At 34.2% G+C, this 57,671-nt stretch carries 54 protein-coding genes and 4 tRNA genes (2 of these 58 cut by a window edge); 29 read left to right on the top strand and 29 right to left on the bottom strand.

Going from position 1 to position 57,671, the window contains the following annotated elements:
• From QY331_09220 to QY331_09210, 3 genes are all read left to right on the top strand, one after another.
• On the top strand, window positions 1-440 hold the 3' end of the coding sequence (locus QY331_09220; GenBank protein ID WKZ68131.1) for a carboxylate-amine ligase. The gene continues 673 nt to the left of window position 1, outside the view; the window shows 440 of its 1,113 coding nt (coding positions 674-1,113); its start codon lies beyond the left edge, outside the window; it ends in the stop codon at window positions 438-440.
• Window positions 441-446: 6 nt separating this feature from the next.
• Window positions 447-1,619: a hypothetical protein gene (locus tag QY331_09215; protein WKZ68130.1), complete on the top strand. Its 1,173-nt coding sequence runs from the start codon at window positions 447-449 to the stop codon at window positions 1,617-1,619.
• A 108-nt stretch (window positions 1,620-1,727) separates the two neighbouring features.
• The gene (locus QY331_09210; protein ID WKZ68129.1) at window positions 1,728-3,761 is read left to right on the top strand and encodes a glycoside hydrolase family 97 protein; all 2,034 of its coding nucleotides are present in this window, start codon (window positions 1,728-1,730) and stop codon (window positions 3,759-3,761) included.
• A 53-nt stretch (window positions 3,762-3,814) separates the two neighbouring features.
• Here QY331_09210 and QY331_09205 read toward each other — a convergent pair.
• The 4 genes from QY331_09205 to QY331_09190 all read right to left on the bottom strand — a co-directional run bounded on the left by QY331_09205 (window position 3,815) and on the right by QY331_09190 (window position 9,967).
• Window positions 3,815-3,900: transfer RNA gene (locus tag QY331_09205), tRNA-Leu, on the bottom strand.
• 494 nt (window positions 3,901-4,394) lie between these two features.
• Window positions 4,395-6,068, bottom strand: a complete 1,674-nt coding sequence (locus QY331_09200) for a glutamine--tRNA ligase/YqeY domain fusion protein (GenBank protein WKZ68128.1) — start codon at window positions 6,066-6,068, stop codon at window positions 4,395-4,397.
• A gap of 1 nt (window position 6,069) precedes the next feature.
• Window positions 6,070-7,530 (bottom strand): glutamate--tRNA ligase, encoded by a 1,461-nt coding sequence (gene gltX, locus QY331_09195; GenBank protein WKZ68127.1) that lies wholly within the window; start codon window positions 7,528-7,530, stop codon window positions 6,070-6,072.
• Between the two features lie 79 nt (window positions 7,531-7,609).
• Window positions 7,610-9,967, bottom strand: a complete 2,358-nt coding sequence (locus QY331_09190; GenBank protein WKZ68126.1) for a response regulator — start codon at window positions 9,965-9,967, stop codon at window positions 7,610-7,612.
• Between the two features lie 285 nt (window positions 9,968-10,252).
• On the opposite strand from QY331_09190, the gene QY331_09185 reads away from it, so the two are divergent.
• Window positions 10,253-10,792, top strand: a complete 540-nt coding sequence (locus QY331_09185) for a hypothetical protein (GenBank protein WKZ68125.1) — start codon at window positions 10,253-10,255, stop codon at window positions 10,790-10,792.
• A gap of 13 nt (window positions 10,793-10,805) precedes the next feature.
• On the top strand, window positions 10,806-13,019 hold the full coding sequence (locus QY331_09180) for a zinc-dependent metalloprotease (GenBank protein WKZ68124.1): 2,214 nt from the start codon (window positions 10,806-10,808) through the stop codon (window positions 13,017-13,019).
• Between the two features lie 74 nt (window positions 13,020-13,093).
• Here the strand turns inward: QY331_09180 and clpP are convergent, their stop codons facing one another.
• The 3 genes from clpP to QY331_09165 all read right to left on the bottom strand — a co-directional run bounded on the left by clpP (window position 13,094) and on the right by QY331_09165 (window position 15,153).
• Window positions 13,094-13,735, bottom strand: a complete 642-nt coding sequence (clpP, locus tag QY331_09175) for an ATP-dependent Clp endopeptidase proteolytic subunit ClpP (protein WKZ68123.1) — start codon at window positions 13,733-13,735, stop codon at window positions 13,094-13,096.
• Window positions 13,735-15,036 (bottom strand): trigger factor, encoded by a 1,302-nt coding sequence (gene tig / locus QY331_09170; GenBank protein WKZ68122.1) that lies wholly within the window; start codon window positions 15,034-15,036, stop codon window positions 13,735-13,737. Before tig ends, clpP begins: the two co-directional genes overlap by 1 nt.
• Window positions 15,037-15,068: 32 nt before the next feature.
• Window positions 15,069-15,153 (bottom strand) — tRNA-Leu (locus QY331_09165).
• Between the two features lie 374 nt (window positions 15,154-15,527).
• On the opposite strand from QY331_09165, the gene glmS reads away from it, so the two are divergent.
• From glmS to QY331_09135, 6 genes are all read left to right on the top strand, one after another.
• Window positions 15,528-17,360: a glutamine--fructose-6-phosphate transaminase (isomerizing) gene (gene glmS, locus QY331_09160; GenBank protein WKZ68121.1), complete on the top strand. Its 1,833-nt coding sequence runs from the start codon at window positions 15,528-15,530 to the stop codon at window positions 17,358-17,360.
• 12 nt (window positions 17,361-17,372) lie between these two features.
• Window positions 17,373-18,692, top strand: a complete 1,320-nt coding sequence (locus tag QY331_09155) for a cyclic 2,3-diphosphoglycerate synthase (GenBank protein ID WKZ68120.1) — start codon at window positions 17,373-17,375, stop codon at window positions 18,690-18,692.
• Window positions 18,689-19,636, top strand: a complete 948-nt coding sequence (arcC, locus tag QY331_09150) for a carbamate kinase (GenBank protein ID WKZ68119.1) — start codon at window positions 18,689-18,691, stop codon at window positions 19,634-19,636. The genes QY331_09155 and arcC overlap by 4 nt, the downstream gene beginning before the upstream one ends.
• A 39-nt stretch (window positions 19,637-19,675) precedes the next feature.
• On the top strand, window positions 19,676-20,020 hold the full coding sequence (locus QY331_09145; protein WKZ68118.1) for a four helix bundle protein: 345 nt from the start codon (window positions 19,676-19,678) through the stop codon (window positions 20,018-20,020).
• A gap of 83 nt (window positions 20,021-20,103) precedes the next feature.
• The gene (gene argF / locus QY331_09140; GenBank protein ID WKZ68117.1) at window positions 20,104-21,105 is read left to right on the top strand and encodes an ornithine carbamoyltransferase; all 1,002 of its coding nucleotides are present in this window, start codon (window positions 20,104-20,106) and stop codon (window positions 21,103-21,105) included.
• 56 nt (window positions 21,106-21,161) lie between these two features.
• Window positions 21,162-21,234 (top strand) — tRNA-Phe (locus QY331_09135).
• A gap of 1,063 nt (window positions 21,235-22,297) precedes the next feature.
• Here QY331_09135 and QY331_09130 read toward each other — a convergent pair.
• The 14 genes from QY331_09130 to QY331_09065 all read right to left on the bottom strand — a co-directional run bounded on the left by QY331_09130 (window position 22,298) and on the right by QY331_09065 (window position 30,980).
• Entirely contained in the window at window positions 22,298-22,999 is a 702-nt protein-coding gene (locus QY331_09130) for an outer membrane beta-barrel protein (GenBank protein WKZ68116.1), read from the bottom strand.
• Window positions 23,000-23,137: 138 nt separating this feature from the next.
• Window positions 23,138-23,368 carry a hypothetical protein gene (locus QY331_09125; protein WKZ68115.1) on the bottom strand — a complete coding sequence of 77 codons (231 nt, stop codon included), beginning with the start codon at window positions 23,366-23,368 and terminating at the stop codon, window positions 23,138-23,140.
• Window positions 23,369-23,498: 130 nt separating this feature from the next.
• Entirely contained in the window at window positions 23,499-23,774 is a 276-nt protein-coding gene (locus tag QY331_09120; protein WKZ68114.1) for a hypothetical protein, read from the bottom strand.
• Between the two features lie 149 nt (window positions 23,775-23,923).
• Window positions 23,924-25,345, bottom strand: a complete 1,422-nt coding sequence (locus tag QY331_09115) for a DnaB-like helicase C-terminal domain-containing protein (protein WKZ68113.1) — start codon at window positions 25,343-25,345, stop codon at window positions 23,924-23,926.
• A complete protein-coding gene (locus QY331_09110; protein ID WKZ68112.1) occupies window positions 25,345-26,052 on the bottom strand; it encodes a hypothetical protein in 708 nt (235 codons plus the stop codon). Before QY331_09110 ends, QY331_09115 begins: the two co-directional genes overlap by 1 nt.
• Window positions 26,039-26,473, bottom strand: coding sequence for a hypothetical protein (locus tag QY331_09105; GenBank protein WKZ68111.1), 435 nt, complete (start codon window positions 26,471-26,473; stop codon window positions 26,039-26,041). The genes QY331_09110 and QY331_09105 overlap by 14 nt, the downstream gene beginning before the upstream one ends.
• The gene (locus QY331_09100; protein ID WKZ68110.1) at window positions 26,470-26,676 is read right to left on the bottom strand and encodes a hypothetical protein; all 207 of its coding nucleotides are present in this window, start codon (window positions 26,674-26,676) and stop codon (window positions 26,470-26,472) included. The genes QY331_09105 and QY331_09100 overlap by 4 nt, the downstream gene beginning before the upstream one ends.
• A gap of 64 nt (window positions 26,677-26,740) precedes the next feature.
• On the bottom strand, window positions 26,741-26,920 hold the full coding sequence (locus QY331_09095; GenBank protein WKZ68109.1) for a hypothetical protein: 180 nt from the start codon (window positions 26,918-26,920) through the stop codon (window positions 26,741-26,743).
• Window positions 26,921-27,024: 104 nt separating this feature from the next.
• Window positions 27,025-27,819 (bottom strand): hypothetical protein, encoded by a 795-nt coding sequence (locus QY331_09090; protein WKZ68108.1) that lies wholly within the window; start codon window positions 27,817-27,819, stop codon window positions 27,025-27,027.
• A gap of 137 nt (window positions 27,820-27,956) precedes the next feature.
• On the bottom strand, window positions 27,957-28,430 hold the full coding sequence (locus QY331_09085; protein WKZ68107.1) for a hypothetical protein: 474 nt from the start codon (window positions 28,428-28,430) through the stop codon (window positions 27,957-27,959).
• 9 nt (window positions 28,431-28,439) lie between these two features.
• Window positions 28,440-28,697: a hypothetical protein gene (locus tag QY331_09080; GenBank protein WKZ68106.1), complete on the bottom strand. Its 258-nt coding sequence runs from the start codon at window positions 28,695-28,697 to the stop codon at window positions 28,440-28,442.
• Between the two features lie 37 nt (window positions 28,698-28,734).
• Complete coding sequence (locus QY331_09075; protein ID WKZ68105.1) at window positions 28,735-29,202, bottom strand: hypothetical protein; 468 nt, start codon at window positions 29,200-29,202, stop codon at window positions 28,735-28,737.
• A 76-nt stretch (window positions 29,203-29,278) separates the two neighbouring features.
• Window positions 29,279-29,719 (bottom strand): hypothetical protein, encoded by a 441-nt coding sequence (locus QY331_09070; protein ID WKZ68104.1) that lies wholly within the window; start codon window positions 29,717-29,719, stop codon window positions 29,279-29,281.
• 244 nt (window positions 29,720-29,963) lie between these two features.
• The gene (locus QY331_09065) at window positions 29,964-30,980 is read right to left on the bottom strand and encodes a site-specific integrase (protein ID WKZ68103.1); all 1,017 of its coding nucleotides are present in this window, start codon (window positions 30,978-30,980) and stop codon (window positions 29,964-29,966) included.
• 91 nt (window positions 30,981-31,071) lie between these two features.
• On the opposite strand from QY331_09065, the gene QY331_09060 reads away from it, so the two are divergent.
• Window positions 31,072-31,140: transfer RNA gene (locus QY331_09060), tRNA-Ser, on the top strand.
• Window positions 31,141-31,315: 175 nt separating this feature from the next.
• Here the strand turns inward: QY331_09060 and QY331_09055 are convergent.
• Window positions 31,316-32,941, bottom strand: coding sequence for a sodium-dependent transporter (locus QY331_09055; GenBank protein WKZ68102.1), 1,626 nt, complete (start codon window positions 32,939-32,941; stop codon window positions 31,316-31,318).
• Window positions 32,942-32,992: 51 nt separating this feature from the next.
• Window positions 32,993-35,089, bottom strand: a complete 2,097-nt coding sequence (locus QY331_09050; protein WKZ68101.1) for a sodium:solute symporter family protein — start codon at window positions 35,087-35,089, stop codon at window positions 32,993-32,995.
• A 761-nt stretch (window positions 35,090-35,850) separates the two neighbouring features.
• Here QY331_09050 and QY331_09045 point away from each other — a divergent pair.
• The 4 genes from QY331_09045 (at window position 35,851) to QY331_09030 (ending at window position 39,960) form a co-directional block, all read left to right on the top strand.
• Complete coding sequence (locus QY331_09045; GenBank protein WKZ68100.1) at window positions 35,851-36,198, top strand: hypothetical protein; 348 nt, start codon at window positions 35,851-35,853, stop codon at window positions 36,196-36,198.
• 126 nt (window positions 36,199-36,324) lie between these two features.
• Entirely contained in the window at window positions 36,325-37,374 is a 1,050-nt protein-coding gene (locus QY331_09040) for a T9SS type A sorting domain-containing protein (protein WKZ68099.1), read from the top strand.
• 118 nt (window positions 37,375-37,492) lie between these two features.
• Complete coding sequence (locus tag QY331_09035; protein ID WKZ68098.1) at window positions 37,493-38,791, top strand: amidohydrolase family protein; 1,299 nt, start codon at window positions 37,493-37,495, stop codon at window positions 38,789-38,791.
• On the top strand, window positions 38,788-39,960 hold the full coding sequence (locus QY331_09030; protein ID WKZ68097.1) for an amidohydrolase family protein: 1,173 nt from the start codon (window positions 38,788-38,790) through the stop codon (window positions 39,958-39,960). The genes QY331_09035 and QY331_09030 overlap by 4 nt, the downstream gene beginning before the upstream one ends.
• Window positions 39,961-40,007: 47 nt before the next feature.
• Here QY331_09030 and QY331_09025 read toward each other — a convergent pair whose 3' ends face one another.
• Window positions 40,008-40,421 (bottom strand): hypothetical protein, encoded by a 414-nt coding sequence (locus QY331_09025; GenBank protein WKZ68096.1) that lies wholly within the window; start codon window positions 40,419-40,421, stop codon window positions 40,008-40,010.
• A 50-nt stretch (window positions 40,422-40,471) separates the two neighbouring features.
• Window positions 40,472-42,001: an MFS transporter gene (locus QY331_09020; GenBank protein ID WKZ68095.1), complete on the bottom strand. Its 1,530-nt coding sequence runs from the start codon at window positions 41,999-42,001 to the stop codon at window positions 40,472-40,474.
• A gap of 195 nt (window positions 42,002-42,196) precedes the next feature.
• Here QY331_09020 and QY331_09015 point away from each other — a divergent pair, with 195 nt between their 5' ends.
• The 12 genes from QY331_09015 to purD all read left to right on the top strand — a co-directional run bounded on the left by QY331_09015 (window position 42,197) and on the right by purD (window position 53,278).
• Entirely contained in the window at window positions 42,197-43,087 is an 891-nt protein-coding gene (locus QY331_09015; protein ID WKZ68094.1) for a phosphoribosylaminoimidazolesuccinocarboxamide synthase, read from the top strand.
• 8 nt (window positions 43,088-43,095) lie between these two features.
• Entirely contained in the window at window positions 43,096-43,383 is a 288-nt protein-coding gene (locus QY331_09010) for a DUF971 domain-containing protein (GenBank protein ID WKZ68093.1), read from the top strand.
• A gap of 13 nt (window positions 43,384-43,396) precedes the next feature.
• Entirely contained in the window at window positions 43,397-43,993 is a 597-nt protein-coding gene (pgsA, locus tag QY331_09005; GenBank protein WKZ68092.1) for a CDP-diacylglycerol--glycerol-3-phosphate 3-phosphatidyltransferase, read from the top strand.
• A complete protein-coding gene (locus tag QY331_09000; GenBank protein WKZ68091.1) occupies window positions 43,983-44,435 on the top strand; it encodes a phosphatidylglycerophosphatase A in 453 nt (150 codons plus the stop codon). The genes pgsA and QY331_09000 overlap by 11 nt, the downstream gene beginning before the upstream one ends.
• 19 nt (window positions 44,436-44,454) lie before the next feature.
• Window positions 44,455-45,711 (top strand): competence/damage-inducible protein A, encoded by a 1,257-nt coding sequence (locus tag QY331_08995; GenBank protein ID WKZ68090.1) that lies wholly within the window; start codon window positions 44,455-44,457, stop codon window positions 45,709-45,711.
• A complete protein-coding gene (thpR, locus tag QY331_08990) occupies window positions 45,701-46,252 on the top strand; it encodes an RNA 2',3'-cyclic phosphodiesterase (GenBank protein WKZ68089.1) in 552 nt (183 codons plus the stop codon). Before QY331_08995 ends, thpR begins: the two co-directional genes overlap by 11 nt.
• Before the next feature lie 11 nt (window positions 46,253-46,263).
• Window positions 46,264-47,322, top strand: coding sequence for a recombinase RecA (recA, locus tag QY331_08985; protein WKZ68088.1), 1,059 nt, complete (start codon window positions 46,264-46,266; stop codon window positions 47,320-47,322).
• Between the two features lie 5 nt (window positions 47,323-47,327).
• Window positions 47,328-47,954 carry a regulatory protein RecX gene (locus QY331_08980; GenBank protein WKZ68087.1) on the top strand — a complete coding sequence of 209 codons (627 nt, stop codon included), beginning with the start codon at window positions 47,328-47,330 and terminating at the stop codon, window positions 47,952-47,954.
• A 71-nt stretch (window positions 47,955-48,025) separates the two neighbouring features.
• Entirely contained in the window at window positions 48,026-49,198 is a 1,173-nt protein-coding gene (locus QY331_08975) for an acyl-CoA dehydrogenase family protein (protein WKZ68086.1), read from the top strand.
• Window positions 49,199-49,242: 44 nt separating this feature from the next.
• Entirely contained in the window at window positions 49,243-50,712 is a 1,470-nt protein-coding gene (gene guaB, locus QY331_08970; GenBank protein WKZ68085.1) for an IMP dehydrogenase, read from the top strand.
• 14 nt (window positions 50,713-50,726) lie between these two features.
• Window positions 50,727-52,004 carry a glycosyltransferase family 4 protein gene (locus QY331_08965; protein WKZ68084.1) on the top strand — a complete coding sequence of 426 codons (1,278 nt, stop codon included), beginning with the start codon at window positions 50,727-50,729 and terminating at the stop codon, window positions 52,002-52,004.
• Entirely contained in the window at window positions 52,004-53,278 is a 1,275-nt protein-coding gene (gene purD / locus QY331_08960; GenBank protein WKZ68083.1) for a phosphoribosylamine--glycine ligase, read from the top strand. Before QY331_08965 ends, purD begins: the two co-directional genes overlap by 1 nt.
• A 61-nt stretch (window positions 53,279-53,339) precedes the next feature.
• Here purD and QY331_08955 read toward each other — a convergent pair whose 3' ends face one another.
• The 4 genes from QY331_08955 to lat form a co-directional block, all read right to left on the bottom strand.
• Window positions 53,340-53,684, bottom strand: coding sequence for a histidine triad nucleotide-binding protein (locus QY331_08955; protein ID WKZ68082.1), 345 nt, complete (start codon window positions 53,682-53,684; stop codon window positions 53,340-53,342).
• Window positions 53,684-55,042, bottom strand: a complete 1,359-nt coding sequence (locus QY331_08950) for a sigma-54 dependent transcriptional regulator (GenBank protein WKZ68081.1) — start codon at window positions 55,040-55,042, stop codon at window positions 53,684-53,686. Before QY331_08950 ends, QY331_08955 begins: the two co-directional genes overlap by 1 nt.
• A gap of 7 nt (window positions 55,043-55,049) precedes the next feature.
• Window positions 55,050-55,682 carry a hypothetical protein gene (locus tag QY331_08945; GenBank protein ID WKZ68080.1) on the bottom strand — a complete coding sequence of 211 codons (633 nt, stop codon included), beginning with the start codon at window positions 55,680-55,682 and terminating at the stop codon, window positions 55,050-55,052.
• Window positions 55,683-55,809: 127 nt separating this feature from the next.
• A complete protein-coding gene (gene lat, locus QY331_08940; protein WKZ68079.1) occupies window positions 55,810-57,150 on the bottom strand; it encodes an L-lysine 6-transaminase in 1,341 nt (446 codons plus the stop codon).
• A 268-nt stretch (window positions 57,151-57,418) separates the two neighbouring features.
• Between lat and QY331_08935 the strand changes: the two genes are divergently transcribed.
• Window positions 57,419-57,671, top strand: partial view of a hypothetical protein gene (locus QY331_08935; protein WKZ68078.1) — the start only. 344 nt of this gene lie beyond the right edge of the window; only the first 253 of its 597 coding nucleotides appear in the window; it begins with the start codon at window positions 57,419-57,421; its stop codon lies beyond the right edge, outside the window.

Below are 57,671 nucleotides of genomic sequence, written 5' to 3'. Positions count from 1 at the left end.
CAAAATATCCGACTTTAGAATTTCGTATTTGTGATGTTCAAATGAGAGTTGAAGAGACAATCGCTATCGCGGCATTGATTCAAGCGGTTGTTGTTAAACTATATAAACTGATTGAACAGAATTTAGGGTTTAGACTTTACAGAAGATTAGTAATTAATGAAAACAAATGGCGTGCTTCGCGTTACGGAGTTGAAGGGAAATTAATAGATTTCGGAAAGCAGAAAGAAGTACCGACACGTGAACTTGTAGGTGAATTGCTGAACTTTGTCGATGATGTAATCGACGAACTCGGAAGTAGAGAAGAAATTAATTATGTATATCATATTTTAGATAATGGCACCGGTGCAAAACGACAACTCAAAAAATTTGAAGAAACCGGCAGTTTACTTCACGTTGTAGATTTAATCCTTGATGAAACAAATCAAAATCTTGATGAATAGTTAATAATGATAGAAAGTCTAAGAAAAAATTATAACGAGAATTTTTCCGATAAAAAATATGTTTCATTTTTGGAAGAATGTTGGAGATTAACAAATGGAGAAATTGATTTTAGAATTTGTGAAACACCGTTATTTCTGGACAAAGAACTTAATCAAAAACTTTTAAAAGCATCGGAAGAAATTATTTCAATTCTCAAAACAGAAAAGTTTCGAGAGAATTCTGAGAAAGGATTACCCGAAAAATATCGAATACCGAATGAATCAAAGAATCCTTTATTTCTGCAGCTTGATTTCGGAATTTGTAAAGATGAATCCGGTGAGTTTATCCCAAAACTTATAGAACTTCAAGGCTTTGCATCTCTTTATATGTATCAGTCATTTTTGAGTAAACAGATTACTAAGCATTTTGAAATTCCCATAGAAATGACTGCCTATTTTAATGATTTTGATCATACTAGTTACGAAAATTTCTTTCAGAAAATTATTTTAGGAAACTCTGATCCGGAAAATGTAATTCTATTAGAGATTGATCCGCATATTCAAAAAACACGAATAGATTTTTATTTAACGCAACAAAAAACCGGAATCGAAATTGTTGATGTTCGCGATCTGATAAAGCGTGGCACTAAACTTTTTTATAAAAAAAACGATAAAGAAATTCCCGTTGAAAGAATGTACAATCGTGTAATTTTTGACGAACTAGAAAGAAAAAATATCGAACTGCAATTCAATATTAAAGATGAAATTGATGTTGAATGGGTCGGACACCCAAATTGGTTTTTCAAAATCAGTAAACATTCACTGCCAATGATCAAAAGTGAATTTGCTCCTAAATGCTTCTATCTTAACGAAATTAAACGCTATCCAAAAGATTTGGAAAATTATGTCTTAAAACCATTGTTCTCATTTGCCGGCTCCGGAGTTGAAGTAGATGTTAATGAAGATAAACTAAGTTCGATTAAGGCTAGATCGAATTATATTTTACAAGAAAAAGTTGAATATGCTCCGCTAATTAGTACTCCCGAGGGATATTCCAAAGCTGAAATAAGATTAATGTACATTTGGGAAGATGAGCCGCTTTTGGTTAATAACTTACTTAGAACCGGAAGAGGGAAGATGATGGGAGTTGACTATAATAAGGGATTAAACTGGGTTGGTGCTTCAATAGCATTTCATTAAAATTATTCTTCATTTTCAGTTTTACACTTCGTTATATTTCATTATCAATTAATATTTTTTAAGAGAAATTTTATGTCAACGCGATTTTTAATTTCGATGGTGTTTATTATGTCAATTCTTATAACGGGTTGTGGTTATGATTCATTCCAAGAAGCTACTTCTCCAAATGGTTCAATAAAAATTCAGACAAATCTTACTGATAAAGGAGAGTTTTATTACAAAGTATTTTATGATGGGAAAGTAGTAATTGATTCGTCAACCGTTGGATTTGAATTTAAAAATATGCCGGAAATGAAAACCGGCTTTAATCTTTTGCGAGCTAAACATGAATCGGTTAAAGAAACTTGGGAAATGCCTTGGGGTGAAAAAAGATTTGTCGAAAGTGATTACAATGAATTAAAAATTGACCTAAGGGAAAAAGAAAACCTGGAACGTAAATTTTCCATAATCTTCAGAGTTTTTAATGATGGACTCGGCTTCAGATATGATTTCCCCAAACAAAAAAATATTGATAGTGTGATTATCAAATCGGAACAAACTCAATTTCAATTGACCGGTGATCATACTACGTGGTGGACTCCCGGTGATTGGGATATTTATGAACATCTTTACAATACGACACCAATTAGCAAAATTGATGCTATTTCAAAACGGTCGCATAATAACTTAGCTCAAACATACATTCCGTTTAATGCGGTTAACACACCGGTAACAATGAAGACCGATGATGGCATTTATCTTAGTTTTCATGAAGCCGATCTTAACAATTATGCTGGGATGACGTTAAAAGTTGACACAGAAAAACTATTACTTACTAGTGAATTGGTCGGAAATGATTTTGGATGGAAAGTTGAACAGAAAACCCCGTTTGTAACTCCATGGCGAACTATTCAAATCGTTAAAAGAGCAGGAGATTTAATCGAATCAAGTTTAATTGTAAATCTAAACGAATCAAATGTGTTGCAAGATATTTCGTGGATTAAACCGATGAAGTATGTCGGTATTTGGTGGGAAATGCATCTCGGTAAAAGTAGTTGGGATATGGCTAGCGGAAAACATGGTGCGACAACCGAAAATGCAAAACGTTATATTGATTTTGCCTCACAAAATGGTTTTGACGGTGTACTTGTTGAAGGTTGGAACACCGGTTGGGAGAATTGGATTGGAGAAGATCGAGAAGATATTTTTGATTTTGTTACTCCTTATGCAGATTATGATTTGAACGAAGTGGTCAGATATGCCAAAGAAAATAATGTTCAGATTATCATGCATCATGAAACATCAGCCGCCGTATCTACTTATGAAAAACAACTTGATGCAGCGTATAAGCTCTGTGAAGATCTTGGAATACATGCAGTTAAAACGGGTTATGTCGGACAAATTATTCCTGATGGATATTATCATCACGGTCAGTATATGGTTAATCATTATCGTAAAGTTATTGAAAAAGCTGCACAACACGAGGTAATGGTTAATGCACATGAACCAATTAAAGATACAGGTGAGAGAAGAACATTCCCAAATATGATTTCCAGAGAAGGATTGCGAGGTAATGAGTTTAACGCTTGGGCATCCGACGGCGGAAATCCACCTGAACATTTGACTATTGTTCCGTTTACAAGAATGCTTTCCGGCCCAATAGATTTTACTCCGGGAATATTCGACATAAAATTCGATAAGTATAAAAAAGATAATCAAGTTAATACAACACTTGCTCATCAACTAGCTCTTTATGTTGTGATTTATAGCCCGATTCAAATGGCAGCAGATTTACCTGAGAACTATGAAGGACATCCGGCATTTCAATTCATAAAAGATGTTGGAATTGATTGGGATGAAACAAAAGTGCTAGATGGAGAAATTGGTGAGTTTGTAACTATCGCACGCAAAGAACGCAATACCGGTAATTGGTTCATTGGAAGTGTAACTGATGAAAATGCAAGAGAAATAGTAATTCCGCTTTCATTTATTGATAAAGATAAAGTTTATCGCGCTGTTATTTATAAAGATGCGGAAGATTCTCATTGGGATAAAAACCCGACCGCGTATGTAATTGAAAATAAAGACGTTAAAAATAGTGATGAACTGAGAATAAGATTAGCCCCCGGCGGCGGCGTGGCAATAAGTATATTTCAGCATTAGGTATCCAGAATAAATTAAATAAAAAACCCGATCAATATGATCGGGTTTTTTTGTACCGAAGGCCGGACTCGAACCGGCACATGGTTTAAGCCATACCAGATTTTGAGTCTGGCGCGTCTACCAATTCCGCCACTCCGGCAAATCAATAAGAATAAAATTAGATTTCTAAAATACTAAAGAAGTGATCAGTTATCAAATATTTTCGTTTTTGTAAAGGAGTATTTTTCTGTCGTAAGAGGGGATTCACCGTTAAGAATTTTTAACCTTCTTCTTCTGTCATGGTCAGAGAAAAATATACGTGCAGTGAAATTATTAAAAATGTATTTACCTTTTCTCCTGGTTCTGATAACCGTCCTGCCATCAAAATTGTTTCCATTCCCCGAAAATCTATATCCGAAATAAGAGAATAAAATTGCGACAATTAGTCCGCTAAAGAAAAAAATTATCGACAGTGTTATAATAAAATAAAGCGACATTTTGCCCTGGATTAATATTATTTCAGGAATGAGTAAAAGAGTGAAATGAAAATAGTGAATCGGAATTATTGAAGCAATAGTTAAATACTTTTAAATAAAAAAACTCATTCTATAACAGAATGAGTTTATCCTATTTGTATGATATTTTTGTTTGAACCTACCTATTTAACTTTGCCCAAGTATCACGTAAAGGAACGGTTCTATTGAATACTATTTTTTCATTGGTTGTATATTTTGTATCAACACAAAAATATCCTAATCGCTCGAACTGAAAATTGTCTAGTGGTTTAGCATCTTTTGCAAACGGTTCGATCAATGCATCCTCAATTATCTCTAATGAATTTTGGTTAATATGAGATTTGAAATCGACTTCTTTATCAGCATCGGGATTTTCAACCTTGAATAGTCTATCATATAATCTTACTTCAACTTTAACAGCATGTCTTGCGGAAACCCAATGAATTGTTCCTTTTACTTTTTTATCGCTTTTACCACTACCGCTTTTAGTATCGGGATCGTAAGTACACATAAGTTCTATTACATCTCCGTTTTCATTTTTAATAACCTCTTCGCACTTAATAATATAAGCATACCTTAATCTAACTTCATTACCCGGTGAAAGTCTAAAAAATTTCTTCGGCGGGTCTTCCATGAAATCATCTTGTTCAATGTAAATTTCTTTACAGAAGGGGACGATTCGTTTTCCCATTGATTCATCTTCGGGATTATTTACCGCTTCGAGTTCTTCAACTTTATCGTCAGGATAATTTGTTATCGTAATCTTCAATGGTTTTAGTACCGACATAATTCGCTGTGCTTTTTTATTTAAGTCTTCGCGAATAGTAAATTCCAATAATGCGATGTCAGAAACATTATCGCGTTTTGCAACACCGACTTTTTCGGCAAATGTTCTAATCGACTCAGGTGTATAACCTCTTCTTCTAAATGCGCTTATTGTCGGCATTCTAGGATCGTCCCAACCGTCAACAACTTTTTCTTGAACTAATTGTAGAAGTTTTCGTTTGCTCATAACTGTATATGTGAGATTTAATCGAGCAAATTCAATTTGACGTGGAGGAAATATTTCCAACTCTTTTATAAACCAATCATAAAGTGGTCTGTGATTTTCAAATTCAAGTGTACATATTGAATGTGAAATCTCTTCTATTGAATCAGACTGACCGTGAGCCCAATCGTACATCGGATAGATGCACCATTTATCACCGGTTCTATGATGAGATGCATGTCTAATTCTATACATGATCGGATCACGCATGTTCATATTTGGTGATGACATATCAATTTTTGCTCTAAGAACATGTTCTCCGTCTTTAAATCCTCCGGCTTTCATTTTTTGAAATAATTCTAAATTTTCTTCAACAGTTCTATTTCGGTATGGACTTTCTTTTCCAGCTTCAGTCGGGGTTCCTCTCATTTCCCTGATTTCATCACTATTGCAAGAGTCAACATAAGCTTTGTCTTTTTTGATCAGTGTGATTGCATAATCATAAAGAGTATCGAAATAATCGGAGGCATAGTATTCACGGTCTTCCCAATCAAATCCGAGCCATTGAATATCTTTTTTTATTGAATCGACATACTCAACATCTTCTTTTGTTGGATTTGTATCATCGAAACGTAGGTTACATTTGCCACCATACTTGGCTGCCAATCCAAAATTTAAACAGATTGATTTGGAATGCCCGATGTGTAAATAACCATTCGGTTCAGGAGGAAATCGAGTGTGGACTTTTTTGTATTTACCTGTTGATAAATCTTCGTCGATAAATTCTTCAATAAAATTTTTGGGTTTGTTTTCTTCAGCAGCCATATTAATTCACTTTTATTTTTTCTAATGCAATATTAATTCTGTCAATAACTTCATCCTTACCAAGAATAAAAAGAAGATCGAATACTCCGGGTCCTTGACCAGTTCCAGAAACAGCTAATCTAACCGGATGAATAAGTTTACCGGCACCTACATCTAATTTTTCTGCTGTTGTGCGCAATGCGTTTTCAAAATCTTCTTTGGTTGGATTCTCCAATTTTTGTATCTCATCTCGAAATGCTATCAATTGTTGCGGTGTCTCTTCCTTCCATCTTTTTTGAATTACAGATTCATCATAAGAAATTGGTCTTTCAAAATAGTAATAACTTTTCTCTATGAATTCTTTTACGAAAGTTACTCTCTCTTTCATCGATTCGATAACATTAAGCAGGAATTCATCCGAATAATTGTTTTGAGCATATTGTGAAGAACTTAATTCCTCTTTCAACATTAAAAGAATTTCTGAATTCGATTTTGCTTTGAGATGTTCAAAATTCAGCCAGTCAAGTTTTTCGACGTTAAAAACTGCACCGGATTTATTAACTCTTTCAAGCGAAAAATTTTCTATCAATTGATCCAAGTTATAAATCTCAACATCGTCACCGGCATTCCAACCAAGTAAAGCAACAAAATTGATGAGTGCTTCCTTTAGATAACCTTTCTTTTGATAGTCTTCAACCGCAACATCTCCTTGACGTTTACTGAGTTTGGACTTATCCGCATTTAGCAGCAAAGGTAAATGTGCAAATCTAGGTCTTTCCCATCCGAAGAAATCATAAAGCAGAACATGTTTTGGAGTAGAGGATAGCCATTCTTCGCCTCTAATCACATGAGTAATTTTCATTAGGTGGTCATCAACTACATTTGCCAGATGGTAAGTAGGGAATCCATCACTTTTAATCAAAATTTGATCATCGACGGTCTCACTGTTAAAATCAACTTGACTACGCACAATATCTTCAATTATAATTCGTTGATTGGGTGGGACATTCAATCTTATTACGTATGGCTCATTTGATTCTAATTTATGATTAATTTCTTCTTTGGATAAATTCAAACAATGTTTATCATATTTTGCTTGTAGTTTTTTTTCTTGCTGTTCTTCACGTAAAGCTTGAATTCTTTCGCTTGAACAAAAACAATGGTATGCATGACCTTTTTCAATTAATTTATTAACGTGCTCCTTGTAGATTGCTAATCTTTCAGATTGAAAATATGGACCCAATTCACCACCAACTTCCGGACCTTCGTCATAATTTAATCCAACCCAGTTCATTGTTGTAATTAAATTCTCAACAGCACCTTCAACATAACGGTTTTGATCGGTGTCTTCTATTCGAAGAATAAATTTCCCGTTATTATTTTTGGCAAATAAATAATTATAAAGTGCGGTTCGCAATCCTCCAACATGTAAATATCCGGTGGGACTTGGGGCAAAACGTACTCTTACCGTGTCACTAATCATAGAAAAATACCTAGCGATTTTTGTAAACCACAAAAATAATAAAATTAAATTAGAGAGAGAAAATTGAGGTGAGCTGCTTTTAAGCCTCAGACTTTGTATAATATTTTACTTTCTCAATAAACTCTTTGCTATCAATCGGTTTTGGTATATAATCTGTTGCACCGGCTTCTAAGCACTTTTCTCTATCGCCCTTCATTGCAAAGGCGGTTAAAGCAATTATTGGAGTATCTTTATAACCTTCAAGTCTCCTGATGCTTTCCGTTGCTTCAAAACCATTCATGATAGGCATTTGCATGTCCATAAGAATAAGATCAAAAATTTCTTTTTTTGCAAAGTTGAGAGCATCTTCGCCATTATCAACAACAATTACGTTTTCGAAATTATTCTTTTTCAATAAGCGTGTTACAATAATCTGGGAATGTTTATAATCTTCCGCTAATAAAATTTTTATAACATCTACCTTATCGATTACTTCTTGCGCTGGCGGAGGAGTTTCATAACGATTTATCATCGAGTTCATCACTTCTTGTAGGTCCTCGATGTTAGTACTTTTTTTACTTAATAATTCTTCAAATAAACCGTCAATTTGTTTTAAGTCTTCTTGATAATTTTCTTTACCGGTATAAATTATTATTGGAAGATTTGCGAATTTTTTTTCTGATTTAATTAATTTTATCAACTCAAAACCATTTGGATGGGGCATATCCAGATCAACAATTGCAAGGTCAATATCTTTATCTCTTATCCGATCCATTACTTTCGCAGAAACATTTTCTGCAATAGCATAATAACCGGCTGTGTTTACTGCTTGTTCCAATAAATTAAGAGTCGGTAAGTCATCATCAACACAAAGAATATTGGAATCCTTTCGGAGTTTATAACTTGTTAATACTTCTACCAAATAATTATAATTAATAGGTTTAATAAAATACTCAACCGCGCCCAACATATAAGCTTTTTGTTGATCTGCTTCAACAGCAGAAACTATAACAGGTGTATTTTTTAGTTTTGGATGTTCATTTAATTTCTTTAATAATTCTAAACCATTCGTGGTCGGGAGTTCAATATCCAACAGAATAGCTAATAAGTGTTCACGCTCAACCGCATCCATTGTTTGCGATTCTGTGTTGACCACAATAGGTTCGTAACCCCACTTATTCAAGTAGTTTGTCAGCAATCTTGAGGTTGCATAATCATCTTCAATAACAAGAACTTTGTTGTGTTTGTCCGGTTTTGGTAAACTAGATAAGGTTGATTCTATTTGGGACATTGTTTCACCCTTTATTGTGAAGATAAAATAAAAACCTTTATTATCAGTGGCGGAAAAGAAAATTTCTCCACCCAATATATTAATGTATTTTTCAACCAAAGTGAAGCTTAAAGCCGTAATATTTGTCTCGCGCAGCGATTCTATTTTCAAAGCTTCAAACGGCTTGAAGAGATTGAAATTTTCATTAACGTTTATCCCACCGTTTTTCGATGAGATACTAAACTGAATTTTCTCATTATCATTTTGAACAACACTGATATTAATTATACCATTATTACAAAATTTTTGAGATGCATATAATATAGTTTGCAGAACATATCGTAACTTTTGAAGATCAGTTATCAGTACTTCGTTAATGTTCTTATCAATATCAATTTCTATTAGCAGTTTTGAATCATCATGTTTGCTAAGCTGAGTATCAATAAATTCATTTAAATACTTGCGTAGATTAATTTTCCTCAACTCAATGGAAATGGAACCGGATTCAAATTTTGTTATATCAAGTAAATCGTTTATTGAGCACAGAAGATCTTGAGCATGCTTTTTAATTGTATGTGCATACTCGGTTTGTGAAGAAGTTAAATTATCTTCATTAAGTATTGATATAAATCCGATAATTGAATTAACGGGATTTCGTAAACCTAATACAGTTTCAGAAATTATTTCATAATAAGATTTCTCAGATACAGAAAATTTACCACCTTTGGCTTCTACCCAAACTTTCAAAAGGTATTTTATAAATTCTGAAATTCTTTTTAATTCATCTAAATCATTTTGGGTGAAAGCAGACTTCTTTGCAACTTTTAGGAGAGCAGAATCTTTTTGTGTGAAATCAAATTTAGAACAAATTTCATAAACCAAATATTCTGAAATCTGAAGTTCACATTTAGAATCTGAATAAAAAGAAGTGCCTTTAGCCTTTGTTACATTGCAGACACTGCATGTAAACTCACTACCTATTAAATAATTCTTGCGAGCATTATTAGACTTCCCCAGCACTTGAAATAAGTTATTCTCAAGTACCCGAAAAAGTATCACGGATTGGTAATGGAATTCATTTACTAAAAAATTACAAATAACATTTACAAAATTATCTTTCCCATTTTTAGCCGCGTCAAACAGAGAAGTGTATTTTTGGACTAAGTCAATCTTCGGTTTAATTTCCATTCAGCATTTATTGAATTATTGATGTGACAAAATAAAAAAAAATAAGTTAATTGTTACAAAGTAGTCCTATTAAATTTATTTTGTTTGTTAAAATTTATTAACCAAGCATTTTATATTTACGGACATTCATTTCCATTAATCGGCAGATAGTCATAATAGTGAGCTAATAATTTTAATCTTGATTAAAAGTAATGAGAAAAGTATTTTGCAAAACTTTTTAACGGGCGAGAATTTTATTCTAATTTTTTCATCTCATTATATAATAATATAAACTAGGAGTAAGTTATGTATCGAAATGCAAGAAAATCCTTGTTGTTTTCGCTACTATTAATTTCACTTACAGTGAGTGGATTGGTAGTCGAGAAAGCAACACTTGAGGAAATTACAGAAGAATCCCAAGTCATAGTTCATGGCAAAGTAATTAACAAAGTATCGGTTTGGGAAGATAAACAAATAAACACTTACCTAACATTGCAAGTCTATGATGTTGTGAAAGGTAACGGTATACAATCAACAATCACTGTGAAGCAAATGGGCGGTTCTGTTGGTGCTTATTCGGATGAAGTTGCCGGTCAACCGGTTTATGAAGTTGGTGACGAAGTATTCTTTTTCTTAGTTGACTGGAAAGGGAATTACTGGATTCATTCAATTGCAATTGGTGGTTATTCTGTTGTTGAAACCGGTGGAGTTAAGTATGCAGTTAATGGATTTAATAATATCGAGTTCGTTGAATCGATTCAGAAAAAAGTTGGTGAGGATTTAAAGGGTGAATACTCACTTTCCGAATTATCTTCAAAAGTAAAATCATTATCGGTAAGAGAGTAGGGGGAAAATGAAAATGAAAAAACTAACATTATCACAAAAAATATTTATATCAATAATCGCCGCAACAATTGTCGGTTTTTGTATTATCACAAATTCAGCTGGTGTTTACCGGAGTTACTGGGCGGAAGATCTACCTCTTGTTATTCAGATGAATGTTGATACACCAACTGAATACGATCCGGTAGTTCAACAAGCAATTGATATGTGGAATGAAGTTGAGGGTTCTTATTTTGCATTTGATCTTGGTGCAAGAACAAATGCAAACGGTCCGCAAACCGATGGAATCAATTTGCTTTACTTTGACTCTAACTATGATAATTTTACTCAAGGTTCGAATACAATTGCATTTAGCAGAACAATCACTTCAAACGTAGGTGGTTACCATGCAGTAGAGTCAGATTATATTTACAATGCCGCTGGTTATCCACCGGCAACTAACGGAAGTCCGAATCAAATGGATTTGTTGACAATAACTCTTCATGAGATCGGTCATCATCTTGGATTGATGCATCATGGTGATGCAGGAAACGCAAACGGTGGCGGATCTGCAGGTTGCGGTCCTAATTTACCATCTCAAGTTATGTTCTGGTCGGTAGGGTTTGGAACTCAAAAACATCAGTTGTTCTTACACGATGAAATGGGAACCGTTGCAATCTATCCAAACTTTTTACTTCTAGGAAGCATTGTTGATGCAGATACTGATGAACCAATTGAGAATGCTAAATTAGTTTTTAATGAAGGAACTTACGCTGCTCAAGTTGGAGATGTTGAAAATGCAGCAGGCAGAGATATGCGTCCAGGGGAAGTATTTACTGAAGCACCAACTCTCTCTGATGGAACATTTCTTTTCGCTATAAACACCGAAGCTTTTTCATTTCATGTAGAGAAATTTGGTTATGAACCTTCCGAAGTTACTAATGTAGATTTTAATACTCCTGTTGGTTTCGGAGACACACAACAATTTGAGGCTGATTTTCAATTAACAAAGACAGCGAGAGTAAATCTTGCTGGAACAATTACAAACGCAAAAACAAATCAACCAATTCAACCTGAGGTTAAAGTTACTTGGGTTGGTGATGAAAATGAAACTCAATCTGCAGTCGCGGCATCAGATGGTACATTTTCCTTCGAAGTTCCTTCCAATGCATATTATACAGTAGAGTTCTTTTTTGATCCTCCATTTGAGCCTTACTACGTAATGGATAGTTTATTGGTAGGTTCAACAAATTCGACACTAGATGTTAATATTGATCCAGCTAATTTGCTCTTCATTTACGATGTAGCCAATTCAGTTTATTCCTTTGATTATAGAAATGTTCTTCAAAAGTTTGGTTATGGTCATGTTGAATGGAGTATTGATGAAAAAGGCGGTGCTCCATCAGCTGAATTATTAGATGAGTTCAGTGATCCATTGACAATCTTTTGGGTTTCCGGTGGTGATACTACTTCCAATTTGAATGAAGAGGACGTTACTTTACTTGAGAATCATTTAGCAAAGGGACAACGTCTTATCATGACCGGAAGAAACATTGTTGAATTTACAGATAGTACGTCAAGTTTATTTACCGAATATGCTGGTGTAGTGCATGTAGGTAATTCTTCAGCCTTAAGAGCACGTGGATTTGAAGGAGACATTATTGGAGACGGTATAAGTTCACTAATGGTTGGCGCCGGTAAAGATCTATTACAACTAAGTGATGCACGAAAAGGTACTGTTGATCGAGTTTTTTATTATGGTACTAGTGATGCCGATTCTAATAATATTGCCGCTGTTAGAAGTCAAAACGAAGCTGAAGGTTGGAAATTTATACTTTTCGGCGATGGTTTAGATAAGATTTCTGCGGCAGCAAGAGATACCTTATTAGCCAGATCACTTAAATATGCCGGTAATTCAGATTTTATAACCGGAGTTGAAATTGACGTTAGAAATGATGAATTACCTAATGTCTATTCAATTTCGCAAAATTATCCTAATCCATTTAACCCATCTACAACTATAAGTTTTAGTTTACCGGTTAATGCAAATGTTTCTCTAAAAATATTTAACATTCTTGGTGAACAAGTTGCTGTGTTAAAAGATGGTTTTATGAATGCAGGCTCATATGAATTAAGATGGGATGCTGTAAGCGCGTCTTTAAGCAGCGGAATTTATTTTTACAATATTAATGCAGAAGGAATGAACGGTACTCATTTCAATCAGACTAAAAAGATGATACTTCTAAAGTAATCAGAGGAAGTTAGTCAATAAAAAACCCCATCAAATTTTGATGGGGTTTTCTATTTTAAAGCTTATGAGAATATTTATTTTTCTTCTTTCTTTGTTCCCGGTAATTTTCTTTTTTCTAAGACCGTATCAATTAACTTATATCCTTTAGCTTCTTCTGAAGTGAGATAATAATCTCTATCACAATCCTTTGCAATCTGTTCCACTGTTTTACCGGTATGTTCTGCTAAAATTTTATAAATTGTATCACGTGTCTTTATCATTTCTTTGGCATGGATTTCAATATCAGTAGTTTGTCCGGATAATCCACCAACCCAAGGTTGATGAATCATAATTTTTGAATGGGGAAGAGAAGATCTTTTACCTTTTTCGCCACCGGCTAATAAAACCGCACCCATACTTGCTGCCAATCCCACGCAAATTGTTGATACATCTGCTCTAATGTATTTCATAGTATCATAAATTGCTAATCCGGCTGAAACGCTTCCGCCCGGCGAGTTTATATATAAATAAATATCTTTCTCCGGATCTTCTGCTTCAAGAAATAATAATTGAGCAATAATTAAACTTGCAATATGATCATCAACAGCAGTACCTAAGAAAATTATCCTTTCACGAAGTAAACGTGAGAAAATATCCATTCCACGTTCACCGCGACCGGTTTGTTCAATTACATAAGGAATTAACTGATTATAAATTTCAAATTTTTTATCAGACATTATTTTTTATCCTTTTTTTCTTTTGCTCTGGTTTCTGGGTCAATTTCTTTTATTTTCGCATTCTCTTTAATCAAATTGACAACTTTATCTTCTAATATACCGATAGTTCTATTTGAATCTTTATAGAATTTCATCAACTTCTCTTTTGAGATGCCCGTTTTAACTGCTTCATCTTCTGCCAATTTTTCTAAATCAGAATCTTCTACTTTTATATTTTCTTTTTCGGCAATACTTTCCATAATAATCTGCCATTTTGCATTCCATTCTGATCGTGGTTTCAAATATTCTCGAACCCCATTCTCATCAAAAGTGTGCATCATTTTTTGACGTTTTGCATTTTCTTTTTCTGATTCCACTAAGTTATTCAAAATCGTTTCAACATAACCGGGAGGAACATCAAACTTATTATTCTCAACAACTTTATTTATTAGAGAGTTCATAACAATATTATCAGATTGCGAATCGTAATAGGATTTGTAATTATCTCTTATCTGTTGTTTAAATTCATCTAGGGATTTTGCTTTTGATCTGGAAATCTTGGATAATAACTCTTCGGTTACCTCAGGAAGAACAATTTGTTCTATACTTTTAACAGTTCCGGAATATTTGAACTCTTCGCGATGAAGTTCTTCACCGTGATAGTGTTCATCAACAAAATCGAATTTAAATTCATCGCCGACTTTTTTGTTCATCAAACTTTCAAGAATAGCCGGATTAATATTTGCCTCACTTAAATCAATCAACATATCTTGCTGACTCTGGCCGACAATAGGAAGCGCTTTATCATCCATACGTTGAAGATCGACCTTTACTCGAAATTTCTCATCTGTAATTTGATCGGCTTCTTTGAACTCTGCTTGAGATTTAAGAAGATTTGTGACCTCACGTTCAATATCTTCTTCTTTTACTTTGAAGACGGGTTTTTCAACCTCAATATTTTTGTAATCCTTGACTTCGATTACCGGTTTAACTTCGTATTTAACTTTGAAAAAAAGTTTTTCTCCAATTTGGAAATCAATATCGGTCAATTGAGGCATGCTGAGAGGTTTAAGATTCAATTCATCGGATACTTCCCAAAATTTCTTTTGAGCAATAGATTCGCTTGCCTTATATTCAATTGCTTCGCCGTAAACTTTTTTCAACATTGACATAGGAACTTTGCCTTTGCGAAAGCCGGGCATCTCAATTTTTTTTCTTTCCTTTGTATAAGCTTCTTCAATATCTTTTTTTATTTCATCATATGATAACGTCACTTCTAATTCATGCTCATAACTACCAAGCACATTAACTTTTGAATCCAATTTTGACCTCGAAATTTATTAATGAAGGAAGATGGTACGAGAGGGGGGACTCGAACCCCCACACCTTGCGGCACTAGATCCTAAGTCTAGCGCGTCTGCCAATTCCGCCACTCTCGCAAAGAATCACAAAAATACTTCTTTGATTTTTCAAAATCAAGATATTCTGCTTCGATTTTAATTCAATTTAATTTTCGGAAATCGATAAATGCAGTCGATCAATAGCCTTTGAGTCATGGTTCCGTTGAATACCAATTTTGGTTAATTATGATATAAATCAAAACCAAAATAAAGTTACATGGAAGTCGGTTTACCTTGATAATCTAATCAAATTTTCTGAATTTACAGATCAAATATTTTCAAATTATTATGAATTATTTTTCAGGCGAAGAAAAATTTTACCTCCAAAAACTCAATCCAATGCTGTTACGGCATTGTCCAGATCTTTAACATTCATTTCTTTTGTTTTTATCAATTATTTAAAGGAGTAAGATATGTGCGGTATTGTTGGATATATCGGAAATAAAAATAGTGTGCCTATTATTATAGATGGCTTAAAGCGCTTAGAATACAGAGGTTATGATTCTGCGGGAGTTGGAATTCTTGGTGATGTTTCCGCCGAAGTATATAAAACTGAAGGAAAAGTAAGTGAGCTGGAAAATCACATTGCAGAATTTAATTTGAATTCTACAATTGGGATTGGACATACTAGGTGGGCTACACACGGTGTTCCTAATACAGTTAATGCACATCCTCATTTTAATAATGATAAAACTCTTTTAGTTATACATAATGGTATTATTGAAAATTATTCAGTTCTCAAACAGAGTCTAAAAACTGAAGGTTATGATTTTGTAAGTGATACGGATACTGAAGTACTCGTAAATCTTATTGATACTTTCCTTAAACGTGGGAAGAATTTAACCGAATCAGTTAGGCTTGCACTTGCAAAAGTAGAAGGTACTTATGGAATTGCAGCGATCTTTAAAGAAGAATCCGATAAAATTGTTGTTGCCAGAAAAGGTTCGCCATTGGTGATAGGTGTCGGTGAAAATGAAAATTTAATCGCATCCGATGTAAACGCATTGATTGCCCATACACATAGAGTCGTATATTTAGAGGATAATGAAATAGCTGAAATTTACAGAGACAGATTTGTTGTTAAAACACTTTTCGATGAAGAACTCAAGAAGGAAATAGAAGTAGTTGATGGTAACATCGATGAAATTACTAAGGGTGGATTTCCACATTTCATGCTGAAAGAAATTATGGAACAACCGGAATCAGTTTTCAATTCGATGCGTGGAAGATTAATTCTAGATGAAGGTTTGGCAAAACTTGGCGGCTTAATCGGTTATGAAGATAGACTTGCTCATTCAAAGCGAATCATTATTTGTGCTTGTGGTACTTCATGGCATGCCGGTTTAGTTGCCGAATATATGATTGAACAATTTGCAGATATTCCTGTTGAAGTTGAATATGCATCAGAGTTTAGATATAGAAATCCAATCCTTTCAAAAGAAGATACCGTAATTTTTATTTCTCAAAGTGGTGAAACTGCTGACACACTAGCTGCACTTAAAGAAGCAAAACGTAAAGGGGCATTATGTGTTGGAGTTGTAAATGTGGTTGGAAGCACAATAGCAAGAGAATCACATACCGGAGTGTATATTCATGCCGGTCCCGAAATTGGTGTTGCCTCAACAAAAGCTTTCACTTCACAACTTATAGTACTTTCATTAATTACTCTTCTACTAGCAAGAAAGAAGAATATGAGTATGGTTGAAGGGAAAGAATTAGCAAAAGCAATTCAAGAACTACCTAATAAAATCAAAGAAATTCTTAGTCAAAATGATTTGATTGAATTGGTGGCGGAGAAGTTTGTCAATGCGAATAATTTCTTATACCTCGGAAGAGGTTATCAATTCCCGGTTGCTCTTGAAGGGGCACTTAAGTTAAAAGAGATTTCTTACATACACGCTGAAGGTTATCCAGCCGCAGAAATGAAACATGGACCAATTGCATTAATTGATGAAAACATGCCCGTTGTATTTATTGCACCAACAGATTCTGTTTATGAAAAAGTAATTAGTAACATAGAAGAAGTAAAAGCAAGAGGTGGTAGAATTATAGCTGTCGCAAATAATGATAATGGTAAGATCGATGAACTAGTTGAACAAACAATTAAAATTCCGTCAACACTCCCAATGCTTATGCCGGTACTAAGTGTGATACCGCTGCAATTATTGGCTTATCACATAGCCGTTAAGAAGGGATTGAATGTTGACCAACCGCGAAATCTCGCAAAAAGTGTAACAGTTGAATAAAAAGGAGAAAAAATGTCTAAGAAGAATGTACTTATTATGGGAGCTGCCGGTCGTGACTTCCACAACTTCAATGTCTATTTCAGAGATAATGAAGACTATAACGTTGTAGCATTTACAGCTACTCAAATTCCTAATATTGATGATCGTAAGTACCCAGCAGAATTAGCTGGGAAACTTTATCCAAATGGAATTAAAATTTATGCAGAAAGTGAACTTGTTGATTTAATTAAGAAATTCGATGTTCATGAAGTTGTATTCTCATATTCCGATGTTCCTTTTGATTATGTTATGACAAAAGCTTCTATCGTAAATGCTGCCGGAGTTTCTTTCAGATTGATGGGCGCAGCTGAGACAATGGTGAAAAGCACAAAACCGGTTGTTTCGGTTCTTGCTGTTAGAACCGGATGTGGAAAATCTCAGACTTCAAGAAAAATTGTCGAATTGTTAAGAGCAGCAGGTAAGAAAGTAGTAGCAATTCGTCACCCAATGCCTTACGGTGATTTAGTAAAACAAAAAGTACAAAGATTTGCAACTCTAGAAGATCTTAAAAAACATGAATGTACGATTGAAGAAATCGAAGAGTACGAACCACATATCGCTCTAGGTGGAATTATTTACGCCGGTGTTGATTATGAAGCGATTTTACGTGAAGCTGAAAAAGAAGCTGATGTTATTCTTTGGGATGGCGGAAATAATGATACTTCATTCTATCATGCAGATGTTACATTTACAGTTGCCGATCCTCACAGACCTGGACACGAGTTGTACTATTATCCCGGCAATACTTCATTAAGAATGGCTGATGCCGTTGTTATCAACAAAGTAGAAACTGCCGATGGTCAAGATATCTTAGAAGTTATGGAAAACATCAAACAAGTTAATCCAAAAGCTACAGTAATTGAAGCTGCCTCTCCATTGTTTGTTGACCATCCGGAATATATTCGTGATAAAAAGGTATTAGTAGTTGAAGATGGACCGACATTAACTCACGGAGAAATGCAATATGGTGCAGGTACTGTTGCTGCCGAAAAATTAGGTGCCGCTGAAATTATTGACCCAAGACCTTATACAGTAAAATCAATCACAGAGACTTATGAAAAATATCCGGAAATTGGAGTTTTATTACCTGCTATGGGTTATGGTGAGCAGCAAATGAAAGATCTTGAAGAAACTATAAATAAAGTCGAATGTGATTCCGTCGTAATCGGAACACCGATTGATTTAGGAAGAATCTTGAAAATCAACAAACCTTCGACTAGAGTAAAATATGAACTTCAAGAGATCGGACAGAATACGGTTGAAAAAGTATTGATAGAAAAAGGAATCTTATGAAAAAGTTAGCAGTTGTCGCTTTCGGTGGTAACGCATTACTCCGCGGCAATGAAATTGGTACTATTGAGCAGCAAGAAAAAAATACATACGATACTTGTAAAAAAATAATTGGATTATTAAAGCAAGATTTTAACCTTATCATTACTCATGGAAACGGTCCGCAAGTAGGAAATATTCTTTTGAGAAATGAAGCCGGTTATGAAAAATACAAAATTGCTAAGATGCCGCTCGATATTTGTGTAGCCGATTCTCAAGGTGGAATCGGTTACATGATTGAACGAATGATGTTGAATGTTCTGAATGAAGAAAAGATGAAGAAGAATGTTGTTTCTCTAATAACACAAGTTTTAGTTGATAGGGAAGATCCTGCATTCCAAAATCCTACTAAACCGATTGGTCCATATTATATCAAAGAAGAAGCTGATCTTTTAGCAAAAGCTAATGATTGGCAATTCAAAGAAGATCCGAGAAAAAGAGGATGGAGAAGAGTTGTAGCTTCACCAAAGCCAATTGATGTTTTAAACAAAAAAATCGTAAAATATTTAGCAAAAAAAGGTAACATCGTTATTGCAGCCGGTGGTGGCGGTATTCCGGTTTTCAGGCATAAAGATAAACATCTTGAAGCTATCGAAGCTGTAATCGATAAAGATTTAGCTTCTGCACTTTTGGCAAATGAAATCGGTGCTGATGCATTTTATATTATCACGGATGTTCCCAAGGTATATGTTAATTTCAATAAACCTGGACAGAAACAACTAGACCAAATTACAGTTCCCGAGATCATGAAGTATTTTGAAGCTGGTGAATTCGCAGCCGGAAGTATGGGCCCGAAAGTTCTAGCTGCGGTTAATTTTGTTCAAGGTGGGGGTAAAGAAGCTGTTATCACATCCGTAGAAGAAATTCATCTTGATAATTGTGGAACAAGAATAAATCAGAGTACGTAAAGTTTGTAAAGTCAAAAAGTTCATAAAGTTGGAAGTGTTTTGAAATTTACTAGATTTGAAGAAATACTTGCCTGGCAGAAAGCTAAAGAATTGTCGCCTCTAATTTACACTACTTTTTCTGATTGCAGAGATTATTCGTTTCGAGATCAGATTCAGAGAGCTTCAATTTCGGTAATGAACAATATTGCAGAAGGATTTGAAAGAAGTAGTAACAAAGAATTCAAACACTTTTTATTTATTGCAAAAGGAAGTTCAGCAGAGATTAGATCGATGATTGTAATTGCATCTGAATTACGTTATGTAAATAAAGAGACAGAACTAAAAATCTATAATCTATCGGAAGAAATCTCCAAAATGTTATCCGGACTAATAAAAACTTTATAGATTTTTCAAACGTGTAAACTTTTTAAATTCTATAAACTTTACAAACTTTAAGAATTTTATATACTTTTAACTAAGAGGAAAACATGGCATTTAATTTAAGAAACAGAAACTTTCTAAAACTGTTGGATTTCACTCCACAGGAAATAAAATTTTTACTTGATCTTTCTAAAGATCTAAAAACGGCAAAATATGCCGGTACAGAAAGACAAAGACTAAAAGGCAAAAACGTAGTTCTACTTTTTGCAAAAGATTCGACAAGAACACGTTGCGCCTTTGAAGTTGCCGCAATGGATCAAGGTGCCGGCGTAACATATTTAGGTCCTGCTGGTTCGCAAATGGGTAAAAAGGAATCGATGAAAGATACTGCGCGTGTTTTAGGTAGAATGTATGACGGCATTGAATATCGTGGATTCGGACAAGAAATAGTTGAAGAACTTGGCGCTCACGCCGGAGTTCCGGTTTGGAATGGTTTAACTAACGAGTTTCATCCGACACAAGTTCTTGCCGACTTCCTAACAATTATGGAACATTCGGATAAACCATTAAATCAAGTAACATTAGCATATCTTGGCGATGCTAGAAACAACATGGGTAATTCATTAATGGTTGGATGTGCAAAAATGGGTATGAAGTTTAGAGCCGTAGCTCCCAAAAATTTATGGCCGAATGAAGAACTCGTTAAAACATGCGAAGAAATTGCCAAAGAAACCGGAGCTAAAATTACTCTAACAGATGATCCGGTTAAAGGAGTTGAAGGCGCTGATTTCTTATATACAGATGTTTGGGTATCAATGGGTGAGCCGGAAGAAGAATGGGAAAAAAGAATTAAACTTATGAAACCATATCAAGTCAATATGGAAATGATTAAGAATACCAAAAATCCGAATGTAAAATTCCTTCATTGTTTACCGGCTTTTCACAATAGAGAAACAACTGTTGGCGAAGATATATTCCAAAAGTTCGGCTTAGAAGCAATGGAAGTTACAGACGATGTTTTCGAATCCGAACATTCAATTGTTTTTGATGAAGCTGAAAATAGATTACATACCATTAAAGCAGTCATGGTTGCAACGTTGGGTGATTAATAAATTTCCTTTTGGAAATGATTCAGAAAACATCTATTTTTGAATTCGTTTTTTGAGGGCAGATAGCTCAGTCGGTAGAGCAAAGGACTGAAAATCCTTGTGTCGGCGGTTCGATTCCGTCTCTGCCCACAAAGAATGCAACCCGTGTTACCGAGCACGGGTTTTTTAATATCCGTTTATGTGTAGAAAACGAAACTTTTTGTTAGTCGGACAGTTATCTAACCAACTCACCAGAAAAATGACTTATTAAACCTTAATGCTAATTTGATTAAAAAGTGTCATCAATTTGTCATCAATTTTGTCATCAATTTTTGACACTAAGGTTAATCTGATGAAATCACTAATTCAAAGAGCTTTAAAACGAAAAAAGCCCGCAAGGAAAATCAAAGGAGTGTCCGACTCCAATAAAACCTTGTAGGCAATTTTCTCTTTCAAACTTTTTATTTATGGACATTGTTTATGGTTTATTGCTGTGCTAAATCTCTTTTGGAATATAGCATAACTTTAATAAATGTCAAGATAATAACAGAGATTTTTAATCAGCTATACTCATAATTATGTAATAGGCAACTATCAGATAAAAAAACTTTATTGAGAAATAACCGTCATCACCCGATTCAGTAAAATTTTTAATTACGTTAAAAAGAACCAGAATGTAGCAAAAAAGTATTATGAAATATGTAAACTTTCCTAAAGAATAAATCTTGCTTGCGTCATAACTTCCAGTGAAAAATTTATACCCACCAAACAACGGTAGCAAACTCACTAACAATACTATCAAAATAATTAGAATGAAGAATATTAGATGCAGGTATTTTTTTACCGGATTAGAGAGGGGATGTTTTTTCATCTGCTATCTCAAATACTTTTTTATGAAAAATACTAAAAAAATAAATTCCTCCCATGTGTGGTTTTCAATGTTATTCTTTTTTATAGTGTAGAAAAACTGATTTTAGGGACGTGAAAAACTCAATATTGCATCCTTTTAAGTTGTCCGAAAAATTTTGTTATTCAACTCTATTTTCTTCACGTTGATTTAGCTTTCCCAAGTGCTCGATGCATAAAATATTTTATCTCTATTTGTAATAAAAATTTTAGTATTTATTTTACTCTTTTTAGGGACATAAAAAAATAAATTCTCTTACCAATCAGAAATAACGGGTATTCAGCGTGAATCTGATTGTAGACTAAATCAAAAATGCACTGAGAGAGTAATTGTTCCTGCTCCTATAGCAAAAAATGTTGCGCTTCTTCCTTTTTGTATATCAGTCTCTGTTCCTTCCCTAATTGTAACTTCTGGTTCAAAATAATTTCTAAAACCTATAGTGTATTTACCACCTAAAGAAATACCCTCTGTAAAAAACCACTCAAAACCTAAATTCATTCCAACACCGAACGATGAACTTGAATATTCTTCAGTATAGTCATCACGTGATTGCTGTAAGTAATTTTCTCTATTCTCTGCGTAAGTTCCACCATAATTTAAATTAAGTCCTAAATAAGAACTTATATTATAGAGACTTGCGAAATGATAATTAATATCAAAACCCACGCCTACATAAGTGCCAGTTGTCTCGTATTCTGTGCCATCATCTGCTTTATACTTACTAGAACCAGTGCCGAATCCAAAGCCCAACAATAATGAGATATGTTTTGATGTAAAGTATTTTATACCTATTCCCTGAATGGCAAGTAGTTCAAAATTATTACCTGTGGAAGATTGTGTCGCACTTACATTTTCTCCACCTAAATCACTTTGGAATGGGGTATAAGAAAATACAAGAGCTTTAGAACCTGCATAAACTTCAGGTTCTATTCCGTTATAGTTTTCATTTGCTTGTGCAAATAGTATTACTGAGGAATAAAATGTTAATAGTATAATGACCTTAAACATGTTACCTCCTAAATTAATTTTTAATTAGAAATATTTTATGATGTAAACAATTATCACGACAGTTTAAAATAAGATAATTGTAAATTAAATACATTGAAGAAATAGAAAATAATAGTGTGCGAGAAAAAGATGAGGAAATTAAATTTCGGTGTAAACAATACAAGTAATTATACCATTTAATCGAAGCGATTCAATTTTTTCAATTATAAAATCTACAAGATTAGTCCCTTTCGGAATTTCAAACTTTTTACCTTCTATATCAACAGAAGATTTTGACTCAGAAGTTTTGTAGTCGATTGTAATGACAGTTTGTTTCTTTGGTAATAAGATTTCTTCAATTCTTTTTAATCTGTTTTCAAGTTTCCGCATTGTTTTCCCTTATGATGTAATAACCTGCATATTATTTTCATTCAGTTCACAGATATGTAGTAAAGAACCCATTCTGGACTGATTTTTTGTTCTAATACCCGAATACGTTTTTCAAAGTTTTTCATTATTTTTACCAATTTGATTTATTATTCGGATTCTCGTTACTTAATTTTTCTTCTAAGTTTGCCAGTCGTGTTTCATATTCAACAAGCTGAAGATTCGATAAGTAAGAGTTGAGTAAATAACTTAATGTCTTAGCTTCGTCAGATTGAGTTTCACCTCTAATAAAGGATGATATTAATTGTGATTGCATTCTTAAACAATCACGTGAATTGAACTTCTTTTTCTTCGGAATTATTATCCCAAATTTGTTAATCATACTCTCATTAAGTATTGCTAATTTCATTGTTTCACCTCTTGAAATTTTTATAACTCTATGTAACAATTAATGTTAGTTCCAAATACCCTTTAAATCGCATTTTAAAACACTCTGAGAGACTTTTTTGTTTTGCCTATACATTTGTATCCTTACCTAATTGGAGTCTTTAAATTGCTTTAAATAGGGAATCTGTCATCTCGTTCATACCAGTTTGTTTCCGGTTCTCTGTGAGTTGTTCTGTTTGGTTTTGTTTCTACTTCGATATAACGATTATTTTGGAATTGCGTTATGAAAGATTTATTTCCTTTACTATGCCGGATACCTCTAACTGTTACAATAAACTGATCTTCTTCAATCGTATAGTTGTATTGCCCATGAAAAGGATCGTTAAATTTTACTGATTGACCTTTCTCGCCAGCTTGGACGTAAATGAAGTAATTTGCATCTCTTTCTAATCCTTTGTGTTCAGCAACTCGTTCACCTGATTCATTGCTTTGTGAAATAAGGATTATAGGAATTTCCAATTTCATTGCTAGTTGCTTGAAGAATCTACTTAAATGATTTAGTTCTTCTCTTCGGTTTTGGAATTTTTCTATTGAGTTGATCAACATCAAGTAATCTATTACGCAAAGTTTTAGTTTATATTTTTTCTTCCAGATTCTAAGTTTATTAGCAATTTGATACTCATCAAGAATCTTATCGGAGATTATTATTTTTGACCCTTGCAGTTTTTCGTAAGAATGTCTTTTAAGAGTTTCAATTTCTTCGAGTGTTAATTTGCTATTGCTATCATAACCTTTAGGATTTCTAAGTTTTTTGAACTCAATTCCCGTTCTCATTGATATGGATTTCCATTCGGTTTCTTCCCGACTATTCTCAAAAGTGAAAATACAAACCGGCAGTTGCTGATCTGCACCAATATCTAAAGCTATCTCGTGCGCTAAACTTGTCTTTGTGCTTTTTTCTTTACCATAAATACCGATTAAATCAGTTGGCATAATTCCGCCTATTATTCTATTTAAGGAGGGAAGGGTTTCCAAGCGAAGAGCTTCAATTTCTTTTTCACCTTTACTTCTTACTTCAAGATCATCAAATATTTCATCAAGTCTTTCTGATAACAATTTTTCATCATTCGCAATTGAATCGAACTCGTTACTCAGTGAACCAATTTCTTTTTCTGCCTCAGAGACTAAATCAAAAACATCTTCTTTCTTCATAGATCGATTAATGATATTGAAGCATTTTTTTATTAATTGACGTGCAAGGAATTTCTCGAATACGATTTTGCTGTGATAACCAAGATGAGCAGTCGAATTAAAATATTCAACTAAGTTTGAGATATATTGTATTCCGCCTGCTTTACTTAATAGATCCTCAGCTTTTAATTTTTCGTAAAGCGAAATTTGATCAATAGGTTTTGAATCTTTCTCTATGTCTAAAATAGCATTGAAAATTACTACATGTTTTTCCTCAAAAAAGTGGTTAGCTCTTACTATTGGTTTGATTTCATCGAGACTTTGCGGTTCGCTTATCAAAGAACTGATAACTATTTTTTCCGATTCTAAATTATACGGTAATTGTTCTATGAGATTTTTCATTAAGAATTTAACTCCAATATTTTGCCATTTTGTTGATTAGACTGATTTGAACCTTCAATTATCTCATCATTCCAAGATTCATTATTTAGATAGGTCATGGGGTCTTTCCTGTATTTTTTGTTGGGTGTAGCTTTTATATATACCGGGAGGGTATTAAATATTTTTTCCTTATCTGATTTACTAATCATCTTCCATTTCTTTATGCATTTATTCTTACATACTTTCTTATCATATAACAACCAAAAATTTTCAAAATCATTATCAACTGATTCTTCTTTTTCTTGTTCTTCTTCTTGTTCTTTTTGCGATAACGTATTTATACTGTATTGATACTGTTTGCATACTCTATAAAACTCATTTTTTAGTTGCTTACTTTTTATACTTTTGAGTTCTTTTTCCATACAAGCTATTACTTTTGGAGAATTGCTGTAATTATATTTTAGCCAATTATTTAGTAACACTTCCTTTGTCTTTTGATCATATTTAATCTTCCCATAATCAATGAATTTGCTCATAAGTTTTTCAACGGTGTCATTGTTATATCCGGTTTCAAATTGAATAATCGATTTGGGAAGTTCGTAAATACCAATCTGAGAGGTCTTTGAATTTGTCATAAGGTAGAGAAAGAAATACTTTTCCTCCGGTGTTAGTTCTAATACAAAAGGATCACTCCAAAATGAGATATGCACATTTCTATAGATTGCCATAACTCACCTCCAAATTATCGAAAAACAACAATTCTTCATGCTCTTTTGAATGTGCTTCACTCTGATGGGGAATGTGGAAATCTTCTAATCTCAAAATCCATTGACGGTCAACTTTATCGGATTGATAAGGACTGCGGATTCCCTTCTTTAATAATTGTTCTCTTGTGGTTTTATAAGTTGTTCCATTAATCCGGCACTCAACAAAATCAAAACTTAACCGTAAAATCATTTCTTCATTGATACCGAGACCCTCACCAAATAACCGGAATATATTTACCTTGCTTTTTGATATGAGTTCTAGAGTTCTGCTTTTACGATGGAGTGTCGCTAGTTTCTTCGGTTTTTTAAATATTGGCATATTAAGAAATATGTTGGCTTTATTCTCTTCTGCTTCTAACATTATCTGGTAATAAGTTCTCATATCAACCCCCTCAATAATTTGTCAAGGTGATTGATTTCCGAATTTAGTTTTCTGATCTGGTTTAACTTATGCTTAATGGTTGATTCTTCAGCACCGGCTAATTGTAATTTTTGAATTTGACCGGAGATGAACTTTCTAAGATTCCATTTCTTAAGAAATCTTGATTGCAATTCGCTTTTAGATAAAATATTCTTATTTTCCATTTGTCTTTGCTCCAATTATAGAGTTTTATGTTTGGCCGGTGTCTCCGAAGCACCGGCTTTTTAATTAATTGATTACAACTCTTTCCCTTTTAATTTTTTCGAAGGCTGCGGATTTCAAGAACGAGCTTAATGACAAAGCCCTGCTTTTAGCTTCGCGCTCAAGCTGTTGCTTTTGTTCTTTACTTAAGTAAATATTTAGTGATGTTCGATTGTTGCTTGCTGGATTTGAATCTTGAGTTTCCATATTGCCTCACAATTGTTGTTAGATTGTTTCGGTCGCAATATGAATAATTTGATATTAGAAGTGAATTTTGTGGAGTCGAGTAGCTATTGTGGAATCGAGTAGTTTTATTTGGTTCCTTTGATTGTTATATCTTCTGAAAATCTTTTATGGAAACGATCTACTAATTTCTTATTAATATTTTTTAATTCTGCATCTTTATTGTAGATTTTTTTATCTAAATATTTTTGAGGGATTAACCAATTATTTGATTTACTAGCTTCAAAAAGAGCATTTCTACGCGGATAGGTTACTAATCCATCATTTTTTTTGTGATAAAGTTCTTCAGCCTCATTAAATATTTTTGTCTCATCTTGAATTGTCCATTCGGGTCTTGTATTAGCACTCGCTCGCGAATATTTAAGCAACTTATTTACAATATTTTCCATACCAGAACTTAGTATTTGGTTATTGAGTTTTAATGCTAGACCATAAAAGGCTATAGCTGCCTCTGCATAGTTTTCAATTACTTCATCAATTCTTTCATCAGATATATTGTCTATATCATTGGCAACTTTTGCTTTCTTTAGTTCACCTGAAAGAGGAAGACTAATCGGCTCCGGTATTACAGCACCCCCAGTGTTTCTTACTATGGTAAATTTTTCTTTAATTATTTTGTTTGTCTTAAAGTGATTAACTATATGATACGTGAATCCATCTCTGAAACGCTCATAATCTTCTTGATCTGCCCAAGAAATATTATCGAAACCAGCAGTTGATACTAGTTTATCAAAACGTTCATTAGATTTTCTGATAATTGTATTGAACTTTTTAACTCGAGAACGTAAACCCTCTAGTTTCATTGAAGGTTCTATATCCGTTTCATTTTTAGTTCTTTTCGATTGTTGTTTTTTCTTTCCCATATAATAAAAAACCCTCTTAGCTTACTCACTCATCGGTTGCGTCCGATTCCCAAATAGGGAAGTAAACCAAAAGGGCTTTAATAAATTTTCTTATGTCATCGCAATTATTGAGTGATTTATTTTTTTTAAAAAGTTAGTTACAATGTAAATCCATAACCAACAACAATACCAAGATTTGAGAGGTTAGTTTTATTAATTAACTCTCCATTTAAACCAAAATACAAAAGAGTTTTTTCAATTTCTAAAGTGTATCCTATTGTTAAACCGATACCATAACCCCAGTATAAAATATTAGAGTTCCTATACGGAACAATTAAAAATTGTAGTTTGGTATAGAAAGTTCCATCAGGTTTCAAATCTCCTAAGAGTAATTTTGCACCACTAGAAATTATTAAAAGATAATCAGTTAATATTTCTCCATGAAAGTAATTGCCAATTCCCGATGCCCAACTGATTTTCTTATTTAATTGTAGATCGTAGATTAACGCGAACCCAGCAATAACGTCTCCGTTTATTTTAAGTCCACCTTTTGCTTCAATCCCTAGTCGGTTGGAATTTGGTTGAGCAATAGTTATAAGCGGAATTATCAAAAGAAATATTACTGACCTCATTGCGTCACCTTATCCTTCATCCATCAACAAATCATTGAAAACTACTTTGCCTGTATCCTTCTGAATAAAAATACCGTAACTACTTCCTAATCCATTAAACTCTGTTCCGTCTGGATTTAAATAAGCATAAACGATATACCAGCAATTATCCGGCACACCACCAAAAATTGCTGCTTTAGGTTTTTCAAGACTAATTCGAGACATCCTTTTCATAAGGTCAGGAACTTCCTTTTTCGCTATTTCAATCGCTTGTTCTTTTGTAATCATTATAATCAAACCCAATTATAATTTATTAAAATAATAATCAATTGATTGAAGAATCGCTTTCTTTCAACTCCGCTAAATCTTCAATTTTAATACTTGGTTTATCTTCATCAATATGCGAGTAAAAACTTTCTTCCCAAACGTCAAGTTGTTCTAAAAAACCTATATTATCATATTCTACTTCTGAGCTATACATAAAACTAGTAAATGAATCACTCCCAACTCCTGGAGTATAAACACTTCCACCCTTCATTAATTCAAACCTTGATTCGGTAATTAGTAGCGAAGTAAAATCCAAACTCCCATCTTCCCATCTAAGGGATGTTGAAATATCTATATCACCTACTATTACTTCTTCCGGGTATTGTTTAATTGCGTGGTATGCTTTAGTCAGACTTATCAAATCCTTCGAAGATATTTTATATTGGGTATGATGTGTAATTAAGTCATTAAGTAGTCTTAATATTACATCAATTACTGAATATCTTTCGTCGTCAATATTGCTCATTAGGAAAATTCTATTTAATTAGTTCCTTAATAATCTTCAGTTAGACTAACTGAAAGTAGCTTTTAAATTCTATTTTTTACTCTTCTCTCAAAGTTTTTATTGCCCTGCGAATGGAATAAAACCCTATTCTTATTGGATACACAAACAAGAAAATTATACTTGCAAACAGATACATGTAATATTCATAATCCGCATATCTAGGGTATTTTGATTTATAATATTTAGCTAAAACTCCTTTTTTCTCAGATATAGTTGGTTGTATATGATGCCTCTTCCGGTATTCACTCTTCCACGGACTTAATTTGAGTTCATTAAAAACATTAATGGAGTATTTATTAATCAAATGGTCTATCTGTTCTTGAGTAAGTTTTTTTACTTGAAGTGCCTCTTTATGGGAAGTATCAAAATCATTTTTATAGATTATAAAAATTGTTAAAAATATTACCCCTATTGAAAGAATAGTAATAGAAAAAATAAGAATCTCTCTTGCAATAACTTTTTTGGTTTTTGATTTCAATTTATTTCACCAAGTCATTTTCCTAAATTTAAACTGCAAAGATTTAACGACAACTGCAATCAAAAATGCTTTTACCCAAATTCAAATGTCTATTTACATACTCTTATTTTTTATTATTTTGTTGCTTGGCTGTATTCTTAATTATTATTAAGAGTTGATTAGATGGACTGGGTCATTTTAACCAATTTCACTTTAAAAAAGCCGAGTTGAGCGATAAAATTGTCGCCAGCATTAGTAATTTTCTTTAATTTATAGTTATTAGATTTATTGAATTTCTCAAATCCTCACTCCTTAAATGAGAATAAATTTGTGTTACTCTCAAATCTGAATGAGTCATCAATTTAGATACTTGGTAAAGCGAAGCACCTCTTTGAATCAACCAACTTGCAAACGTATGTCTCAATGAGTGAAATGTAAGCTTAGAATTAAGTCCGGCTTTCTTAACATATTTCCTAAACTTTTTTGAAATGAAATCTTGCTTAATTTTCTGTTCCTTGTATGTAAAAACTAATAATTCATTTTTTTTCTTTAACTCTCTTTCCGTTAATATCTGCAAAGCAGAAATATTCAATGGTATTGAATGAACTTTCCAGCTTTTTGTTAATGAATTTCTATTATCAAGTATAACCGTATTATCTCTAAAATTAATTTGAGACCATTGTAATGAGATTAAATCACTCTGCCGGAGTCCGGTAAGCAGGGCAAAGTTAAATAAGTCTCTCAAATCAGAATCATCAACAACACTAATTAATTTTTCAAATTGTTCTTCAGTAAAAAAGTAGGGGAGTCTTTCCGGCAATTTAGGTTTCTTAATGCCTTTGACTGGATTCTCATCAATATAGTTTTTTCTAATAGCCCAATTAAACGCTGATGATAAATTGGCAATATCACGTCTGACAGCATAAGCAGAAACCTTTTTTAACCTATCTTCAAAGTAGTTTTGAACCTTAGCATTCCTTAGCATTGAAAGGGGAGGATTTTCAACAACTTTTTCCAATTCATTGAATGTTGTTCGAATTGATTTTGTGTGATTCGGGCTGTGAATTGTTGAAGAATACTCAAGAAATTGCTCACTCAATTCATTCAAAGATATAGGAATGTTTTTCTCAATGCTTCTCTGCTTCAGTTCCTTCTCAAATTTAGAAAGAAACTTTGTTGCTTCGGATTTAAATTTTGTTTTGGTGGAAATACAAGTTCGCTTACCATCCGGTTTATCATAATAAACATAATAGAAACCATTTGAGCGTTTAGAAAGATACATTTTACAACCTCCCTCTAAAGCTCTTGGAATTAGAAATCTTTCATCAAAATTGTCATCAAATTGTTATATTGGGACGAAAAATCGGGAATTTGGGTTATAAAGTCGGTAGAGCAAAGGACTGAAAATCCTTGTGTCGGCGGTTCGATTCCGTCTCTGCCCACAAAGAATGCAACCCGTGTTACCGAGCACGGGTTTTTTTATATCAAAAACTCAATTTAATCATTATTTTTTGATGACCGCAGTACCTTAATAAAAAATCGCATCGCAAAATAAGTTATTAATCCCCAAGAACTTAACATCATTATAATTGCTTCAGTTGTCATATTTACCGCTCACTAGTTTTTAGTTTTCCAAGCTTTATGAACTAAATAAACTAAGACAGAAAAAGTAGAAAGTAAAACTACACGTGTAATATCTTTTATAAAAATATGAGTGAATTCTCCGTCATTGAACCAAGTATAGTCATTTTCATTAACGTGGAAAATAACACCGAGTACACTGTCGCCTGCTAATGGCCAGCCATCTCCGGAGGTAAGTAAACCTATAGCTGTTGCCCAATCGGTTGCTGGTTTTATCATCGCACCAAGAAATATTATCGTTATAAAAAACGGGGTAATGTACTTGATGACAAATTTGAAGAGTTTTGGTATCATAATATCCGATCCACGATTTATTTCTTCCCAACCGTTTTCTATGCCAAACACAAATGCGAATACTATTGACTCGAGCAGAGCGAATGTCACAAGGGAAAAAGTTCCCGTCCAAAAATCAAATTCATCAAACGAACCACCGGGGTAAAGTATAACACATAGTAAACCAAGCATACATGCCGCTAAACCGAAGACTACAGCGGATGATTTACGTGAGAGATTGAATTCATCATTTAGAAATGCTAATAAAGGCTGCCCCATAGCGATCGAAGAAGTAATGCCGGCAAAAAATAGTAACCCAAACCACATTGCACCTGCGAATGGGGCGAACCATCCCCAGTTGTTAAATAGTGAGGGTAAAGTCAAAAACCCAAGTGCAAACCCGCTTCCTCCTGCGGTTGAAGACTGCACGACTGCTAATCCTAAATATGCCGTGGCAATCGGGATTAAGATCGTTCCTCCAAGAACAACTTCAACAAATTCATTTAGCCAACCGGCTGAAGAAGCATTAAGTGCAATATCTTCCTTTTGTTTAAGGTAAGAGGCATAGCAATGGATCGAACCCATACCAACCGAAAGAGTGAAAAAGATTTGACCGGCTGCGGCTAGCCAAGTAGTCGGGTTTGAGAGTCCGGAAAAGTTTGGCTCCCAAACAAAATTCAATCCGGTAAAAGGACTTTCTATTACGCCCGTATCTACAGACGATAAACTAAGTCCTTTTATAGCTAAAATAATTCCGAAAGCAATTAACAGTGGCATTCCGATTTTGGCAGCGAGCTCTATTCCTTTTACCAAACCTCTTGACAAAATCCAAACATTTAGAGAGATAGTAAGTATAAACCAAAAAAGAGCTTCAAACGGAAAAGCGATAAGCGATCCTTCGTGTATTCCCAAATACTTTGGGAAAAAAGTATAAGGGTCAATACTTGTAAAAGTACCGATTATAGAATGGAACGCATATGCCAAAGTCCAAGATTCTATATATGCATAATACGATGCGATTGTTAAGTTCGAAAACAATCCGAACACACCGATATATTTTAAGAATTTATTTTTACCCAGTACATGAAACATTCCCGGAGCTGAGTGGTGTCCAAACTTACCACCATGCCTTCCTATAGCCCACTCTATATATAAAAGGGGAATACCCATAAGAAGAAAAGAAATTAAGTAAGGAAGAATAAAAGCGCCACCGCCGTTCTGTGAAGCTTGAGCGGGAAATCTTAAAAAATTTCCTAAACCAACTGCATTACCTGCCATTGCAAGTACAAGTCCTACTCTGCTTCCCCATGATTCTTTGTTAATTGTCATATAGCTTTCCTAGATTGATGAAGTATTCACTCTCACAAATCGAACTTCTTTTTACATCTCTTTTTCAGCATAGATAATTTTATCCTCGCTGAACTGAGCAGATAGTAGATGATCTTTGCTTATGAAAATCTCCCCATCATTGGTGTGAGGTTCGCCAATTTTGGAATGGAAAGACTTTAAGCCGCCCAGATACTTTCTTTTATCAGATATATAAATTAAATCACCCACCCTCGCTTTTAATTTATTCATATCATTAAACGAAATATTCACTTCATCATTTTCATCATCACGGACTATCCAATTACAAAATATTTTCTCACCCTGTTCTTCATTCAACTCCTTTCCCTTAAATCTCTCTTTTGCTTTTTTGACAGACCATACCGTCAACCCTTCGAGGTGAATTTTTTCATCATATTTCAGTTTATATTCTGCAATAACAGATACGAATAGTGTAATGAGTATTGCTAAATAAATTGATGAATACATTTCGACAAGATTGAACCAGATTGCAACAAGTGATAGAACGACTATTGTAATTAGAATGTAAGTTACTTTGTCTCCTAAAGTTCCGGACTTAAGCTTTTCGGAAATATGTATAAACACTTTTCGTGAATAAGTAATTATTATCCCTAAACTAACGCAGACAATTAAATTATAGAGTGCACTGATGTAGGAATAGGGATGGACAGCATCGAAGGGAGTACCGTGTGCAATTGGAGTTATCAAAATATCGGGATATCGGGAACCGATAATCATCAGTGAAGAACCGCCGATGAAAGTTGTAAGAACTCCCGCGGGCGTAAACTTTTTCCAAAAAACTCCTAAGAAAATTGCAGTTACAAGCGGAGGGGTTAGTGTCGAATGAAAAAATCCATGTGCCTCATAAACAGTTGGATATGTATTAAAAGGAATGGTCGCAATCACACCTGCAAACGTAAATAATATCGAAGCTACTCTAGCGGCATTCAACTCTTTTTTTGCTTGAATTTGGGGCGAGCCCGCTTTGGTTTTCAACCACTTCTTTAAAGGTGCGTAAATATCGTTCATATAAACTGCTGCAATCGCATTAATTAGCGAATCGACAGTAGAGAGTAATGTTGCTGTTAGAGCTGCGACAACAAAACCAAATAATCCTTTACTAGCGATTATATGAGTAACAGCTATAAAGACTTGATCCGGATTTACATCGCTGTTTAATTGCGGGGGATTCATTTCAAGAAGTGCTTTACCTATCCAGCCGGCACTACCAACAATAATTGCAGAAATTGGCAACATAAATAATACATTGAATACAGCCGCTTTTCTTCCTTCGTTTACACTTCTGGCAGACATAAATCTCATTATTAATCCCATATTCATAAACAGAAATCCGATAGATCCCGCAATCCCATCCTGCCAAAAGATACCGACAAAGTTAAAATCCGGCGGAGAGTTAAAATTAGCTAACGGTTGTTTCCAACTTACCGGAAGCAAATTCCAGAATGTATCAATTCCGCCCACATAACTTATACCCAATGCAAAAATGATTACACCGGTTATTAGTAGTATTCCCCCTTGGATAAGATCTGTAAAAATAACTGCGGTTTGCCCGCCAAATGTGGTGTAAATACCAGTTATGAGAGCGATTGTGATGATTACTCCCATCAGAGTTATATTGATATTTAATCCAATGAATTCGATTGACTGAGGCAGCAATGGAGTAAACACCTTTCCTAAAGTCAGCAGACCTATACCAAGATAGCCTATCATATAAAGAAGTTGAAAAATTGTTGCAATTAATCTTACACTTGGACTGAATCTCAATTCGAAATATTCTGGGATTGATCTTATCCTAGAATAAACTACAATCGGCAGCCACCCGAAAAGAAAAAGAGGCATAAAGAACCAGTCGTTCATATACGTCATTGTTGATGAAATTCCGTATTCAAAACCTTTGGCTGAGTATTTCACAAAACTGTGGCTTCCAACCCCCGTTGCCACAATTGAAATACTAATCAGCCACCAAGCAAATCGTCTGCCACCGAAAAAAAAGTCGGTTGTATTACGATTATATTTTGCGAAGTAGCTTCCAAACAGCATAATACCAACGAAATAGCAGATCATTACAATCCAATCTACAGCACTACCCAGACTGTGTAATTCATTCATTTTAGTTCCATAATATTTTATTAGCTATGTTAATTCTGGTTATATAACTATTACCTTAGCTGATTAATCAGCAGATTTACCTTAGAAACGCCGTGGGATATTTATTTTAAGTAATAGAGTTTATAACTTGATCCGGAAACTACCGGCTCAACTAACAACTATGAGAGATGAAGAGCGGGAGGGGGTCGAAAAGAATTATTTATATTCAAAATAAAATGAATGATGTGGAATAATGCTTTTTCATGATCAATATTATATTCACCAAGAATCTTAATCCGGCTTGAAAGTAATACAGACTTATATTCATTTGTTTCATTTATGTTTAATAATTTTCTCTGATTTAAGTTAACCTTACTCGACTCATTTTCTATTTTGGCCGGTGACTCACTTAGACTTGAAAAGCAGTTTATGTATATCGGATTAAAAGCCTGTTCTGAAAAACTGAGCATGGAAGAAATAATGTGAAGATTCTGAGAAAGAATTATAAAAAGAAGAGAGTAGACAAAGAATTTATTTTGGCGATAAAAACTACATTTGATCATTAAATTTGTCAAAAAGTACAATGCAAATATATCAGTAATAAAATATCATAGTAAAGAAAAATATTACAATCAGATCGCAGCATCTTTTGTAATATATAAAAAAAACATATTGGAATTGATTGTAAATCAGTTAAATTGTCCTTATTATTATTCGTTCCCTTCCACCTGAATAATAAATTATTCCAAAAAAAATTTTAACAATATTTTAATGAGGGTCTTATGAAAAAATTCTTAATGGCTGTCGCTGTATTTCTGTTTGTTGTATCATCTTCATTTTCGCAAGAACAAAATTTTACTTTAGTAAACGGAACTGATTTTGTAATTTCTTACGTTTACATTTCACCGGCATCGCAAGCAACTTGGGGAGAAGATGTCCTTACAGTTGATGTACTTGGTGCAGGTGACGAATGCGACATATATTTTGAGGGTTATGAAGATTGTGGTTGGGATATTAAAGCCGTAGCAGCTGACGGAAGTTCTGCGGTTTGGTCAAATATTGATTTGTGTGAATATTTTGTTATCACATTAACTATGACCGATGATGGACCTTACGCAATAATGGAATAACCTTTTAAAATTATTCTAAAAAAGCTGTCAAATTTTGACAGCTTTTTTTTTGTCCAATAAAAAAACCTTGCATCCATTTAAAATCAATACTAAATTAAATTCACATCATTTTTATGGAGGTGCAATATGAAGCAGAAGATGATTTATTTTTTCTTTTTCTTGCTCACCTTATCTCTGTTCTCACAAATCAAAAACATAAATTCATTAAGTGGTACCTGGACTGGAAGTTGGATTAATGATTTCTTTCTGAGCACCGGTGATGCTCAAATATTAATTGTGGTTGATGAAGGTCAGCAAAAAGTGATTGCTACTTTTAATATTGGTGGCACAGCTCTCGGACAATCCTCAATAGATACATTTATAGAAGAAGTAATTTATAATGATTCCGGGGCAACAATATCGTTAACACACGAAATCTGGGGTGATATAAACGGTAACATACTTTTTGCAACGGGTGAATTTTCCGGAACTGCGGAAGATAATCCTGTAAATCCCTCAGTTGGGCTGATGACCGGTGCAGGGATTCTGACTTCAGACAGTTTAAAAAGTACCTTTACAATGGACTTTAGCGGTACAATGATTACCGGAGGTATGGATTTAGTGAAAGAAAACGGAATTGAGCCGCCATCAAACTTAACTGCAGTTCAAAATTCTTCCGAGGAAGTAAGCCTATCATGGATAACTAATTCATCTAATCATACTGGTTTTAGGCTAGATCGCTGGTCAGCAAGTGAAGTCTGGATTGAAATTGCTGAATTAGATAAAGATGATGTCAATTACATTGATACGGAAATTGAAGAATCTACAAATTATAAATATAGAATTTCCGCAATTAATTCTGATACTGAATCAGAATATAGTAATGAGGCAGAGATTACAACTATTACAGACGTCAACTCTGATGAATTAGTTTACAAATTTGAGTTGTATCAAAACTATCCCAACCCGTTTAATCCAACAACTGTAATTAATTTTTCTGTTAAATATTTCTCGGCGGTTAAGCTAGAAGTTTTTAATCAAAATGGCGAGTTAGTAAAAAAATTGTTTGATGGGCATCTGGCAGCTGGTGAGTACGATATTAATTTTAATGCATCAGATTTCGCTTCAGGCGTTTATTATTACAGAATGGTAGCAAATAATTTTATCTCGACAAAAAAAATGCTTCTTATTAAATAATAACTAACGGACAACACGTTTCGGTTGTCCGTTTTATTTCTTCACTTCTCATCTTTGAAAGTCAAACTTCATTTCTTATTTTAATCGATCTTATATCCAATTTATAACCTGAGGTGATATGAAAAAGAAAAAATATTTTTTTCTGGTGTTTATGATGGCATCAGTGGTCACTGCATCAAATCTAAAAGTATTCAAGAATGCTGAAATCTATACAGCAGCAGGCGAACATTTTGAAAACGGTGTCCTAGTTATCGAAAACGGATTGATTAACTATGTAGGTGATCAAAGAATGTTTAAACTTCCTGCTGATGCTGAAGTTTACGACTTAGAAGGTAAAGCAATTATGCCAGGTCTGGTTGATACTCATTCTCACATTGGTCTTGATTGGGGATTCGACAGTGATTCACCGACACATCCCGATATCAGAATTCTTGATGCAATAGACCCGAATCATGAAACGTTTGGACGGGCAAGAGCCGGTGGAATTACTACGTTAAATATTATGCCGGGTTCGGGACATTTAATGAGCGGACAAACGGTTTATTTAAAATCAAAGAAAGCTAAGACTGTTAATGAAATGGTTTTCTGTGAAGATTTATTAAATGGCATCTGTGGTGGAATGAAAATGGCTAACGGAACAAATTCAATCCGTAATTCACCATTTCCCGGAACGAGAGGAAAGTCAGCAGCTATTGTTAGAAGTCTATTTTACAAAGCTCTTGATTATAAAAATAAAGTTGAAGCGGCAAAGGATGATCCGGAAAAAATGCCACCCAGAAATATTGAATTAGAACCTATTGTTGAAATACTTAACAAAGAAAGAACAATTCACTTTCATACACATCGAGCTGATGATATAATGACAGTTCTAAGACTAAAAGAGGAATTTGATTTTAAAGTTGTATTGCAGCATGTCAGCGAAGGTTGGAAAGTCGCCGATGAAATTGCAAAAGCTGGTGTTCACGCTTCGGTGATAATGATTGATTCTCCGGGTGGTAAACTTGAAGCAATAAATTTGAGTTTCGATACACCGGTTACTCTTGATAAAGCCGGTGTTGATTTTGGACTACACACAGATGATTGGATTACGGATTCAAGAATGTTTTTACGTTCCGGGGCACTCGCCATTCGTGCGGGATTATCCAAAGAACGTGCAATTGAATCGTTAACTATTGCCGGCGCTAGAATGCTTGATCTAGATAATCGAGTCGGTTCGTTAGAAAAGGGTAAAGATGCTGATTTTATAATTCTATCCGGTGATCCGTTTAGTGTTTATACAAAAATCGAACAAACTTGGATTGATGGTGAAAAGGTATTTGATCGAACTGTTGATGAAGATTATAAATATGCTCAAGGTGGTTATATGGTTTATCCAAGAGAGGGTCATATTCATATTGATGAGGAGTTAGAGAGATGAGAAAAATATTTTTAGTAACATTTATTTTGATAATCACTTCTTCTCTTTACTCACAAGTTGCAGTTAAAGGTGAGAAGATTTATACAATGTCAGGTTCAGTTATTGATAATGGAGTTGTATTAACCGAAAGTGGAAAAATAATAGCTGTTGGTTCTCAATCAGAAATTCAAATTCCCGAAGGTTTCGAAGTTGTAGAAGGCAAGGTAGTTACACCGGGCTTGGTTGATGCAAGATCAGTTGTAGGTTTAGCCGGAATTTACAATCAAAAACATGATCAAGATCAACTCGAAACTTCTGATCCGATTCAACCCGAACTTCGTGCAATTGATGCTTTCAACCCAAGAGAAGAACTGCTAGGTTGGATTAGAAAATTTGGAGTGACAACAATAAATACCGGACATGCTCCAGGTGGTTTATCAAGTGGACAAACGATGATAATCAAGACTACAGGTGATATGAAAAATGATATTCTTGATACTCTCTCTGCGGTTGTTTTTAGTCTTGGTTCAGATGTCTCCGGACAATTTAAAAAACCGGGAAGCAGACCGAAAGGAATTGCAATGCTTAGATCGGCATTTCAAGAAGCAAAGACATACATGGAAAGCAAGGAGAAAAAAGGAGTTAATCTTAGAAATGAAATTCTTTCAAAAATATTAAGAGGTGATGTTCCGGCGGTAATTACCGCAAACAGTGCGATCGATATACTCGCTGCGATAAGACTTTCAGAAGAATTTAACTTCAAACTCATACTCGATGGTGCAGCCGAGTCGTATTTAATTATTGATGAACTTACAAATAAAGAATTGCCGTTCTTTTTACATCCAATGATGTCAAGAACGAAAAATTTGTCCTATGATACACCTAAACTTTTCCAGGATAATAAAATTCTTTACGCAATTCAGAGTGGATATGAATCATATGTTCCAAAGTCCAGAGTAATATTATTCGAAGCAGCAATAGCTGCGGCAAATGGTTTAACTTTCGAAGAAGCGCTTGCAACAATAACAATTAATCCTGCTAAAATTTTGGGAATCGATAACAAAGTTGGAAGTTTGGAAGTCGGTAAAGATGCCGATATTGCAATTTATGATGGTGATCCGTTTGAATATACAACACATTGCTGCGGTGTAATTATTAACGGAAAAATATACGAAAGTGAATGTAAGTAATACAATTTTGGGTTGATTAAAAGCGATGACAATTAATCAACCCAATTTTAGTTCTTTTGAATTTTTAATCCGCTGTAAAATAATAGCACATATCCAACTAATAAAAGTATCCATACATAGCAAATTTCAAATTCTACATTTCCGAATTCTTCTACTTTTAATGAAGTCAGCCAAATAGAAAAATAAATAAAAAGGATTGCTGCAAGATTTAGTGAAGCCGAGATAAGAAATCCCGGTTTATATTTTTTGAGTAACAGAAACACACACAAAATAATTGTTATCCAAAAAGTAATTGCGAATGCAGAAATATCCTTCCAAACCCACATGCTTTTTTCTAAATCATAATTATCAAATATTGGTGCGATTGTTATAACTCCATCGCCTAAATAAGCTAAAGGTAAAAAACTGCAAATCAATAGAAGAAGAATACCAATGATTCCGATTAATTGATAAACTTTCATAAATCCTCCGGAAAAAATCCCCGAAATAATATTAATCCCGGGGATCTAATTTAATTTTTTCTTCGAATAACAAATTTATCATAAAGGAAAACTAAAAGAGCAGTTAAAGCTGCAAGTGCTGCAAAAATAGCCCACATAATATCCGGTCTTTGCATATCTCTTGCAAATGCAGCGTACATTTGACCTGATAAAATTCCACCAAATAAATTACCGAGTGCAACCGCCCAATAAAAATATCCCATGTATAAAGCAACTTTGTCCGGTGGTGCAATTCTTCCGGTATATTCTTTTTGTTTCGGACTTGCCATCATTTCGCCAAAAGAAAAAACTAAAATACCTGCAGCAACAATCCAACCTGTGGTTCCAAAAATCAGAATAATAAAACTGAAAATGGTTATAATCGTTCCCCAAAAAATTGTTGTAAATGGTTTTAGTCTTGTTACGAAATAAGAAACAATTACTTGAAATAAAACAATTCCACCCGCATTAATATTTATAATGTATTCAGGATTAAGTTGATTGGGTGTAACCATGCCGGCATTAAGAGAATCAGCCCAAGTTACTAATCCGATTGATTCCAAAGCGCTATAGAGAAATCCGAATAAATCGGAAGTGTCTGTAAAATCACGAATGTATAATGGCAGAGTATAAAATATTTGATTAAATGCTGTCCAAAATCCTGACATAAGTAACAAGAAAAGTGCAAATCTCCAATCGGCTAGTTTCATCGGTGAAGTGAACCAAGTAGCACTTCTTGATTTACGAGAATGGAGGATGAAATCATATCCCAAGTTAATAATAAGCCAGACGAATGAAAGGATTGTAATTGCCGTCCATGTAATTGCACCGGTTGAAGTAAATTTGGAACCCATTACAAGAATTACCAATAAGCCGAATACAAATAAGAAAAATCTTGCATTGCCTAAAACAATTACCATATCGTTGAAAACTTTCTTTAATGAACGGGGATTAGCAGAAGTGCTTTCGGTTGTGGGTTCTGTGTAAAACAATGTGACGAAAATAAAATTAATTCCAATCCAAATTGATGATGCAAGAAATACATATTCCCATGAAATAGCTCGCATAATACCGGCAACCACGGGCCCGAGAAAACCACCGATATTTACCATCATGTAAAAGATTCCAAATCCCATCGAACCGGTTTTCTCATTTGTAGTCTTTGAAATGGTTCCTACAATGACGGGTTTGAAAGTTCCGGCACCCAATGCAACAAGCATAAATGCAAAGAAGAATGTCGGAAATGTTTTTAATTGACCAAGTAAATAATAGGAGGGAACTAAAATCGCGAAAGCTGTAAATAAAAGTTTTTTAAAACCATATCGATCGGCTAATGCTCCTGAAACAACGGGAAACAAATAGAGGAAAAAAGTAACGACCCCCTGTAAAACACCTCGATCTTCATCGGTAAAACCTAAACCGCCGTCTTCAACCGCACCGGTAATGTAAAGAGAGGAAACCGCAAAGAATCCATACCATGCCATTCTTTCGAAGATTTCCATCGTGTTTGCAATCCAAAAAGTACGAGGGAATTCTTTGATACTAATTTTTTCGGTAGCCATTATACCTCAGATTTTTTAGGAATTTTGAAAAACAATTTTTGAAAATAAGTGATGCTGATACCTTTTGCAAGAAAATCTCAATCGATTGAATTAATTAATAATCTTTCACAGATAAATTTAATTTTTGAGTAGTTCTCTCTTACCCAATTTTTAATTAACTTTCTTCTTAATATTTAATAAAATCATCGAATTGACATGGAAAAAATCATTCTTCAAACCGATTTCAAAGAGCTAAAATTATTCAAAAAAGGGAAAGTTAGAGATATTTATGATCTTGGTGATTCTCTTTTAATGGTCTCTTCGGACAGACTTTCTGCATTTGATGTTATTCTGAATGACGGAATTCCTTACAAGGGAAAAGTTCTCACAAAAATCTCGGAGTTCTGGTTCAATTTTGTTGAGGATATAATCGATAATCATATTTTAGCTACAAATATTATTGATTATCCTCACTCATGTAAACCATATTTGAATGATTTAGAAGACCGGTCTATGATAGTTAAGAAATCGGAATTAATTCCTCTGGAATGTATTGTTCGAGGTTATATTTCCGGTTCCGGTTGGAATGATTATATGAAGGATAATTCAATTTGCGGAATCAAACTTCCGAAAGGATTAAGTGAATCGGATAAATTACCTGAGCCGATTTTTACTCCTTCAACAAAAGCTGAAATTGGTGATCATGATGAAAATATATTTGAGTCTGAAGCAAGGGCACTAATTGGACCGGATTATTACGATATCATTAAAGAAAAAGCAATTGCGATTTATTCTAAAGCTGCCGAATATGCTTTAACAAAAGGCATAATCATTGCCGATACAAAAATGGAATTCGGTATTTACGAAGATCAAATAATAATTATTGATGAACTGCTTACACCTGATTCGTCTCGTTTCTGGCCTTTGGATAAATATGAACCGGGTCGTGCTCAAGATAGTTACGATAAACAATATGTGAGAGATTATTTACTTTCGATCAATTTTAATAAACAGCCTCCGCCACCAAAATTACCCGAAGATGTAATTAATAACACTTCGGCAAAATACAGAGAAGCGCTTTATAAATTAACCGGTATTGAATTATAAATAAAACTATGAGTCCCGATAAAATTGAATTGAAGGATGGATACTTAATAATTAATTGGGATGATAAATCATCCACTTCAATTGAGTTGAATATACTGAGACGTAACTGTCCGTGTGCATATTGTAATCAATTTAGAGAACATCATAGTAATTCAATGCTTCAAGTATTTTTAGAAGATCAACTAAAGATTGCAGAAATAAAGACAGTCGGTAGTTATGCGTTAGGAATAAAATGGAAGGACGGACATAATACCGGCATATACGAATACAATCAATTGAAAAAATTAGCCACATAGATTATATCAATACATGGTACTACCAAATCAATTAACAACACTCCGCATTCTTCTTACTCCGGTATTCTTGTATCTATTTTTGACCGGTGATCCCGTATTGATTAGAATATCTTTTGTAGTGTTTATAATTGCTGCAATAACAGACTGGTACGATGGCTGGCTTGCACGAAAATTTAACTACATAACCAATTGGGGAAAGTTTATGGATCCCCTGGCTGATAAAATTTTAACATCAGCTGCATTCTTTGGTTTTGTTTTTATAGATATACTTGCCTTGTGGATGGTTATAGTAATTGTCGCTCGTGATTTAATTGTTACTCTTTTAAGAATTTATGCCGATTACCGGAGAATAAAATTTACTACAACTCGTCTAGCAAAGATCAAAACATTTTCCCAGATGATTTTTCTTTATTATCTGCTTCTTGTTTATACATTCAGTACTTTCCCGGAACTTGTCTCAGATTATCACAGTTTATTTTCGTTTCTATTAGATAGTAGCTTAATCTATTGGACGATGTTCGTTATTACAATTTTTACAGCCTATTCCGGACTTAATTACCTATTTATTAATAGCAAATTGATTAGGAAATTATTCAACAGTGAAACTTAATCTATTTGAAAAAATTATTGGATCGGTAATTTTCACTGGTTATATTAAATATGCCTCGGGTACTTTTGGCAGTTTGGTTGCTTTAGTGATATATTTGCTACCCGGTTTTGAGAATCCGACTTTACTCATGTTAGCAATTTCAATTTCTTTTGTCTTGGGTGTTAGTCTAGGACCAAAATTTGAAGAAGTGTACGGCAAAGACCCGAGACAATTTACACTTGATGAAGTTACCGGAACTTGGATAAGTTTAATTTTTGTTCCCAAGTCAATTTTATTTATAAGTATTGCGTTTGTCCTATGGAGATTATTAGATATTATTAAACCTTTTCCCGCAAGAATATCGGAGAGATTAAAAGGGGGATGGGGAATTATGATGGATGATGTTATTGCCGGGTTTTATACTCTTATATTGATGCATATACTAATTTATTTTGTTCAATAACGAAGTCATTAGGTTATTTATGAAAGCATGTCTAATTACAATTGGTGATGAAATACTAATCGGTCAAACGGTTAACACGAATGTTAGTTTCATTGGTGAGCAACTTACTAATTTACAAATTGACGTTATCAAATCAATTGTTATAGGTGATGATGAAGAAACTATTATGCATGAATTTAACGAAGCATATAAGAGTTCTGATTTGATTATTGTTACTGGCGGACTTGGCCCCACACACGATGACGTCACAAAAAGTTGTGTTGCAAAGTTTTTTAAATCCGATTTAATTAAAAATGAAGATGTACTAAACGACATAAAACAACTTTTCAAGAAAAGAGGGAGAGAAGTCACAGAATCTAATGAACAGCAAGCACTCGTTCCTAAAATTGCTGAAGTAATACGTAACTCAAGAGGAACCGCACCCGGAATGTGGATTGAGAAAAGTAAGAAGATATTTGTTGTAATGCCCGGAGTTCCTTATGAAATGAAAGAGATGATGATCTCATCAGTTGTTCCAAAATTGGATGTAATTCTAGGTGAACGAAAAGAATTCACCATAATAAAAAATTTAATGACTACCGGAATTGCCGAATCCCACCTTTATGAAAAACTAGGTAATATCAACGAATTATTAAACGGATCGAAACTTGCATTCCTTCCTAATCAGTTTGGCGTTAAACTCAGGATGACAGTAAAAGCATCTAAAGAAGTCGATGCACAAAATAAACTTTCTGAATTGGAACAGAGAATTAGAGCTATTGCGGGCAGATATATTTATGGAAAAGATGATGAAAAAATAGAAGAAGTCATCGGCAGATTAATGGTTGATAGAGGAATTAAAATCGCCGTTGCAGAATCATGTACCGGTGGATTGATTTCAAGCAGATTAACCAATGTTTCCGGAAGCAGTTCTTATTTTGATAGAGGAGTAGTTGCATACAGCAATGCAGCAAAAGTAGAAATACTTCGAGTGGATGAAGACTTGCTTCAAAAATATGGTGCTGTTAGTTTAGAAGTTGCTCGTTTAATGGCTGAAGGTGTCAAAGCAATTTCAGGTTCTGATATTGGTTTGAGTGTCACCGGAATAATGGGCCCGACAGGCGCAACTCCAAACAAACCGGTCGGTCTAGTATATGTTGGAATCTGTGACGATAATTTGTGCACTGCAAAAGAATTTCGTTTTGGGGATGATAGATTATTAAATAAAGATAGAACAGCTCAAGCCGCATTAGAAATGGTTAGACGAAATCTTCTCGGTATTCCATATGACGAATAGATTGTTTATTACTCTGGATATTCCAGATGAAACAATTGAAGAAATTATTGAATTAAGAAATCATCTTTATTCAGCTAAAGATGCAAAGTGGGAAGGGAAAGATAAATATCACATAACTCTAAAATTTCTTGGTGATACAAAAGTCGATTTAATTCCCAGAATAAATAGCCATCTAGAAAACATTTCCGGAACTACAAAGGAAATAAAATTATCATTTGATCGATTCGGGATGTTTTACAGAGAGAGAGTTCCAAAAATATTTTGGATTGGTTTGGAACATAATATTTACTTGCAAAGTTTGCATAACAAAATTGATAATGCGTGTGCTGAATTTGGATTTCAAAAAGAGAAACGAAAGTTTAATCCGCATTTGACTATTCTTCGTATTAAAGGAAATGAGAAAATTAGTATTTTAGAAAAAATGACTCAAACAAAAATTCAACCTATAAATTTTACTGCCAAAACCATATCTTTGATGAAAAGTGATTTGAAGCCGACCGGATCGGTCTATTATACAATAAAAAGTTTTGAATTAAGTTAAATGGAGGAACAATGTCAGCAGAACAAGATGCTAAAATGAAAATCTTAGACGATACAATTTCCAATATTGAAAAGCAGTATGGAAAAGGTACAATTATGAAATTGGGCGATGGGGTTATCAATCCCGTTGATTCAATACCAACCGGATCAATTTCACTCGATTACGCATTAGGAATTGGTGGTGTACCGCGCGGAAGAATTGTTGAAATTTACGGACCCGAATCTTCCGGTAAAACAACATTATGTTTGCACATAATTGCCGAAGCACAAAAACGTGGCGGACTAGCAGCATTTATTGATGCCGAAAATGCCCTTGATATTGGCTATGCTAAAAAATTGCATGTTGATGTTAAGAATCTTTTATTATCTCAACCTGATTATGGTGAGCAAGCTCTAGAAATTGTCGATACACTTGTTCGATCAAACGCTTTAGATATAATTGTAATTGATTCGGTTGCCGCACTTGTACCTCGTGCCGAAATTGAAGGAGACATGGGTGATCCTCACATGGCGGTTCAAGCAAGATTGATGTCTCAAGCTTTGAGAAAATTAACCGGTGCAATTAATCGTTCTAAAACTGTGGTTATTTTCACAAATCAATTGAGAAGTAAAATCGGTGTAATGTTCGGAAACCCGGAAACAACAACAGGTGGAAACGCACTTAAATTTTATGCATCTCTCAGAATGGATATCAGAAGAATTGCAGCAATAAAAGACGGACAAAATGTAATCGGCAACAGGACAAAAGTAAAAATTGTAAAGAGCAAAGTTGCTCCACCATTTAAAGAAGTTGAATTCGATATTCTTTATAACGAGGGAATTAGTAAGACCGGAGATTTAATTGACATCGCGACAAATGCCGACATAATTAAAAAGAGCGGTGCATGGTTCACTTATGGCGAAGATAGATACCAAGGCAGAGAACAATTCCGTCAGTTTTTAGTTGAAAATGAAGAGGCCTACAAGAAACTTGATTTGGAAGTTAAAAAGCATTTAGGAATGTTAAAAGACGATCCAAAAGTTGAAGCGCCAAAAGAAAAAGAGGAAAAACCCTCAAAAGGTAAAAAATAAATTGAATGAGAATCTTATCTCTCGTTAAAAAAAATAATTATGTAACCGTAACTCTTGATACAGAAGAAAAATTAAGGCTGCACTATGAAGTTGTTGTAAAGTGCGGCCTTCGTAAAAATGATGAGCTTTCCGACCAACAATTAAAATCAATTCTTGATACTGAAAAAGAATTTAATCTAAAGAACTCCGCATTACTCTTACTCTCACGCCGCCTTCACTCCTCGTTTGAACTTCAAACCAAATTAATGAAGAAGGGACACACAAAAGAAGAAATCAAACCTATTCTAGACGATTTTAAAAATAAAGGTTACTTATCCGATAAGGAGTTTGCGGAGAGATTTATTGAGGAAGGTCTTAAAAAGAAAAAAGGATTAATGAAAATTAAAGCTGATCTATTTTCTAAAGGTGTTTCACGTGAGATTATTGACAGATTATTATACGATTACGAAGGTGATGATTCATTGCTTGAGAACGCTAAAATATTAGCCGAGAAAAAAATGATATCAATTAATCGAAAAGAATTAGAACCGTTTCAAAAAAAACAAAAACTTTATTCTTATCTAAGCGGGAAAGGTTATTCATCGGATATTATTAGGCAAATTGTGGATGAGTTAATAGAAGATGATCAGTAAATAATTTGATAAAATTTCTAAATTCTTATTAACTTTGTTGATTCAAATTTTCCCAAAAGAAAGGTTCCCTTGTGCAAAAATTCGTAGGTGTTGACTATTATAATATAGAAGATCTTCTATCCGAAGAAGAAATATTAGTTCGTGATTCAGTTAGAAAATTTATAGATGATAATGTTATACCGGTAATTGAAAAGCATTATCAAGACGGTACATTCCCAATGGATTTAATTCCCAAACTCGGTGAACTTGGAGTTTTCGGAATGACACTTCCGCAAAAATACGGATGTGCCGAAATGAACAACGTTGCTTACGGACTTGCAATGCAAGAACTCGAAAGAGGTGACAGCGGTGTTAGAAGTTTTGCTTCGGTTCAAAGTGCTCTCGTAATGTATCCAATTTATACTTTTGGTTCTGAAGAACAAAGAGAAAAGTGGCTTCCAAAACTAGCCGCCGGAGAAAAAATCGGCTGCTTCGGATTAACCGAACCTGATTACGGATCCAATCCCGGCGGAATGGTAACCAAAGCCGAAAAAGTTGACGGTGGTTATAAACTCAACGGCGCAAAGATGTGGATTACAAACGGAACACTTGCTGATGTTGCCGTTGTTTGGGCAAAACTCGATGGAAAAGTGAGAGGCTTTTTGGTTGAAAAAGGAACCGAAGGTTTCAGTGCACCGGAAATGAAAGGCAAACATTCATTGAGAGCATCGGTCACTTCAGAATTAATTTTACAAGATGTCATTATTCCTGAAGAAAATTTATTACCAAAATCAGATGGTCTAAAATCCGCACTAATGTGTCTAAACCAAGCAAGATATGGCATTGCATGGGGAGTTACAGGCTCAATGATGGCATGTTACGATACCGCATTGAACTATGCAAAATCAAGAGTTCAATTCAGTAAACCGATTGCCGGTTACCAGCTAACTCAAGCTAAACTTGTTTATATGTTGACCGAAATCACAAAAGCTCAGTTACTAAATCATAGATTAGCTATATTGAAAGATGAAGGCAAATTAAAACATACTCAAGTCTCGATGGCAAAAAGAAATAATTGTGAAAAAGCATTAGAGATTGCTCGTATATCAAGAGAAATTCTCGGTGCAAATGGTATCCTTGATGAGTACCCAGTTATGAGACACTCGGCAAATCTTGAATCTGTTTATACCTATGAAGGTACACATGAAATGCATACTTTAATTATTGGTGAGGATGTTACCGGATTAGCTGCATACGATAGCTAATTTTTAGACCGCTTATGCGGTCTTTTTAATATAAGGAGATTTAGATGGATTCCAAACGTATTGCATATGAAGGATTGACCTTTGACGATATTCTTTTACTTCCCGCAGAGTCAAAAGTATTACCAAGACAAGTTGATATAGTATCATATCTCACACCGGATATTAAATTAAACATACCCTTTCTTTCGGCAGCAATGGATACAGTGACCGAATCCGGAATGGCAATTGCAATGGCAGCGCAAGGTGGTATAGGAATTATTCATAAAAATTTATCGATTGCAAGACAAGCCGAAGAAGTTGACAAAGTGAAGCGTTCTGAAAGCGGGATGATTAATAAACCCATTACGTTAAAAGCTGATAGAACAATAGAAGATGCACTTGAATTGATGGCTAAATATAGAATATCCGGAATTCCGATCGTTGATGATAAACATAAACTGATTGGTATTCTCACAAATCGTGATTTGCGATTCGAGCCCAACATCAAACAAAAAGTTTTTGATGTAATGACAAAAGATAATCTGATCACTGCTCCAAAAGGAACGACATTAGAAAAAGCAGAAAAAATTTTACAGAAGTACAGAATCGAAAAACTCCCCGTAGTTGATGGAAACGGAATTTTGATTGGGCTTATTACTTTTAAAGATATTGCAAAGAAAAAGAAATTCCCAAATGCATGTAAAGATGAAATGGGCAGATTGAGAGTCGGAGCCGCTGTTGGAGTTTCAGCAGATACACTTGATCGAGTTCAAGCATTGATTGATGCCGGAAGTGATGCAATTATTGTCGATACAGCACACGGTCATTCGGAAGGTGTATTAAAAACGATTAAATCAATCAGAAGAAAACATAAAAATTTACAACTAATTGCCGGTAATATTGTTACAAAAGAAGCGGCTAAAGCTTTAGTTGAAGCTGGCGTGAACGCAATTAAAGTCGGGATCGGTGCCGGATCGATTTGTACAACAAGAGTAATTGCCGGTGTCGGTGTTCCTCAAGTAAGCGCGGTAATGGAGGTAGCACAAGCGATGAAAGGAAAAAACATTCCAATAATCGCCGATGGCGGAATTAAACAAACCGGCGATGTAGCAAAAGCTATTGCAGCTGGTGCGGATACTGTGATGATGGGTGGAATGTTTGCTGGTGTTGATGAATCACCCGGAGAAAAAGTTTTATTTGAAGGAAGAACTTTTAAAGTATATCGCGGAATGGGTTCGCTCGGAGCAATGAAATTGGGCAGTAAAGATAGATACTTCCAAGACATGGAAGATGACATCAAAAAGTTAGTCCCTGAAGGTATCGAAGGAAGAGTACCTTACAAAGGTCCATTATCCGAAACAATTCATCAATTTGTTGGTGGATTAAAAGCAGCAATGGGTTACTGCGGTACTAAGAATATCAAGGAATTAAAAACCAAAAGTAGATTCGTAAAAATTACCAATGCCGGTTTACGTGAAAGTCACCCGCATGATGTTGTAATTACCGAAGAAGCACCAAACTATCGAGTTAAATAGGAATAATTCTCTATATGTTCAAAGTTCTCTTTATATCATATTATTTCCCGCCAATGGGATTAAGCGGCGTGCAGCGTTCATTAAAATTTGCTAAATATCTAAAACAATTCAATTGGGAACCGACAATACTTACCGCCGGTGATACAGCTTATTATGCTCATGATTATGAATTATTAAAAGAAGCCGAAAACGCAGAATTAAAAATTGTAAGGACAGATGGAAGCGGTCCAAACCATGTTGGGAAAAAGAAAACCGTTAAGATTCCAAGAGAAATCATTAGGAAAACTCTGAGTAATCTTAGTAAATTTTTCTTCATACCCGATAATAAAATTGGATGGTCCAATTCGGCATATAAAAAAGGCAAAGAACTTTTGTCAAACGAAAAGTTCGACATTATTTATGTAACATGTCCGCCTTTTTCGTCATTTGTAACTGCGGCAAAATTAAAAAAGGAATTTGATCTTCCCTTAATAGTTGATTACCGCGATCTATGGTTTGGGAATCAGTTTTCATTCATGCCTACACCTTATCATAAAATGCAGCACAAGAAACTAGAGTATGAATCTCTTAAAGCAGCTGACAAAGTAATTGTGATAAATAGGAGAATTAAAGAGAGATTAATTAAACAATATCAATTCCTTACATTTGACGATGTTGTGATTTATCCGCACGGTTTTGATCCGGAAGATTTTGAGAAATCAGTTCCGATTCCCAAACCCCATAATAAATTAATTCTGACATATTCTGGAATCTTTTATGAGAATATTACACCTAAATATTTGATTAAAGCATTTAAGAAATTATCGCAAGAACGCCCTGATATTGCGGCGAACTACGAGCTTCATTTTGTCGGTTATTTTAGGAAAGAGAATCAACAACTAGTGAATAGATTAGGTTTGCAAGAATTTGTAAAGGATCATGGATATTTATCCCACAAGGATGCGGTTCAAAGAATTATTTCAAGCGATGTCTTATGGATGATGGTTGGAGAAACTCAGAGTGCAGAGACAATCTCGACAAGTAAATTATTTGAATATTTTGGTTCACGCAAACCGGTTTTAGGTTGTGTCCCTGACGGTGCAGCAAAAACAGCTTTAGAAGAGTATGGAGCTTCGTTTATAGTACCACCTGATGATATTGATGCAATTATGAATTCGTTGATTAGGATAAATGAGTTATACAAAAAAGGAAATTTACCGACAGCAAATGAAGAATATGTTAATCGTCATAACCGAATTAAGTTGACTGAACAACTCGCAAAGCAATTTCAATTTTATCTGAAGGCCGAATAATGAATGTACTTCTGATCGGTTCCGGTGGTAGGGAACACGCTCTTGCTTATAAAATTTCGGAAAGTCCAAAACTTACAAAATTATATTGTGCTCCCGGTAATCCCGGTATAGAAAAGTTTGCAGAATTGGTTTTATTGGATATTAATAAAAAAAGGGAAGTAGTTGAATTCTGCAAAGCAAACAATGTGGATTTGGTTGTAATTGGTCCGGAGCAGCCTTTAGTTGATGGGCTAGCAAATGAATTAAGAAAGTACGAAATCCCAGTTGTCGGCCCGAATAAATATGCAGCGATGATTGAAGGAGATAAATCCTTTTCGAAAGAATTAATGAAAAAATATTCAATTCCAACCGCAGATTTTGAAGTATTCACGAAGAATGAGAAAGATAAAGCTGTAAGATATTTAGATAAAACAACTTATCCCACTGTAATTAAAGCAAGTGGTTTAGCTGCCGGAAAGGGTGTTGCAATTTGTAATTCTGAAGAAGAAGCAGTTAAGACAATCGATGAATATTTTGAAGAAGATATATTTGGTGAATCCGGACATACAATTGTAATTGAAGAATTTCTCGAGGGTGAAGAAGCGTCGGTATTTGTTCTCACCGACGGAATGGAATATTTTGTTTTACCACCATCGCAAGACCATAAACGAGCATTAAATGGTGATCAAGGAAAAAATACCGGTGGAATGGGAGCATACGCCCCAGCTCCTTTAATTACAGATTCTTTGATGGCAGAGATAAAAGAATCAATAATTTCTCCGACACTTGAGGCAATGGCGATTGAAGACAGACTTTTTAATGGATGTCTGTATTGTGGTTTGATGATAACAGACGAAGGACCAAAAGTAATTGAATTTAATTGTCGATTCGGAGACCCTGAAACACAATGTGTGCTCCCGCTTCTTGAAGGTGATTTTCTAAAATTATTGTATTCTGCGGCGATTGGAAAGATTGATCAATCATCGGTTAATTATAATGGTGGAAGTTCTGTTTGTGTTGTCGCCGCTTCCAAAGGTTATCCCGATAAATATGAAATAGGATTTGGGATTACCGGATTGGACTTAAGGCAAGATAATATAATAGTATATCACGCTGGCACTAAAAAAATAGATGATAAAGTTGTCACAAATGGCGGACGTGTTTTAGGTGTTACTTCTTTTATAAAAGAAAACAATTTAACATTAGCTAAACAAATAGCTTACGATGCCTTATCGAAAATTAATTTTAAAGGAATAACCTACCGGACTGATATAGCTGATAAAGCTTTGAAATAATATGCAAAAACCCAACCCCGATTAATCGGGGTTGGGCTTTTAATTGCAAATTTATGCCCTCTCAACCCGGAGGCCAATTCATTTGTCTGCCTCCAAGTAAGTGCATATGCAGATGATAAACTTCCTGTCCACCGTTATTTCCGCAATTCATCACAAGTCTAAAACCATTTTCTGAAATTCCTTGATCTTCAGCTATTTTATTTGCTGCATCAAACATTTCTCCCAATAATCGAGCATGCTCCGAACCTTTAATATCTGTGACTTTAGGAATTTCAATCTTAGGTATAATTAGAATATGAACAGGTGCCTTTGGATTGATATCACGGAAAGCTAAAACCGAATCTGATTCATAAACTATATCCGCCGGAATTTCTTTGTTAATTATTTTTGAAAAAATGGTGCTCATTAGTCGCTCCCTTTTTCAATTTCGTATTTTTTCATTTTGCTGTATAAATGACTTCTTTGAATTCCTAAAACATCTGCGGTTTTGCTAATGTTCCAGCTATTTGTTTCAAGTTGTTTCAAGATAAAAGCTCTTTCTGCTTTTTCCTTAAATTCTTGGAAAGAATTTGTAACACTCAAAATATCATCCATTTTTGAATCAGAATGGGGAATAAGATTTATAATTTCCTTTTCGCCAATTTCTTCTTGCGGTACCATAATAACAATCCGTTCAACTAAATTTCGAAGTTCACGAACATTACCGGTCCATGGTAATTTTTCAAAAAGTTCAATGGCTTTTTTATCGAATTTTTTATGCGGGAATTTATTTTTTTCGCAAATCTTCTTTGTAAAGTGTTCGATCAAAATTGGAATATCTTCTTTTCGTTCTCGAAGCGGAGGAATATTAATCGGAATTACATTTAATCTATGGAAAAGATCTTCACGGAAATTACCTTCTTCAATTTCTTTTTTGAGATCTTTATTTGTAGCCGAAATTATTCTTACATCGACCGAAATTTTGGTACCGCCACCGACACGTTCAATTTTACCGTCTTCGATTGCTCGTAAAACTTTTGCCTGCGCTTGAATACTCATATCCCCGATTTCATCCAAGAAAAGATCACCGCCTGATGCTTGCTCAAATTTTCCGATTCTTTGTTTTATTGCGCCGGTAAATGAACCTTTCTCGTGTCCAAATAATTCCGATTCAATTAACTCGTTTGGAATTGCGGCACAATTCACTTCAACTAATTCTTTTTTGATTCTGCTTCCGTATTTATGAATAGCTCTTGCGACAAGTTCCTTCCCCGTACCGTTTTCACCGGTTATTAAAATTCTTGCATCCGTTGGTGCAACTCTTTTGATAGTATCTAAGATATTTTTTATGGCGGGACTTGAACCCAGAATATTATCTTCATCTCCAAGATCATCCTTAAGCTTTTTATTTTCTTTTAGCAAAGATGATTGTTCAACGGCATTTCGTACGCTAATTAAGATCTTATCACGATCAATTGGCTTTTCTACAAAATCGAATGCACCCAATTTTGTTGCTTTAATTGCATTTTCCAAACTACTGTGTGCGGAGATCATTATCACTTTAATAGAAATGTGTTGGTCTTGAATCCATTTTAAAACTTCAAATCCGTTTTTCTCGGGCATTTGGATATCAAGCAGAAGAGCATCGTACTCGCTGTCTTTTAACTTTATTATTCCTTCATTTGATGATGTTGTGTAATCTACTTCATAATCTTCGTATTCCAGAATCATTTTAATACTTTCACATATCTCTCGTTCATCATCGATAATTAATATTGTTGACATATATAACTCAGTTGGTTAGTCGAAAGTAAAATAAATTATAAACTCTTAATATTTCTGAAGGCAACAAGTTTTGATTTTCTCTTAGCGCAATTCCGTATAGTTCCCCGAGATTATTAATTTTCATATCGCGGTAATCAAGAAAACCCTCTACTTTAAACGCAGCTTCAAAAAACTCAACAAAGATACCCATAAATTTGGAAAGTTTGAATAAAGTTACCGTGTTAGATAAATAAGCACTTCCAAAGAAATGAGCAATTTTATCTTTATCACCGAATTTACTTTTCGGTGAATTAAAGAATAGGTTTTTAGGTAGATTATCAATTTTTTTTTGAAATAACTTTTCGTCAACATGAGATAGTGGTAGATTAAGTTTCAAGCCAATTATGGGGACTTGGATCGGTAAATATTGAAAAGCCAATGCGGAAAATGCGATAGTTAACAAAGCTTCAGAAACATCACCATTCTGATATTTAACTGCTTCAATAAACAATGAATCCAATGCATCAATATCATTATTGACTCTTATTATATTTTCAAAATGCGGTGAGATAATATATTCCGATAACTTGCTGACGCTTTCATCAAGCGGTTGAGAGAATAAACAGTATGGAATTATTAAAACAATAAAATATTTTTTCACAGAGTGAATATAAAAAAAGGGAATAGAATAATGTTTTTGTCGCTACGTAAAAAAAAGATCCCCACTAAAAATATGTGGGGATGACTAATATTTTATGTCATTCCCGCGAAAGCGGGAATCTCTTCAGTTAAATCTTTGCAAGTACTTTTTTAATGATACTTACCGCCTCATCAATATGTTTTTCGGCAACGTTTAGAGGTGGACGGAATCTTACCGATCTTTTCCCGCAACCCAACATAAGAACTTTATTATTGTACAATTCATCGAGGAATTTATTTCTTATATCCGGAGTCGGGAGATCAAACGAACACATTAATCCAAGTCCGCGTGCTTGTGAAACCAATTCCGGAAATTGAATTTGTAATTCTTGCAAGTTATGTAGTAGATATTCACCAACTACTTTTGAATTTTCAACCAGATTTTCTTCATGAATAATTTCTAAGAATTTCTGTGAACGAACCATGTCAACTAAGTTTCCTCCCCAAGTGGAATTTATTCGGCTTGATTTATGGAAGACATTGTTTTCGACCTCATCAACTCTGTCGCTTACCATAATTCCGCAGACTTGCATTTTTTTCCCGAAAGCAACTATATCCGGTTTTACATAATGTTCATAAGCCCACATTTTGCCGGTCAGACCAATTCCGGTTTGAACTTCATCAAACATCAACATGATATCGTTCTCGTCTGCAATTTCTCTTAGTTTTATAAAGAATTCTTTTCGAAAGAATATATCACCGCCTTCTGCTTGAATCGGTTCAACAATAATTGCAGCAATATCATCTTCGTTATATTTAATTGCCTCATAAATTTCATTTATCGCAATTTCTTCTAACTTGATTATCTCTTTTAAGTTATCATCCAATGGAAATTTGATTTTTGGATTTGTTATTCTCGGCCAATTGAATTTCGGGAAGTACATTATCTTATTCGGATCGGTATTGGTTAATGACATTGTGTAACCTGATCTACCGTGAAATGCATCCTTAAAATGAATTACTTGAGTTCCTTTTTCTTCTTTATAACCTTTTTCAAAATTCTTTCGGATTTTCCAATCGAATGCAGTTTTCAATCCATTCTCGACAGCGAGTGAACCACCGGCGATGAAAAACAAATGTTTGAAATGATCCGGCACGGCTACTTCACTAAATGTTTTAACAAAGTGAGCCATTTCTTTTGTATAAACATCAGAGTTTGAGGGTTTTGTCAATGCTGCTTTTCCGATTCTGCTAATAAAATCTTCGTTGTTCAATTTTGGATGATTCAATCCAAGTGGGGAAGAAGCAAAAAATGAAAACATGTCCAAATACTCATCACCGTTTCTTGAATCGACTATTTTTAAATCATGGCTGTTTTCCAAATCAAGGACTAATTTCATTCCATCGGCTAACATTCTTTGACTGATAATTTTGTGAACATCTTCGGCTTTTACAATTTCTTCGCTCTGTTTAAGAGTTTCATTGTTCATATTTACTCCGCTTTTATAAATAAAAAGAATTAATTCTTTGTAAATCGTGAGAACTAATTGAATTTGGTACTTATGTTATGAGGATTAGAATACGTGTTCGAAGCGGGAAACTACGTAACTTTTGAGGGATTTTAATCCGGTTATTTTATGGAAATCTTTGTAATGCTGCATAAATAACCTATTTGTTTGATTGAAACTTATAAATTAACTTCCGGCAAGTCAATATCAAAAAAATATTCTTATATTTAGTTCTAATTTTGATACGAATGTGAAACGATATTTTTACATATTAATTACACTACTTTTCATTTTATTGTTTAGTTCTTGTGATGAGGACAAGATCCCATCAAAAATATTCTTCTCTCAGGAAAACTCATTTTTATCTCCCAAAACAACCGATTTTGATCTAGGAATTACTTTTGCCTCGCCAATAAAATGGGATTTGCGAAATACAGAGATTTCGAAAAGAATTGAAGGAAGAGGAAATACCAAAGGATTTGATGGTGATTTTATTTTTAGTC

The organism is Melioribacteraceae bacterium (assembly GCA_030584085.1).
Lineage (GTDB): Bacteria > Bacteroidota > Ignavibacteria > Ignavibacteriales > Melioribacteraceae > SURF-28.
Note: the sequence above shows the minus strand (reverse complement) of the source record. Positions and strands in the feature narration are given on the sequence as shown.

What these genes read in the sequence shown, in the direction of transcription:
- QY331_09040 (WKZ68099.1), top strand. Translation starts at nt 36,325, where the DNA reads ATGAAGCAGAAGATGATTTATTTTTTCTTTTTCTTGCTCACCTTATCT.
- QY331_09120 (WKZ68114.1), bottom strand. Translation starts at nt 23,774, where the DNA reads ATGAAATTAGCAATACTTAATGAGAGTATGATTAACAAATTTGGGATA.
- QY331_09115 (WKZ68113.1), bottom strand. Translation starts at nt 25,345, where the DNA reads ATGAAAAATCTCATAGAACAATTACCGTATAATTTAGAATCGGAAAAA.
- QY331_09095 (WKZ68109.1), bottom strand. Translation starts at nt 26,920, where the DNA reads ATGGAAACTCAAGATTCAAATCCAGCAAGCAACAATCGAACATCACTA.
- guaB (WKZ68085.1), top strand. Translation starts at nt 49,243, where the DNA reads ATGGATTCCAAACGTATTGCATATGAAGGATTGACCTTTGACGATATT.
- glmS (WKZ68121.1), top strand. Translation starts at nt 15,528, where the DNA reads ATGTGCGGTATTGTTGGATATATCGGAAATAAAAATAGTGTGCCTATT.
- QY331_09105 (WKZ68111.1), bottom strand. Translation starts at nt 26,473, where the DNA reads ATGAGAACTTATTACCAGATAATGTTAGAAGCAGAAGAGAATAAAGCC.
- purD (WKZ68083.1), top strand. Translation starts at nt 52,004, where the DNA reads ATGAATGTACTTCTGATCGGTTCCGGTGGTAGGGAACACGCTCTTGCT.
- lat (WKZ68079.1), bottom strand. Translation starts at nt 57,150, where the DNA reads ATGAACAATGAAACTCTTAAACAGAGCGAAGAAATTGTAAAAGCCGAA.
- QY331_09025 (WKZ68096.1), bottom strand. Translation starts at nt 40,421, where the DNA reads ATGAAAGTTTATCAATTAATCGGAATCATTGGTATTCTTCTTCTATTG.
- QY331_09035 (WKZ68098.1), top strand. Translation starts at nt 37,493, where the DNA reads ATGAAAAAGAAAAAATATTTTTTTCTGGTGTTTATGATGGCATCAGTG.
- QY331_09110 (WKZ68112.1), bottom strand. Translation starts at nt 26,052, where the DNA reads ATGGCAATCTATAGAAATGTGCATATCTCATTTTGGAGTGATCCTTTT.
- QY331_09080 (WKZ68106.1), bottom strand. Translation starts at nt 28,697, where the DNA reads ATGATTACAAAAGAACAAGCGATTGAAATAGCGAAAAAGGAAGTTCCT.
- QY331_08965 (WKZ68084.1), top strand. Translation starts at nt 50,727, where the DNA reads ATGTTCAAAGTTCTCTTTATATCATATTATTTCCCGCCAATGGGATTA.
- recA (WKZ68088.1), top strand. Translation starts at nt 46,264, where the DNA reads ATGTCAGCAGAACAAGATGCTAAAATGAAAATCTTAGACGATACAATT.
- QY331_09075 (WKZ68105.1), bottom strand. Translation starts at nt 29,202, where the DNA reads ATGAGCAATATTGACGACGAAAGATATTCAGTAATTGATGTAATATTA.
- QY331_09030 (WKZ68097.1), top strand. Translation starts at nt 38,788, where the DNA reads ATGAGAAAAATATTTTTAGTAACATTTATTTTGATAATCACTTCTTCT.
- QY331_09055 (WKZ68102.1), bottom strand. Translation starts at nt 32,941, where the DNA reads ATGACAATTAACAAAGAATCATGGGGAAGCAGAGTAGGACTTGTACTT.
- QY331_09090 (WKZ68108.1), bottom strand. Translation starts at nt 27,819, where the DNA reads ATGGGAAAGAAAAAACAACAATCGAAAAGAACTAAAAATGAAACGGAT.
- QY331_09125 (WKZ68115.1), bottom strand. Translation starts at nt 23,368, where the DNA reads ATGCGGAAACTTGAAAACAGATTAAAAAGAATTGAAGAAATCTTATTA.
- thpR (WKZ68089.1), top strand. Translation starts at nt 45,701, where the DNA reads ATGACGAATAGATTGTTTATTACTCTGGATATTCCAGATGAAACAATT.
- QY331_09215 (WKZ68130.1), top strand. Translation starts at nt 447, where the DNA reads ATGATAGAAAGTCTAAGAAAAAATTATAACGAGAATTTTTCCGATAAA.
- arcC (WKZ68119.1), top strand. Translation starts at nt 18,689, where the DNA reads ATGAAAAAGTTAGCAGTTGTCGCTTTCGGTGGTAACGCATTACTCCGC.
- gltX (WKZ68127.1), bottom strand. Translation starts at nt 7,530, where the DNA reads ATGATTAGTGACACGGTAAGAGTACGTTTTGCCCCAAGTCCCACCGGA.
- QY331_09020 (WKZ68095.1), bottom strand. Translation starts at nt 42,001, where the DNA reads ATGGCTACCGAAAAAATTAGTATCAAAGAATTCCCTCGTACTTTTTGG.
- QY331_09010 (WKZ68093.1), top strand. Translation starts at nt 43,096, where the DNA reads ATGAGTCCCGATAAAATTGAATTGAAGGATGGATACTTAATAATTAAT.
- QY331_09180 (WKZ68124.1), top strand. Translation starts at nt 10,806, where the DNA reads ATGAAAAAACTAACATTATCACAAAAAATATTTATATCAATAATCGCC.
- QY331_08995 (WKZ68090.1), top strand. Translation starts at nt 44,455, where the DNA reads ATGAAAGCATGTCTAATTACAATTGGTGATGAAATACTAATCGGTCAA.
- QY331_09185 (WKZ68125.1), top strand. Translation starts at nt 10,253, where the DNA reads ATGTATCGAAATGCAAGAAAATCCTTGTTGTTTTCGCTACTATTAATT.
- QY331_09015 (WKZ68094.1), top strand. Translation starts at nt 42,197, where the DNA reads ATGGAAAAAATCATTCTTCAAACCGATTTCAAAGAGCTAAAATTATTC.
- QY331_08950 (WKZ68081.1), bottom strand. Translation starts at nt 55,042, where the DNA reads ATGTCAACAATATTAATTATCGATGATGAACGAGAGATATGTGAAAGT.
- QY331_08955 (WKZ68082.1), bottom strand. Translation starts at nt 53,684, where the DNA reads ATGAGCACCATTTTTTCAAAAATAATTAACAAAGAAATTCCGGCGGAT.
- QY331_08980 (WKZ68087.1), top strand. Translation starts at nt 47,328, where the DNA reads ATGAGAATCTTATCTCTCGTTAAAAAAAATAATTATGTAACCGTAACT.
- clpP (WKZ68123.1), bottom strand. Translation starts at nt 13,735, where the DNA reads ATGTCTGATAAAAAATTTGAAATTTATAATCAGTTAATTCCTTATGTA.
- QY331_09130 (WKZ68116.1), bottom strand. Translation starts at nt 22,999, where the DNA reads ATGTTTAAGGTCATTATACTATTAACATTTTATTCCTCAGTAATACTA.
- QY331_09210 (WKZ68129.1), top strand. Translation starts at nt 1,728, where the DNA reads ATGTCAATTCTTATAACGGGTTGTGGTTATGATTCATTCCAAGAAGCT.
- QY331_09190 (WKZ68126.1), bottom strand. Translation starts at nt 9,967, where the DNA reads ATGGAAATTAAACCGAAGATTGACTTAGTCCAAAAATACACTTCTCTG.
- QY331_09045 (WKZ68100.1), top strand. Translation starts at nt 35,851, where the DNA reads ATGAAAAAATTCTTAATGGCTGTCGCTGTATTTCTGTTTGTTGTATCA.
- QY331_09100 (WKZ68110.1), bottom strand. Translation starts at nt 26,676, where the DNA reads ATGGAAAATAAGAATATTTTATCTAAAAGCGAATTGCAATCAAGATTT.
- QY331_09200 (WKZ68128.1), bottom strand. Translation starts at nt 6,068, where the DNA reads ATGGCTGCTGAAGAAAACAAACCCAAAAATTTTATTGAAGAATTTATC.
- argF (WKZ68117.1), top strand. Translation starts at nt 20,104, where the DNA reads ATGGCATTTAATTTAAGAAACAGAAACTTTCTAAAACTGTTGGATTTC.
- QY331_09155 (WKZ68120.1), top strand. Translation starts at nt 17,373, where the DNA reads ATGTCTAAGAAGAATGTACTTATTATGGGAGCTGCCGGTCGTGACTTC.
- QY331_09065 (WKZ68103.1), bottom strand. Translation starts at nt 30,980, where the DNA reads ATGTATCTTTCTAAACGCTCAAATGGTTTCTATTATGTTTATTATGAT.
- QY331_09085 (WKZ68107.1), bottom strand. Translation starts at nt 28,430, where the DNA reads ATGAGGTCAGTAATATTTCTTTTGATAATTCCGCTTATAACTATTGCT.
- QY331_09050 (WKZ68101.1), bottom strand. Translation starts at nt 35,089, where the DNA reads ATGAATGAATTACACAGTCTGGGTAGTGCTGTAGATTGGATTGTAATG.
- pgsA (WKZ68092.1), top strand. Translation starts at nt 43,397, where the DNA reads ATGGTACTACCAAATCAATTAACAACACTCCGCATTCTTCTTACTCCG.